Source organism: Streptomyces sp. NPDC013457, assembly GCF_043089925.1.
Taxonomy (GTDB): Bacteria; Actinomycetota; Actinomycetes; order Streptomycetales; family Streptomycetaceae; genus Streptomyces.
This window is the reverse complement of the sequence record NZ_JBICBL010000015.1, coordinates 1-57,671: the sequence shown is the minus strand read 5'-3', so window position 1 is coordinate 57,671 and position 57,671 is coordinate 1. Positions and strand designations below refer to the sequence as shown.

Below are 57,671 nucleotides of genomic sequence, written 5' to 3'. Positions count from 1 at the left end.
GGTGTTTCGGACGTCCACCGCGTTGCCACTCAGCTCCAGGCTGTTGAAGGTCACCTCCCCCACGGCCGGCCCCTGCCCCGACTCCGGCAGCTCGTTGGCCCACAGACCGAAGCCCGACTTGGCGTCGAACGCGTCCCCGCTCCTGCGCGCGCCCGTGATCGAGATGTCCGTGAACACGGTGTCCTTGATCGGGAACTGCGGCTGCCCGCCGACGTAGTTGGTCTGGAACATCACTCCGCTGTACGTCGGGTCGACGATGTCGACGTGGTTGACCCTGATCCCCTGGAAGACCTTGGAGGCGGAGAACACCCAGATGCCGGGGAAGGTCTGCGAGCCCCAGAAGTGCCCGCCGGCCCGGACGATCGAGATGTTCTCGAACGTCGTGGGCGCGGTGCCGAAGCCGTTCATCGGATAGCCGAAGTCCAGCGAGGAGATCGTGATGCCGGAGTAGACGAGCGTGTCCGCGATGTGGATGTTGCGGAAGGTGTTGTCGTAGCCGCCGTAGACGGCGACGCCCGCGGCACGCCAGGTGAGCGTCGACGTCAGGTTCTCGTAGACGTTGTTCTTCATGTCGGCGCCGCCCGCGTCGATCGCGGAGAAGAGCGCGAAGCTGTCGTCGCCGGTGGCCCGGGCGTCGTTGTTGGTCACCAGGTTGTCCGTGGACCCGTTGGTCATGTTGATGCCGTCCGCGAACATGTTGCGGATCCGGGAGTTCCTGATGGTGATCCGGTCGGTGTTGGCGCCCCAGTACAGGCACACCATGTGCTCGTTCCAGATGTCGTCGATCACGATGTCGGTCACGTTCGCGAAGTCGAACACCTTGCCCGGGCCGTCGATGCGCGAGGTGTAGTTGCCGAAGTAGGCGAAGCCCTTGAAGAGCGACCCCTTCGCCGCCGCCTCGGCCCGGAAGCCGACGTCGGTGTTGTCCTGCGTCGAGGGCGCGTGGAACGTCGTGTACCAGGGGCCGGCGCCGACGACCTTCACGGCCTTGCCGTACACCTGGAACTTGCTCGACGTCTGGTAGTCGCCCGGCGGCAGATAGACCCCGACGAGGGTGCCCGTGGTGTCCATACGTACCTTGTCGAGCGCGTTCTGGACGTCCTGGTGGGTGAATCCGGCCGGGACCGTGTACGTCGCCGGGTCGGGGTTGCCGACCGGGGCGACCTGCTCCAAGTTGACGAAGTCGATCGCGTACGGCCGGCTGTTCGCCACGTCCTTCTGCAGCCGGATCCTGCTCCCCGCCCGCACGGTCTCGCCGAGCATCATGTGCGCCTCGTCGTAGATGTGACGCGGGGCGCCCGCGCCGGGAGAGTTCCCGGGCGCGGTCTCGGCGCCGTACAGCCACGCGTACTTCGACGTCACCGGGAGCGCCTTCCTGAACACCCCGTCGACGTAGACGTTGATCGTGGAGTCGATGCCGCCGCCGCCCGGCGCGTCGGGCAGCGAGACCCGGGCGACCAGGGTGTTCGTGTCGGCGCGGGTGGTGAACTCGACGTACTCCCCCGTCGCGTCGAGGTTCACGGCCTTGCGGCCCGAGGCCTCGCCCGCGATGTCGCCCACGGTCCGGTTCGGGCCGACGACCTGGGCGCCTCCGCCCGCGGTGCCGTCCTCCGCCTCGTACATGTCGTACGGCATGTTGGCGCCGCGGCCGACGAAGAGCGGCTGGGTGGAGGTGTTGTTGGCACGCTTGACCGGCAGTTCGTTGGCGTCGTCGGCGAGGACGACCCTGACGGTGTACGAGCCGTTGGCGGCGGTCCAGGGGCCGAGGCTCACCTCGGCCGTGCCCCCGGCCGCGACGGCTCCGCTGTGCGCGCCGGTCAGCGTCCTGACCGTGACGCCCCTGGAGTCGACCAGGGTGAGCGTGACGCCGTGGCTGCCCGAGGCGCTCGCGACGGTGCCCTGGTTCTTCACGGCCACCTTGAACGTGACGGCGTCACCGGCCGCGGGGCTGGACGGCGAGGTGGTCACGGAGGCGGCGACCAGGTCGGAGCTGGAGACCGGCCTGACCACCAGGGCGGTGGCGCTGGTGAAGGTGTTGTCGGACTCGTTCTGCTCGACGACCGCGTTCGCCTCGTCGGCGACCGCGCTCAGCTGGTACGAACCGGCGTCCCGTGCGCCGATCGAGGCGCTGACCGTGGTCTGCGCGCCTGCGGCGAGGGCGCCGACCTGGGCGGTGGCGACCTTCGTGCCGCCGAGGCGCAGCGCGACGGCGCTCGCCGGCGCGGCGGCCGGGCCGGTGTTGCGTACGGTCGCGCTCACCGTGATCGGGTCGGATTCGACCGGCGCGGCGGGCGTGGCGGTGAGGGCGGTGACCTCCAGGTTCGGGTTGGGCGCCGCAACACCGATGACCTGGAACTCGGCCAACTGGCCTGCCGGTGCACCGGAGTTCGCGGTGAACTTCAGCTGGACGTCGGCGACCCGGGCGGAGAGCGGGATCGTGACGGTGTTGCCGCTCGCCGGGTCGAACGTGTGGCTCTTCGCCGCGACCAGGCCGCCGAGGCCGGTGGCGCTCTGCTCACGGCCGAGGACCTCGACGGTCTGGCTCCGGGTGGCCCAGGCCGTGCCCGGGTCGAGCTTGAGGACGAGCCGGTCGACGTCGGCGTTGGAGCCGAGATTCACGGTGAGGGTCTGGGGGTAGCTGCCGCCCGCGCCCTCCCAGTAGGTCGCGGTGTTGTTGTCGTTGGCGTTGGTCGCGGCGTAGGTGTGCACCGTGGAGGAGGCGGCGATCTCCTTGCCGACCGCCAGGTTGGAGCCCGCGCCGCCGGTGCCGTCGCGGGTCACGGCGTTGCTGTTCGCCGACCGGTTGCCCGCCGCGTCCTTGGCACGGACGTGGTAGGCGACGGTGGCGGAGGCCGGCTGGGTGTCGGTGTACGTGGTGACGCCGCCCGCCACGCTGCCCCGCAGGGTGTTGTTCGCGTACACCTCGTAACCGGTGACGCCCACGTTGTCCGAGGAGGCGTTCCAGGTCAGTCGGATCTGACCGGAGCCGGGTTCGGTGAGCGCGAGGTTCGCGGGCGCGGTCGGCGCCTGGGTGTCCCCGGTCTCGCCGGTACGGGTCACGGTGTTGCTGTCGGCCGACTGGTTGCCGGCCGCGTCCTTGGCGCGGACGAGGTAGGTCACGGTCTGGTTCGCCGGACGCGTGTCGGTGAAGGTGGTGGTTCCCGCGCCGACGGTGGTCAGCAGGGCGCCGTTGGCGTAGACGTCGTACCCCGTGACGCCGACGTCGTCGGTGGCCGCGTTCCAGGTGAGCCTGATCTGGTCGGTGGCGGGCTGGGTGAGGGCGAGGTTCGCGGGCGCGGACGGTGCCTGAGTGTCGCCGGTCCGGGGACCGAAGATCTCCAGTTCGGAGAGCTGTCCGGCGGACTGGACGCTGTTCGCCGTGACGAGGACGCGTACGTACCGGGTGGTGGCCGCGTCGAAGGTGACCGTCGCGGAGTGCCCGCCGGCCGCGTCGAAGGTGTACGCACGGGAGGCGGTCAGGTCGGTGAAGGCCGTGCCGTCGGTGCTGCCCTGGATCTTCAGGGTCTGGCTGCGTGTCTCCCAGCCGGAGGGCAGCCGCAGGACGACCCGGTCGACGCGGACGGCGGCGCCGAGGTCGGCCTGGATCCACTGCGGGAGGGCGCTGTTGGCGCTCTCCCAGTAGGTGGCCCGGTTCCCGTCGTTGGCGTTGCCCGCCGCGTACGCCTGGGTGTGGCTGCTCGCGGTCAGGGTGCGGCCGCTCGCGAGGTTGGCGGAGGAGCCGTCGGCCGCGTGCACCTCCAGCTCGGAGAGCTGGGCGGCCTGCCAGCCGGTGTTGGCGGTGACGGTGATCCGGACGAACCGGGTCTGGGTCGCGGGGAAGGTCACCGTGACGGTGTTGGCCGCGCCGGGACTGAACGTGTAGGTGGCGGAGTTCTTCAGGGTGGTGAAGCTGGTGCCGTCGGCGCTGCCCTGGACGGAGAGCGTCTGGTCACGGCTCTCCCAGCCGGCGGGCAGTTTCAGGACCACCTCGTCCACGCGTTCGGTGGTGCCGAGGTCGGTCTGGACCCATTGCGGCAGGCTGCTGCCCGCGCTCTGCCAGTACGAGCCCTGGTTGCCGTCGGTGATGTTGCCGGCGCCGTACTCGGCGAGGGCGCTGCCGGCCGCCGCCGGGTCGCCCAGGGCGATGTTGGGGCCGCCCGCGGCCTCGGCGGTCATCAGCGGACCGCCCAGTGCCAGGAGGCTGGTCGCGACCACGGCGCTCAGGAACCGTGATCTCCAGGTGGGGATGGTCATCTGTCCTCTCAGTCCTCGATCTCGGCCTCGCGCCCGACCGGCGGCGAGGCACGGCTGAAGGGCGGCGGCCCCGTCGGAACGGGGCCGCCGCACACAGGGGTGGAGCGGGGAGTGTCAGTTCCTGTTGACGACGAACTGCGAGCCGGGCTCGATGAGGACGTCGCCCTCGGCCGAGTCGGTGATGGTCACGCGCGTCAGCGTCGCGCTGCCGCGCGCCCCGCTCATCGCGAGGATTCCGGAACCGTTGTTCGACTTGTCGATGCGGACGTCGGTGATCTTCACGTCCGGCATCTCGCCGCCGCCGGTCTTGAACTGGATGCCGTCATAGGTCGAGTCGAGGATGTCGGTGTCCCGGATGGTGACGCCCGGGATGGGCTGGCCCTGCGCGAAGAGCGTGATCGCGCCGAACTCCTGGTCCTCGTTCCAGAACGCGCCGCCGGTGCGGTGCAGGGCGTTGTCGGCGATCAGCGTCTGCCCGGAGAAGGGCAGCGGGTCGTGGTCGGTCGCGAGCATGATGCCCGGGTAGTTCATGGTGTCCGAGATGATGTTGTTCTCGATCGTGTTGCCGAAGCCGCCGTAGACCGCGATGCCGTTGGCGCGCCAGGGCAGCTGGATGGTGTTGTTGCGGAAGTGGTTGTCGGATCCGATGTCCACCGCGGTGTCCTTGACGTACTTGCTGGCCCAGACGGCCAGCGCGTCGTCACCCGTGTTCCGGAAGGACGAGTCGAAGACGGTGGACTTGCGGGTGCCGTTGGCGAAGTTGATGCCGTCGGCGTAGGTGTTGCGGATGCGCATCCCGGTGAACTCCAGGCCGTCGCCGGGGCCCCAGAGCTCGGGGATGTTGGAGTAGTCGCGGCCGGCCCAGACGCCGACGTTCGCGTGCTCGATCCAGACGTTGCTGATCTTGGTGCCCTTGCCGAAGCGGCCGTTGAGGCCCACGCCGCCCTCGGCGTTGCCGTCACCGCCGCGGATCTGGCCCGACCCGAAGATGGCGAGGTCGGAGATCTGCGTGTTGTGGTCGATGTCGAAGCCGAAGTTGCCCTCGTGCGGGTGGTTGATGCCGCCCGCCTGGTGCGGCGGGGTCAGCGTGTACAGCTGGGAGTGCCACATGCCCGCGCCGCGGATCGTGACGTCCCGGATGCCGACCTGGTTGAACTGGCCCCGGTTCAGCGGGTCGTCGGTCAGGATCTTCTGCTCCTGGCGCCACTGCCCGGCGGGGATCCAGACGCAGGGGATCTGGCCGTTCTGGTCGGCGGTCACCGCGCGCTGCAGGGCGTCGGTGTCGTCGATGCCGTCGTTGGGGACGGCGCCGTACTCGGTGATGGAGACGCACCCGGCCGGCTTGGCGGCCGGGGGCGCCACCTGCTCCAGGTCGATCAGGTCGATGACGTGGAAGGCGGCCGAGTCGCCCGCGTCGCGCTGGAGGCGGAACTTCGTGCCCACCGGGTAGGTCTGCGTCAGCAGGGCGTGGGACTCGTCGAACAGCCGCCGCGCGTCACCGCCGGGCCGGTTGGTGAGGCCCTCGGGGTCGTCGGTGGTGCCGTAGAGCCAGCTGTGCTTGGACGACAGGGTCAGCTTGCGGACGAAGACGCCGTCCGCGTACAGACTGATCGTGGCCTCCGCCCCGCCACCGGCCGCCGCGTCGGGGACCGAGTTGCGTACGACGATCGAGTTCGCGGGGTTGGTCGAGGTGAACTCGACGTACTGGCCCTGTGAGGTGAGCCGCACCGACTTCCGGCCGGAGGACTCGGAGGCGAAGTCGGTGTGGCCGAAGGTCCGCTTCTGGTCGGCGGTGAGCAGGGTGCCCTCGTAGCGGGCGTCCTCCGCCTCGTACTCGGTGTACGGCACGGCGGCGCCGCGCCCCACGACGAGGGAGCGGGTGAAGACGTTGTTGTTCTCGTCGGTCTCGGTGAGGGTCCCGGTGGCGTCGGCGGTCGCGGTGAGGGTGGCCCCGCCGCCGGTGGCCGTCCAGGTGCCGGAGATCGGGACGGTGGCCGTCTGGCCCGCGGCGATCGCGCCCGTGGCCCCGTTCAGGGTGGCGGTCCCGGCCGTCAGCCGGGTGACCGTGCCGGCCGGGGCTCCGGTGGTGCCGCGGTTGTGGACCGCGACGGTGAAGGTGACGGGGGAACCGACGGCGGGGCTGGCCGGGTCGGTCGTGATCCCGGTGATCCGCAGGTCGGGGCCGGGGCTCTGGCCGACGACGAGCTTCGCCGCCGCCGTCCGGCTGTTGTTGCCGTTGTCCTGTTCGGCGACGGTGTCGGTCGGATCGACCACGGCCGAGACGGTGTACGAACCCATGGGGCGCTTGCCGACCGTGACCGGGACGGTGGCCGAGGCGCCGGCGGCGAGCGCGGCGACCGGGGCGGAGCCGGCGACGGTGCCCTCCAGGCTGACCTGGACGGTGGTGGCGGGCGCGGCGGCCGTACCGGCGTTGCGCACGGTGGCGGCGACCGTCACGGCGTCCGTCTCGGAGGGGGAGGACGGAGTCCATGTCAGGTCGGTGACGGTGAGGTCGGGGCTGGGCGCGGCCGTGCCGACGACCTGGAACTCCGCGACCTGGCCGCCGGGGGCGCCGGTGTTGGAGAAGAAGGTCAGGCGCAGGTCCGCGTACCGTCCGGTCACCGGGATGGTGACGGAGTTCTGGCCGGCGCCTGGGCTGAACGTGTAGTCGGCGCGTGCCTTGAGCGAGGTGAAGCCGGAGGCCGACTGCTCACGCCCGAGTACCTCGATCGACTGCGTCCTGGGCCCCCACACCTGGTCGGGGTTGAGTTTGACCACCACGGCCCGTACGTCGGCGTTCGCGCCGAGCTTCACCGTCAGGCTGGACGGGAACCCGGCGGACTCCCAGTAGGTGCCCGTGGTGTCGTCGTTGGCGTGCGCGGCGACGTAGGTCTGGGTCGACGAGGTCGCCTCGATCGGCTTGTTGCGCGCGAGGTTGGTCCCCTCGACCGGAGGGTCGACGGGGCCGCCGGCTCCGTGGACCTCCACCTCGGACAACTGGGCGGCGTTCCAGCCGGAGTTGGCCGTCACCTGGATCCGTACGAACCGGGCGTCGGCCGAGGTGAGGGCGATGCTCACGGTGTTCGCCCCGGCCGGGCCGAAGGCGCGCGGCTGGGCTGCGGCGAGGGTGGTGAAGGTGCTGCCGTCGGTGCTGCCGAGGACGCCGACGGTCTGCGAGCGTGCCTCCCAGGTCGTCGGGAGCTTCAGGACGACGTCGTCCACGCGGGTGCTCGCGCCGAGGTCGACCTGCACCCACTGGGGGAACGATCCCGCCGGGCCCTCCCAGTAGGACTGCTGGCTTCCGTCGGTGACGTTGCCCGCCGGGTACGCCCCGTGGGCTCCGCCGGCCGTGACCGTTCTGCCGAGCGCGAGGTTGGGCCCGGCCGCCGCGGCGTACGCGTGGACGGGCAGGAGCCCTAAGGCGATCAGTCCGGCTATCAGCATGCCGACCGTCAACCGCCAGCTCAGGATGTTGCCTCTCATATGGGCCTCTCCGTCTGCCGGGCCGCGGCCATGCGTCGACACAGGGACACTCGCCAGGAACCCAGCGGAGCTCTGACAATGAATGACGGCGAGATACAGACTTATTGAGCATTTTCGTTAATCTTTTGCGCCGCCGGGGTGTCAGGTTTCTATCAGGTCACCGCTTTGTCAACAGCCCCGGCAGAAACGGCAGTTGGGGTGTGGCATCCCCGCAGGTCAACGCAGAACGGCTCCGGTGCCGGGGAGGCGGTGAGGCCTCCCCGGCACCGGAGCCGGGAACGAGCGGGGGGGTGAGGGTCAGCCGACGGGCGGCGGCGCGGTCGATCCGCGCACGACGAGTTCGGGCTCGAAGAGGAGCTCGCCGGGGTCGGTCTGGGTGCCCTGGATCTGGGCGCAGAGCAGCTCGACCGCCGCGCGCCCCATCGCCTCGATGGGCTGGCGGACCGTGGAGAGCGGCGGCTCGGTGCAGTTCATGAAGGCGGAGTCGTCGAAGCCGACGACGGACACCTGCCCGGGAACGGAGAGCCCGCGCCGGCGCGCGGCCCTGATCGCCCCCAGGGCGAGCGGGTCACTGGCGCAGACGATGCCGGTGACGCCCCGCTCCAGGAGGCGGGTGGCGGCGGCCTGGCCTCCTTCGAGCGAGAAGATCGACCGCACGACGTGCTCGTCCGGCAGCGTGGTGCCCGCCGCTTCGGCGGCAGCCCGCGCCGCTTCGAGCTTGCGCCGCGAGGGGACGTGGTCGCTCGGACCGAGGACGAGACCGATCCGCTCGTGCCCGAGCGAGGCGAGGTGGCGCCAGGCCTGCTCGACGGCGACGGCGTCGTCGCAGGACACGCAGGGGAAGTTGAGCCCGGCGATGGACGCGTTGATGAGGACGACCGGGATGTTGCGCTCGGCCAGCTGGTGGTAGTGGTCGTGCGGCGCGTCCGCCTGCGCGAACAGACCGCCGGCGAAGACGACGCCGGACACCTGCTGCTGGAGGAGGAGTTCCACGTAGTCGGCCTCGGAGACGCCCCCCTTGGTCTGGGTGCAGAGCACCGGGGTCAGCCCCTGCTGCGCGAGCGCGCCGCCGATGACCTCGGCGAACGCGGGGAAGATGGGGTTCTGCAGCTCCGGCAGGACCAGACCGACGAGCCGCGCGCGCTCACCGCGCAGCTGGGTGGGCCGCTCGTATCCGAGCACGTCGAGCGCGGTGAGGACGGACTGCCGGGTGGCCTCGGAGACACCGGGCTTGCCGTTGAGCACACGGCTGACCGTGGCCTCGCTGACTCCCACCTTCTTGGCCACTTGAGCAAGTCGTCGCGTCATGAACGCAAGACTAGCGCAAGTCTCGCAAGTTTGTTGCGTCGCTCTCGGTCATCGGACGCAAGGCGCCTGACACCGCGACCTACCCGCTCACGGCCGGGGCCGGGGTCCGGTTCCACCGCATACGGGACCAGGGGAGGGCCAGCTCGCTCCGGTCCCGTACCTCCCGGGGGGCGAGGGCCGCGAGGGGGGTGGCTCCGGCGTGACGGGCGAAGACCGTGTCGACGTAGCGGTGGCCGGTGTCGGCGGCGAGGAAGAGGACCGTGCGCCCAGGGGCGCGTTCGCGTTCGTGGCGGGCGGCGAGATAGGCGGCTCCGGTCGAGAGGCCCGCGAAGACCGCGTGGCGGCGCAGGAGGTCGACGCTGCCGGCGAGGGCCGCGTCGAAGGAGATCCAGTGCAGGGTGTCGTACAGCTCGTGCGCGACGTTGCCGAAGGGGATGGAGCTGCCGATCCCGGCGATGATGATCTCGGGGTCGGCGACGTGCTCCGCGCCGAAGGTGACGCTGCCGTACGGCTGAACCCCGACGAGCTCGACGTCGGGCGCCGCACGCCCGTCCGGGGCCTCGCGCAGATAGCGGGCGAGGGCTCCGGTGGAGGCACCCGAGCCGACCCCGCCGACGACGGTCAGGCCGTCCGCGCCGGTCGCCTCGCGGACGCGGTCGGCGATCGCGCGGTACCCCAGGTAGTGGACGGCGTCGTGGTACTGCCGCATCCAGTGGTACTCGGGGTGCGCGGCGAGGATCTCGTGGATCCGTTCCACCCGCCGCTTCTGATCGAGCTTGAGGTCGGCGCACGGTTCCATCTGCTCCAACGTCGCTCCGAGGACGGCGAGCTGGGTCCGCAGGGTGTGGTCGACCGTCGTCGAGCCGACGATGTGGCAGCGCATGCCGTGCCGGTGACAGGCCAGGGCGAGGGCGTACGCGTAGATGCCGCTGGAGCTGTCCAGGAGCGTGTCCCCGCGCCGTACGGCTCCGGTGTCGAGCAGATGGCGTACGGCGGCGAGGGCCGAGACGACCTTCATCGTCTCAAAGCGCAGGCAGACGAGCCGGTCGTCGAGGCGTATCAGGTCCGGTCGGCCGATGGCCTCCGCGATGTGCTGGTCCATGCGGGATCTCCTTGCGGGTGGGGGCGGTCGTGAAGGTCCGGGTGGCGGGGAGGCCGTGGGCGTCCAGGGCGCGCAGACAGCGGCGTACGCGGTGCCGCAGGCCCGGAGCGGCGGGGTCGAGGAGGACGCCCGCCACCGCGCCGCTGTGCGCGATCTGGACTCCCACCGCCCCGACGTGCCGGGCGACGGCGGTCAGTGCGTCGAACTCCGGTTGGCCGAGCAGCCGTTGACCGCGCCGTGCGCTGGCGGTGGCGACCTCCCCGAGAAGCCGGGCGTCACCGGTGGCCACCGCCCGGCGCAGCAGCGCGCGCAGCCGCTCGTACTCCCGGACGTCGGCGTCGGTGGCCTCCCGTACGGGCAGGGCGAGGGTGTCGACGGGCGCTCCCCCGCCGAGGGCGCAGCCCACGACGACCAGGGGCGGGAGGGCCGTGCCGAGGTCCTCCAGGACCCGGCCCTCCCGCTGGGCGAAGAGCACCGCGCGGCCGTCCCACATCAGCGGGTCGCAGGCGAGTTCGGCGCGCACCGCGAGCCGGGCGACCGTCTCGGCGGCGAGGGGGAGCCCGTACGCGTCGGCGACCGCGCGCACGGTGGCGATCACGTCGCTGGTGGAGCTGCCCATGCCGAGACCCACCGGGATGTCACCGGTGAGCCTCAACTCGCCTCCGCTGGGCGGCAGTCCGGACCGCTCGGCACACTCCGCGACCGCGAGTGCCGCGGCCTGCGCGGCCTTCGTCCGGTCGGCGGGCACCACGGTGAGCGCGTCGGGTGCGGTATCCGGGCGGAGGACGAACGCGGCGTGGCTGCCGGGACCGGCCAGGGGCAGGGTGACCAGACCGGCGCACCGTCGTCCCTCGCCGTCGAGGAACACTCCCTGGAGGATCTCGCCGTGGTGGCAGGGCGCGTACCCGGTGCCGGTACGACGGCCCGTGTCGCGGCGCGCGGTGGGGGTCACGCGCCGCCCACCGCCCGGTAGCGGTACAGGGCCGTCTCCTCGGCGCTGAACTGGGAGAAGGGGAAGGGTTCGGCGGACAGCGCGGTCACGCCCGAGCCGAGGAAGGCACGGGCGACGGCGCTGCCGGTCTGCGCGTAGACGATCAGCGGGATGCCCCGGACCCGGCAGCGCTCCAGGACGGTGTCGAACGAGCCGTTGCTCAGGGTCATTCCGGTGGCGACGACGGCGTCGGCACGCTCCAGCACCTCGTGCATGTCGGCCGTGACGGGGTCGCCCCACTGGGTGGCCCTGAGGTTGAGGTCGCAGGGCAGCGGTTCGCCGCCGCGCTCCCGGATGGCCGCGACCAGCGGGTTGACGACGCCGATGAGGCCGACCCGCGCGCCCTGCTCGATGTCGAGCAGGCCGGCGACGGCCGCGTCCCGGGCCCGCGCGCGGACCTCCGGGGTACCGGCGGGCAGGGTCACCGCCTCGGCGTCGCCCGCTTCCCCGGCCACGCGGTGCGGGCGGGTCTCGGAGAGATACGCGTCGAGGGCGGCGATCCGGAGGGGGCGCGAGGCCTCGCGCAGCAGGACGTCGAGCGGGGCGCCGGAGAAGTCGCGGCAGACCGACGGGGCGATCTCGCCGGCCTCGAAGGCGCATCCGCCGAAGGATCCGCCGAGGCGGACCAGGGCGTACTGGTTGAGGTACGTCGTGTCGCCGCCGGCCAGCCGGGTGCCGTGGTGGAGCCAGAACACGCTGGTCGCGAGGACTCCGGAGGGGGCCGGGCCGTGCTCGCCGGCCAGGACCGCCTCGATGAGCGCGTCGACGGAGCGGAGCGGGGTGGTGAGGGGCATGGGGTGGGGTGTTCCTTCTCAGAGGGCGGGTTCGGCCGTCGGTGCCCCGACGGGGAGCGGTCCGCGGTAGGTGACGGCGGGGTGTCCCAGCGCGTCGGTGGTGAGGACGGCGTCCACCTCGAAGACCTCGGCGAGCCGCTCGGGGGTGAGGACGGAATCGGGCGGGCCGGAGGCGACGAGGCGACCGTGGTGCAGGAGCAGCAGCCGGTCGCAGTACCGGGCGGCGAGCGACAGGTCGTGCAGCGCGACCAGGACCGTTCGGTCGGTGCCGGTGAGCAGCCGCATCAGCTCCAGCTGGTGCCGGACGTCGAGGTGGTTGGTGGGCTCGTCGAGCAGGAGCGCGCGGGGCTGCTGGGCCAGCGCACGGGCGATGTGGGCGCGCTGCCGTTCGCCGCCCGACAGCGCCTTCCAGGAGCGGGCGGCGAGGGCGGTGAGTCCGACGCGCTCCAGCGCGGCGGCGACGACCGCCCGGTCGGCGGCGTCCGGTCCGCGCCAGCGGTCCCGGAACGGGGTGCGCCCCAGGCCCACGACGTCGGCGACCCGCAGATCGCTGTCGGCACCCGAGTCCTGGGCGACGAAGGCGACATGGCGGGCGATACGGCGCGCGCTCCACTCCCGTACGGACTCGCCGTCGTAGCGGACCGTGCCGGCGTCGGGGGCCCGCAGGCCGGCCAGGCAGCGCAGCAGCGAGGACTTGCCCGAGCCGTTGGGGCCGAGCAGTCCGACGGTCTCACCGGGGGCGATGTCCGCGGCGACGTCGCGGACGACCGTGGTTCCGGCCACCGACCAGCTCAGGTTCTCGGCGGTGATCCTCACAGCTCACCCCGCTTGCGCAGGACGAGGAGGAAGAGCGGTACGCCGAGCAGCGCGGTGATCACGCCGACGGGGACCTCGCGGGGTGCGAAGGCGATCCGCGCGAGCGTGTCCGTCCATACCAGGAACACCGCGCCGGCGAGCGCCGTGTACGGCAGGAGGACCCGGTGCAGCGGCCCGACGAGGAACCGCACCCCGTGCGGGACGATCAGGCCGACGAAGCCGATGGCGCCGACGGTGGCCACCGCGACCGCGGTCAGCGCGGCCGTGACCACGAGCAGAAGCGTCCTCGTGTGCCGTACGCCGATGCCGAGCGAGGCGGCGGTGTCGGTGCCGAAGGCGAGGCCGTCGAGCGCCTGCGAGCAGAGCCACGCGACGGCGAGGCCGAGCGGGGTGACGATCGCGCAGACCACGACCGTGTTCCAGCGGGCCGGCGCCATGGAGCCCAGCAGCCAGTGGGTGACGGCCCGCGTGGTGTCGGCGTCCGCCGAGGCCATCAGGACGAGCGAGGTCAGCGCGGTGAAGAGCTGGCCGACCACCACCCCGGTGAGGACGATGCGTACGGAGTCGAGTCCGGTCCGCCGCAGCAGCACGAGGAGCAGCCCGAAGGAGAGCAGCGCGCCGGCGAGCGCGCCCCCGGTGACCCCGAGCGCGCTCGCGCCGACTCCGAGGACGACGACGGTGACGGCCCCCGCCGACGCGCCCGAGGAGACGCCGAGCAGGTAGGGGTCGGCGAGCGCGTTCCGGGTGACGGCCTGGAGCACCGCGCCGCACACGGCGAGCGAGGCGCCGACGAGGGCGGCCATCAGGACGCGCGGAAGGCGCAGGTCCCAGACGAGGGAGTCGAGCAGCGGGGGCAGGGGCTGTACGTCCAGGCCGAGTCGGGCCCCGATGACCCGGGCGAGGTCCGTCCAGCCGACGTCGGCGGTGCCGACGCGTACGGCGGCCGCGACCGAACCGACCAGGGCGCCCGCGGCGAGGAGCAGCGGGAGGGCTCGGGCGCCTGGGAGCGGAGCGGCCGGACGCCGCAGGACCGCAGGCGCCCTGCGGGCGGCTTCCGGTTCAGCGGACATACCCGAGGTCCTTCATGCCCTGGGCCAGCAGCCCGAGGGCGTGGACGGAGCGTACGGACGGGTCGAGTTCGATGCCCGGCACGGTGAGGATCCTGTTCTCGCGTACCGCCCCCAGCTTCGAGATCAAGGGGTGTCCGGTCATCGTCGCGCGCTTCTCGGCCGCGCTGTCGCCGGGCCGGCCGCGCTCGGAGAGGTCGCCGACGACGATGAAGTCCGGGTCGCGCCGCGCGACTTCCTCCCACGAGACCTCGGGCCAGTCCTCGTCGACGTCGTCGAAGGCGTTCTTCGCGCCGACGATCCTGCTCATCTCGCTGGGCAGACCGGTCCCGCCCGCCACGTACGGCATGCCGTTGAAGACGGAGTAGAGGTAGACGACGGTCGGCCGGTCCGCGCCCCGGGGGACCTTGGCGGCGCTCTCCCCGGCCGTGGCGACCGCCGCGCGCTGCTCGGCGGCCAGTTCACCGGCGCGCTGCCGCACGCCGAAGACCGTGCCGAGCTTCTCGTAGTCGGAGAAGAGCAGCTCGAAGGGGGTCGTTCCGGCCGGGTTCCGGCTCGGGCAGTCCACGGCGCTGACGAACGTGGGGACCTCGAGGGCGTCCAGTTCCTCGCGCGTCCCGGCCCGGTCGGGGGTGAAGAGGTCGGCGGAGCCTCCGACGACGAAGTCCGGTGTGGCGGCGCGCAGTTGCTCGCCGGTGGCGATCTTCGGCGCGATGACCGGGACCTCGGCGTACGCGGCCCGGTACCGCGCGGGGATCTTCGTCTTGAGGTTGGCGGTGCCCGCCATCCGGTCCTGGAGTCCGAGTTCGAGCAGGGTCTCGGTCGAGGTCTGGTCGAGGGCGACGGCGCGTCGCGGCGGTTCGGCGAAGGACAGCTGGCGGCCACAGCTGGTGACGGAGGCCGTCCGGGCCGGGGCCTCGGGGTCCGCGGCGGAACCGCCGCCGGCTGCCGTGGAGCAGCCCGCGGTGGCGAGGGCGAGGGTCAGGGCGACGCCGAGACGGGTGGGGTGGCGCATGGGTTCTCCGGTCCGAGGGGGCGGGTGGGACAGGCGGGCAGGGCGCTGCACCGGTGCGGGAGCGCCGCCCTCGAAAGGGTACTGTAACGACAATCATTTTCATTAACCACCTCGGGGTGTGCTTCGCCGCACCCCGCACGGCGCCCAAGGAGCACCCCGCACATGGCCACCACGCCGACGCCCACAGCCCCCACCTCCCCAGCCCCGCCCCCGCGTTCGGTCCTCCGCGACCCCGCGTTCCTGCGGCTCTGGGCGGGCACCACCGCCTCCGGGCTCGCGACCTGGGCCCTGCCCTTCGTCCTCGGGCTCGCCGTGCTCCACCGCGACCTCGGCGCGGCAGGCCTCGGCCTGGTCCTCGCCGCTCGCACCGCCGGATTCCTCGCCGCGGTCGCCGTCGGCGGTGTGCTGGCCGACCGACACTCCCGGCGTGCGGTGGTCCTCTGGTCCGCCCTCGCGGCCGCGGTCGCCGCGCCCCTCCTCACCGCGGGGCTGGGCCGCTCACTGGTGCTGATGACGGCCGCCGCCGTGCTCGCCGGCGCAGGACAGGGCGCCTGCCGGCCGGCGTTCCAGGCGCTCACCGCCGAGACGGTCGCCCCCGAACGCCGTCAGCAGGCGAACGCCGCCATGACCATGGCCGTACGCAGCTCCACGCTCGCCGGGCCCGCCCTCACCGCGCTGCTCGCGGCCTTCCTCGACGTCGGGACGCTGCTGCTCGGCATCGGCGCGCTCTGGCTGATCGCCGCACTGGTTCCGGGCAGGGGCGGCGCCCCGCATCGGCCCACCACCACGGCGGGGGGCGTCGAAGACCCCACCGGCGATCGCCCCAGCCTCCGCAGCGACTTCCTGGACGGCATACGGGAGGCGCGCCGCCACCCCTGGTTCCTCGCCGGACTCGGCGCCCTGGTCGCCGTCATCGCCCTCGGCTACTCCGCCACGAGCGTCGCGCTCCCCCTGATCAGCCGGGACCGCTACGGCTCCGAGTGGGTGCTGGCCGCGGCCATGACCGCGTACACGCTGGGCGCGCTCGGCGGCGCGCTGGTGATCGCCCGGTGGCGCCCGCGCTCCCAGGGCTGGGCGGCCTTCGCCGGACTGGCGGCGTACGGCGTGGCACCGCTGAGCCTGATGCTGCCCGTCCACCCGCTCGTCGTGGTCGCCGCCTACGCCGTGGCCGGCATCGGGATCGAGCTGTTCAACGTCCCCTGGTTCACGGCCACCCAGCGCGAGGTCGCCCCGGACAAGCTGGCCCGCGTCTCGTCGCTGGACTTCCTGGTCTCCTACGGTCTGGCGCCGGTCGGCCTGGCCCTGATCGCCCCCGCGATCTCGGCGTTCGGGATCACCCCGGTCCTCGCCGTCTGCGCCGCGGCGTGCTTCCTGGTCCCGGCCGCGGCGGCCGCCGTGCCCACGGCCCGCCACTTCGGCCGCACACCGCCCGCGCCCAGGGACGACACGACCACGAGGACGGCCACGGCGGGCTGAGCGCCGGTCGGCCGCCCGGGGCGGGGCCGTCCGTCGGAAGCCCCGCCCCGGGCGGTGTCGGAACCGGCGTCCCGGCGATGCGGTCAGTCCAGCTGGAGCTCGGGCTTCCGCAGCTCCATCCAGGTGTGCAGGTCCAGCACGCGCTCCAGGCCCGCCCGTACGGCCACCGTCACGGCCGCCGGGTCCAGTGCCACGGTCTGCTGCGCCCAGGCCCGGTCGACCAGCGCGAACACCTGCGCGTCCGGCTCCGCCACCAGCTCCTTCACCTGCTGCTGCAGATGCGCCGCGTACCCGGGGTTCTGCGGCGACGGGTAGGGGCTCTTCACCCGCTCCACGACCGACTGCGGCAGCACGGGCGCCGCCGCGGCGCGCAGCAGGCTCTTCTCCCGCCCGTCGAACGCCTTCAGTGCCCAGGGGGTGTTGTAGACGTACTCGACGAGGTTGTGGTCGCAGAAGGGCACCCGGACCTCCAGCCCGACCGCCATGGAGAGCCGGTCCTTGCGGTCGAGCAGCGTGCGCACGAACCGCGTCAGGTGGAGATGGCACATGGAACGCATCTGACGCTCGAGACCCGTCTCCCCGTCGAGGTGCTCGACCTCGGCGAGCGCCGTCGCGTACTGGTCGGCGGTGTAGGTCCCCACGTCGAGCTGCTTGCGCAGACCGGGCTCGATGTGGTCGGTCCGCGCGGAGAGGCTCATCGGCGGGATGAACATCATCCAGGGGAACGTGTCGGCGTGCCGCGCCGCCTCGATGTGGAACCAGGGGTACCCGCCGAACACCTCGTCGGCCGACTCCCCGGAGAGCGCCACCGTCGACTGCTCCCGGATCGCCTTGAAGAGCAGGTAGAGCGAACTGTCCAGATCACCGAAGCCGTTGGGGATGTCCCGCGCGCCGACCGTCGCACGCCGCACCTCGGGGTCCGAGATGTCGGCCGGGTTCAGGACCACGTCGTGGTGCGCCGACCGCACGTGCGCCGCGACGTCGCGGACGAACGGCGAGTCGGGGGTCTCGCGCATCTCGTCGGGGACGAAGTTCTCCTCCTGGCCCGCGAAGTCCACCGAGAACGTACGGAGCCGGTCGCCGCGCAGGGCGAGCTGCTGCGCCGCGAGGCCGGTGATGGCGCTGGAGTCCAGCCCGCCGGAGAGCAGGGCGCACTGCGGTACGTCCGAGATCAGCTGACGACCGACGATCCCGGTGAGCATGTCCCGCGTCCGGACGACGGTCTCGTCGCGGCCGTCGGTGTGTTCGGCCGCGCGCAGGCTCCAGTACGTCCGCTGCCGCAGGCCCCGGCGGTCCACGGTGACGAGCGTGCCCGGCAGCATGTCGTGCATGCCCTTGTAGAGCGCCCAGCCCGGGGTCTTGGTCTGCGCGAACAGCTCCCGCATTCCGTCCGTGTCGACCACCGGGCGCACCGCCGGGTTCGCCAGGATCGCCTTCGGCTCGGAGCCGAACAGCACGCCGTCGGGCGTCGGGTGGTAGAAGAGCGGCTTGATGCCCATACGGTCGCGCACGAGAACGAGCTTCTCCTCGCGCTCGTCCCATATCGCGAACGCGTACATGCCCTCCAGGTGGTCGACGAGACTCTCGCCCCACTCCAGATAGGCGTGGAGAACGACCTCGGTGTCGCTGTCCGTCCGGAAGGTGTGCCCGTGCGACGCGAGCCGGTTCCGCAACTCCTGGAAGTTGTAGGTCTCCCCCGAATACACGATGGCGACGTCACCGGCAGGGGTGCTCACGCTCATCGGCTGGGTACCGCCGGCCAGGTCGATGACGGCGAGGCGCCGGTGCCCCAGTCCGACATGGGTACGCAGGTACGTGCCGCGACCGTCCGGCCCGCGGCACGCCATGGTCTCGGTCATCGCGTCCAGGGTGTCGCCCCGACGCGTCAGGTCGGAGTCGAACGAGACCCATCCTGCGATACCACACATTCCACAACCCCATTTCCCGTACGGTTCCGTGCATTTCTCATGCAATTCGAAGTGCGGCTGGCGCAGGCCGGGCAGAGACGAAAGTCCGCGGCGACGATTGATCCCTCGCCGCGGGAGCGTAGCAATCCGATTCCGGGCCCAACAATGTTCGCTCCACCCGTCCTTGTATGAGGAATGCACATTCCCGCCCGCCCGTCCGGCGGAAATCCGTGAGAGAGGTCAGGGGACGGTACGGAGGCGCAGTTCCAGGTCCGCCGCGAGGTCGAGGAGATCGGCGTCATGGCTGATGAGGACGACCACCGCACCCTCCTGGGCGACCCCGCGCATCGCGGCGGTCATCGATCTCAGGTGGCGGCGGTCGACACCGGAGCTGGGCTCGTCGAAGACGACGATCCGGCGTCCGCTCAGCCGCGCCGTGGCGACGACCAGGCGCTGCTGCTGGCCGCCGGAGAGCGAGAGCGGGTGCCGGTCGCCGAACGCGTCCAGGTCGAGGTCGGCGAGTACGGCGGCGGCCTGTTCCGCCCGCTCCGGGAGGGCGCCGAGGCGCAGTTCGGCCGTGAGGCTGTCGGTGAAGAGCTGGCGCTCCACGTCCTGCATGACGATGACGGCCTCGCGCTGCCGCTGTGAGCGGGACAGTGGGCGACCGTCGAGAAGCACCTGGCCGGCGTGGCGCTGCAGCCCGGCGAGGATCCGGGCCAGCGTCGTCTTCCCCGCGCCGTTCGCGCCGGTGACGGCGGTGACGGCGCCGCGGGGCAGATGGGCCTCGGCGATGTCGAGCACGGGCCGTCCGAGGAACGTGCACCGGACGCCGCGCAGCGTCAGACCGCCGGCCGGTCTGTGCGGTCCGGTCGCCGTAGCGACGGCGTCGCGCTCGGGGTCCTCCCCCGGGCCGACTCCGGGAGCCGCCGGTGGCTCCCCCGGCTCGACGCTCGGGCCGTGCGCGTACGTCCGGAGCGACCGGGGCCGTACGGGAGTGTGGAGGCTGCGCAGGCCCTCGGCGCGCAGCATCTCGTCGGTCAGTCCGGGGAATTCGTCCCTCGTCCACTCCCTCCGGACGCGTCCGTTCTGGAGGACGACGATCCGGTCGGCCAGGTCGCGGAGGTAGTGGAGCCGGTGCTCGGCGATGACGAGGGTGGTGCCCCGGTCCCTGAGATGTCCCAGGATCGCGGTGAGGTCCGCGATGGCCTGGGGGGAGAGGTTGGAGGTCGGCTCGTCGAGCAGCAGCACCGGCGGGCCGTGGGTGACGGCCGCCGCGCACGCCACCCGCTGCTGCTGGCCGCCCGACAGCTCCCGCAGCCTGCCGCCGAGCCCGGCCAGGCCGAATTCGCCGACGACCCGGGCGACCCGCTCGCGTATCCGTGGGGGCGGCGTCCCGAAGTTCTCGAGGGCGAAGGCCAGTTCGGTGTCGACGGCGTCGGTGAAGAACTGCCGTCGGGGCTGCTGCAGGACGGTGCCCGTCACCCGCCCCACCTGGGCGAGGTCGGTGATCGGTGCACCGTCGACGCGGATCTCGCCCTCGAGGACGCCGTCGTGGAAGTGCGGGGCGAGCCCGTTCATCAGCCGCAGGGCCGAGCTCTTGCCCGAGCCGCTCGGTCCGCACACCACCACGGTCTCACCGCGCCGGATGCGCAGGTCGAGACCGTCGAGTACGGCGGAGTCGCCGCCCTCGTACGTCCACCGGACGTGTCTGAGCTCGATCACCGTGTGGACCTCCACCAGAGAGTGGCCGCCGTCAGCAGCGCCACGGCGAGGACGGCGACCGCGTCGGCGCGCCCGAACCGCGGCGGGTGCATCGCCGTCGGCCAGGGCTGCGACCCCAGCCCGCGCAGCAGCGCCGACGCCGAGAGGTCCTCCGCCGAGCGCAGGCTCGACGCGATGAGGGGCACCGTGAAGTACTCGATGCTGAGCAGGGGGTGGCGCAGCATGCCCGTCACTCCGCCGAGCCCGCGCAGCCGCATGGCGTCGCGCACGGCGCGCGCCTCGGTGACGATGGTGGGGACGAACCGCAGCATGACCGCCCCGGAGACGGTGAACGCCTCCGGCACCCGCATGGCCCGCAGGGCGGCCGTGAACCGGGTCGGTGGGATGGTCCTGATCAGATGGGCGGCGATGCCGCCCACGGCCACCAGACGGAGCGTGAACTCGCCCATGACCCCGATCAGGCCGAGGAGCGGCCATGGTGCGGCGAGCGGGAGGAGATAGGCCACCGCAGCGGCCGCGGCGGCGGCCGCCGGGAGCCCGATCGCGCGTTTCCAGGCCCGCTCGGAGAGCGCGAGCAGCACTCCGGCGGCCAGGGCCGCCGGAACGAACCACATGCCGCCGGGCGCCATGACGGTGATGCTCGCGGCCAGCAGGATCGCGACGGCGGTACGCGGGTCGAGCGGCCGTCGTACGGCCTGCCTTCCCGGTGCGGCGGGCACGGTTCCGGGCACGGTGGGGTGGCCGGGCCGCGCGGGGGCTGCGCTCACGCCAGCCCGGCTCTGCGGAAGTGCTTGTCCAGGAGCCGCAGCCCCAGTGCCCCGCCGATCAGGCCGAACACCAGCGTGGACACGTCGAAGGCGATCAGCACGGCCGGCGACAGCAGGTCGTCGAGCCGCGCCACGTAATCGGCGTCCATCGCCTCCATGTACGGGCTGGAGAGGAAGTCCTCGCGGGCGTAGAGCATGGGCAGGAACAGCCCGGCGAACCAGGTGCTGAACACGGCGTAGCCGAGCACCGCGAGATACCGCGAGCGGTATCGGCCCGCCCAGAGCAGCACCTCGGCGACCAGGGCCGCCACCACCCCGACGAGCAGAGTGACGGGCGGGCTGCCGATCAGCAGCATGAACCCGGTGACGATGACGGCCAGCACGGTGACCATGCCGGCGTGCCTGACCCGGGTGAGGAAGAGCATGAACGGCACTCCGGCCGCGACGATGCTGACCGCACTCGTCACCAGGGTCATCACCGGGCTGATGAACTCGAGCAGATTGAACACGCCCACCGTCACGATGTAGAGGGCGCTGAAGACTCCGATGTCGATCAGGTCCTTGGGGCTCATCCGGACAACTATGCGGTGATCGGCGGCGTCGGCGGTCACGGTGTCTGTCCTCGTCTCGGTCGGGAAGGGGGGTGCCGCCGTCCGGCCACGGGGCCGAACGGCGGCGCAGGCGCCGGTCGTCGCCGTCACGGCGCGGAGGGCCACGGGACGGCCGACTCCTCGGAGGCCGCACGTGCCTGCGCCGTCAGGAGTTCGACGACCGTGTCGCGGTGCTCCTCCAGATAGAAGTGACCACCCTCGAAGGTGCGCAGTGCGCAGCCTCCGTCGGTCACCTCACGCCATCCCTCGGCCTCCCAGTCGTGGATCTCGGGGTCGGCGTCGCCGTACAGCACGTCGACCGGGCAGCGCAGCGCGAGGCTGGGAACCGGTCGGTAGGTCTCGCTCAGCCGGTAGTCGGCCCGGATGACGGGCAGGAAGGCCTGGACGAGTTCGGCGTTGTCGAGGATGTCGCGGTGCGTCGCGTCGGTGCGTCGCAGCTCCTCCACGAGTTCCTCGTCGGTGCCGAGATGGACCCGGCCGCGCCGGGTCAGCGCCGGGGCGGGGTGCCCCGACACGATGAGCCGCGTGGGGGGTTCGCCGGCCGCCGCGAGGCGGAGGGCGACCTCGTAGGCGACGACGGCGCCCATGCTGTGGCCGAACAGGACCGTCGGAAGCCGGGGGCCGTCGGCCGTCAGATCGGCCGCGAGGGCCTCGGCGACGCCGTGCAGGTCCGCCGGTATCGGTTCGGAGTACCGGTCCTCCCGGCCGGCGTACTGCGCGGCGAGGAACTCGACGTCCCACGGCGCCGCCGCGGCCCACGCGCGGTAGTAGCTCGCGCTGCCTCCGCCGTGGGGGAAGAGCAGCACCCGGGCCCGGGCGTACGGCCGCGGTGTGAGGCGGCGGAACGCGCCGAGGTGACGGTCGTGCGTCGCTGGATCGAACATGTCGGTTCAGTCCCTCGCTACCGGTGCCATGGAGATGTTCCAGAAGTTCGCGTAGCGGCCGCCGCGGCTGAGCAGCTCGTCGTGCGTCCCTTCCTCGACGACGTGTCCGTCGTCCAGGAAGACCACCCGGTCGGCGCGCTGCACGGTCCGCATCCGGTGCGCGACCATCACCACCGTGCGCCCGGCCATCAGCCGCTCGATTCCCTCGTGGACGGCCACCTCGTTCACCGGGTCGAGGGCGGAGGTGACCTCGTCGAGAAGGACGACGGGCGCGTTCTTGAGGAGCGCGCGGGCGATCGAGACGCGCTGGCGCTCGCCGCCCGACAGCAGCGCGCCGCCCTCGCCGACGTCGGCCGCCCAGCCGTCGGGCAGCCGCTCGATCACCTCGTCGAGCCTGGCCGCCGTGGCCGCCGCGCGTACCTCGGCGTCGGTGGCGTCGGGCCGGCCGAGGCGGACGTTCTCCTCGATCGTGCCGTCGAAGAGGTAGACGTTCTGGAAGACGATGGAGATCTGCGCCATCAGGACCTCGGGGTCGATGTCCCGTACGTCGACGCCGCCGACGCGCACCACGCCCGCGTCCACGTCGTAGAACCGGGCGAGCAGCTGCAGCAGCGTGCTCTTGCCGGCTCCGGACGGTCCGACGACGGCGAGACGCTGGCCCTGCGGTACGGAGAGCGAGGCGTCGTCGATCACCGTGCGGTCGCCGCGCCGGAAGACGACGGAGTCGAACTCCAGGTCGTGGCGCTCCGGCAGGATCGGTTCGGCGGGCTCGGGCAGCGGCTCGGTGCGCAGGACGGTGTCGAGCCTCGCCAGGACGGACCGGGCACCGCGCAGCTTGCCCCCGATGTCCGTCAGCGAGAGCAGCGGGTCGGCGCAACGCGCCGCGAGGACCAGGATCGTGAGGACCTCGGCCACGCCGATGTCCCCGTCGAGGGCGAGGTAGACCCCGAGCACCAGGACGGCGGTGAAGAGGGCCTGGACGGTGAGCGTCAGACCCACCGCTCCGGGCAGCGCCGAGAAGGTGGAGCGGCGGGAGGCGCGCTCGACGTCCCGCAGCGCGTCGTCGAGGAGCCGGAAGCGTTCGGTGGTCCGGCCGCCGGCGCGCAGCACCGGCTGGGCCTGGAGGAACTCGATGACCCGGCCGGTGGCCTCGTGGTCGCGCTCCTCCCGCTCGACGTCCTCGGCGGCGGAGGAGCGTGCGGTCCAGATCTGGATCGCCGCCACGATCGGCACGCCGACGAGCGCGGCGAGGCCGAGCTGCCAGCTGTAGGCGAGCATGACCGCGACGATCGTCAGCGGGGTGACGGAGGCGGCGATGAAGGGGGCCAGCAGGTGGGCGATGACGCTCATCGCGTCGAGGACTCCGCGGCTGGCCAGGACGGAGACCTCGCCGAGACGGCTCCCGCTGTACCAGCCGATGGGCAGCCGGGCCAGATGGTCGCCGAGGCGGTGGTACATGCCGCGGAGCAGCGCGGTGCCGACGTGGAAGCCGGACAGGTCGCTGATGTAGCGCAGCGCGGCGTAGACCGCGATCGTGATGCCGAAGGCGGTCAGCCAGGGCCACGCGTCCTCGGGGGTGTCCCCGAACAGCTCCCTCAGGACGGGGACGACCAGTCCGTACGACAGGCCCTCGACGATCGAGGTCAGCGTCATCAGCGTCACGGTGCGCCGCAGGGGCTGGGCGTACTCGCGCCCCAGCACGCGCAACAGCATTCGGATCATCGGGACTCGTCTCCTCGCAGTGCGCGACCGTCGGCTTCGGTGTCATCGGCGACCGATGGGTGGGACTGCCAGAACGCGGCGAACTTCCCTCCGGCCGCGAGGAGTTCGGCGGGCCTGCCGCGCTCGACGATCCGGCCCTCCTCCAGCATCACCACCGTGTCGGCGTCGGCGATCGTCTCCAGGCGGTGGGCGATGACCAGGACGGTCCGCTCGCCCTCCAGCGTCCCGAGGGCGGCGCGTACGGCCTGTTCGGTCTGCGGGTCGGCGAAGGCGGTCGCCTCGTCGAGCACCAGGACGGGTGTGTCGGCGAGCAGGGCGCGGGCGACGGCGATCCGCTGGGACTCGCCGCCGGACAGTCCGGCGTCCTCGCCGATCACCGATTCGTATCCGCGGGGCAGTTCGAGGATGCGGTCGTGGATGTTCGCCAGCCGGGCCGCGCGCACGACGTCCTCACGGTCGGCGTGCGGGACGGCGAGCGCGATGTTGTCGGCGATCGACGCGCGCAGCAGGCGGACGTCCTGGAAGACGAAGGAGACCGTCTGGTAGAGCTCCCGGCTGCCGAGTTCGCGCAGGTCGACGCCGCCGAGGACGACCGAGCCGTGGCTCGGGTCGAAGAACCTCGGCAGCAGCTGGACCAGGGTGGACTTGCCGCTTCCGGACGGCCCGACGACGGCGGTGACCGTGCCCGGCTCCAGCACGAGGTCGATCCCGCGGAGCACCTCGCGGCCCTCGTCGTAACCGAAGCGGACGTCGCGGAGCTCGACGCGGTGTCCCTGGGGCAGGACCGGGTGGGCCGGCTCGGGGAGCGCCTCCACCGACAGCACGTCCTTGATCCGGCCGATGGCGCGGCCGGCGGTCTGCATCTCGTCGAAGCCGTGGCCGAGGGCCGCGACCGGGGCGGTCAGACCGAGTCCGAGCAGCAGGAAGGGCAGCAGGTCGGCGGGGGCGAGGTCACCGCCGGTGATGCGGATCGTTCCGCCGATCAGCACGACCAGCAGTACGAAGGGCGGGGACAGGACGAGCTGCATCCCGGCGGCGATCTTGGAGATGCCGTGCACCCAGCGGTTGAAGGTGTCGACGAAGGCGTCCGCGGAGGTGAGGAACTTGCGGTGGGCGCGCTTGGACCCGCCGAAGGCCTTGACCACCGAGATGCCCTGGACGAACTCGATGACGGAGCTGGAGATCTGCGCCATGGCGCCGTCGAACTCCTCCTGCTCGCGCACCCGGGTGGGCGTCATCATCAGGGGGACCAGCGCGATGGCGAGGAAGACGGGGATCAGGGTGATCAGCGTGAGCTGCCAGTCGATGGTGAACAGGTAGACCAGGGAGGCCAGCGGGACGACGAATGCGGACACCAGTTCGCCAGGAGTGTGGGCGATGAACGGGTGCACGGCACCGACGTCCTCCCCGACCACCTTGGCGAGTTCACCGGTCCGGCGTCGCGAGAACCAGCCGATCGGCACGCGTCCCAGCTGGGCGGCGAGCCGGCGACGGAACGTCAACTGGACCTTGCCGTCGAGGACATGGCCGATGCCGGACGACGCGGCCGTGAACACCAGCCGTACGAAGAGGCCGACCGCGCCGACGATCACGACCGTCCACGCATGGTCGCGGTCGACCGGGCCGGGCTCCAGCAGGGTGCGCCCCAGCTCCACGACCGCGAGCAGCGGCGCCAGGCCCGCGAGGGCGCCGATCACCTGCAGGACGACGACGGTCGCGAAACTCCAGATATGGGGGCGTACGAGCCGGCCCATACTCTGCTGTGCCCCTGAACCGGTATCCGATAACGGCGCGGACCGCTCGCTCACCGCAGCAGAGTCAATCGCGTTCATTGGACTCCTCATTGTGTTTTGAAACGCGTTCCGATATCACTGTAGCGCGAGCGGACACGGTGAGCAGCAAGGCTTCGGCCTAGAGATCCGCGGCCGTCAACGGGCCTCCGGGTTCGGGGGTCGCCACCTCCGGATATCCCAGAACCTCCGTCAGTTCCTGCCAGGTCCGGGCGACGGCGAGATGACGCTGGCCGCCCCGCAACGGGTCGGCGCCGGCGTCGATCCGCTCGCGCAGCACCTCCAGGGCGGTCAGCACCCCGTCACCCCACATGTCGTGCATCGCCGCCCTCCAGGTGGGCGTCCCGGCGGGCCCCACGTAGTCGCCGGTGACGGCGAGACCGTCCGGCCACAGCTCCTCCGGGTCGTCCCGGCCGGGAAGGCGCTCCCCCGTCGAGCCGGAGAGCGTACGCAGCACGGGGCTCCAGATGACCGGGCCGTGGGTGTTGGCCAGCATCAGGTTGCCCGCGTCGGTGCCGACGGTGATCCGGTGCAGCAGCAGACTGGTGCTGTCGTCCCCCGCCTGCATCCGGTTCTCCACGCGCAGCGTCAGCGGTACTCCGGCGATCTGCCCGTCGAGACTGGTCAGGGGGCGACCGGCGGACGCTCCTACCGAGGAGATGGACCACGGCCGCAGCCCGTCGAAGATCTCGGCCAGTACGTCTAGCAGGTCGAACGAGACCTGGACCGCGCACATGGCGTCGACGAACACCGGCCGGCGCAGCCTGACCAGGCGGCGCGCGGACGCGATGAACCGCCGGACGGGCTCCACATGGGGATAGAAGGTGTTCACCATGTACTGGACGCCCGCCTTGCGGGCCGCCCGTAGACACTCCGCCAACTCGTCCGGGTGCAGGGGGTGTTCCTGGAGGACGTGGACCCCGCGGTCGAGCAGTGCCCGGGAGAGCTCGGCGCCCCGTCCGCCGCCGACCGCGGTCGACACCACGACGCAGGCCGCGTCGACGTCGTCGGGGAGCTCCTCGACGGCGCCGTACAGCGGGACGCCGTACTCCTTGGCGAGGGCCACCGACCGATCGCTGCCGCGCGCCACGATGCCCGCGAGCTGGAAGCGTTCCGGCGCCGCGTGGGCGAGGGCCGAGAGGTAGACCTGACCGAAGCGGGTGCCGCAGACCACGACCCGCATCGGCCCCGTCGTCGCCCGCGTCATCGGCGCTCCGCCTCTCGCGCCGCCATCATGTCCGCGAGTTCCGCGACACGCGGCGGCCGAAGGGCGCCGGGGTGGTCGCCCGGGACGTCGATCACGGTCACGTCGCCCAGGCACGCCCCGCTCCAGAAGTCGGCCGCGTCGTCCTGCGGGCCGGGCAGGAGGGGCGCGTGCGTGGCAGGACGCAGAAGCGTCAGGTCTCCCGCGTACAGCTCCGGTGCGTAGCGGGCCGCCGCCTCGACCATCCGCGCGAACACGGCGTGCATCGCCGCGAGCCGCCCTGGGTCGCCCAGGGCCGGGTCTGATCCGGCGAGGGCGCGGAACAGCTCCGTCCGTCGCTCGGCCACGTCCCGCAGCCCGAGGGCGCGGAACCGTTCGGCGATCTCCGCCAGCTCCTGGTCGCCCGTCAGCCGGCCGAGGGCGCCCTCGGTCACGGCGGCCGGCGAGCCGGTCACCGCGGCGGCGATCGCCCGGCCCACCGCCGCCTCGTCCGCGGGCCAGCCGAGGGCGCCCGGATCCGCGCCCGTCGCCCGGATGAAGGCGTAGTCCACGAGGAGGTCGTCCTGTGGCAGGTACGGAACGCGGTGGCCGGGGACGACGGTCAGCCGGCGCACCGTCACGTCGGCCTCGCTCAGGGCGCGGGCCAGTTCCAGCGCGATCGGGCCGCCGAGACCGAGGCCGATGATCTCGACCTCCTCGTGCCCGGCGGCCCGCACCTCGCGGGCGTAGCCGACGGCCAGTTCCTCGAGGAGGTCCGGGACGTCGAGGGCGGGCTCGTCCGCGGGGGGCACGAGCCCCACCAGTGGCCCGTCTACGGCGAGTTCGCCGATCAGCGCCCGGTACGCGGTCAGCGTGCCCGTTCCGTCGTGCACGAGCAGGCGGACCGGTCCGTCCCCGGGGCCGCCCAGCGGCACCAGGGAGGACCGCCGGGCCCCGGTCGCCTCCACGGCCGGCTCCGGCGTCCCGGCGGTCTCCAGCCAGCGGGCGAGACCGGCGACCGTCGGGGTGTCCAGGAGGACGCGCAGCAGCACGTCGAAGGGGGCCCGGTCGGCCTCGGGGACGCGCTCGCGGACCCGGCCGACGAACTGCGCCGCCAGCAGCGAGTTGCCGCCCGCGTCGAAGAATCCCAGGTCGCGGCCGGGCAGATCGCCGCCGAGGACCTCCACCCACAGCTCGGCGATCCGGCCTTCGAGACCCGGCCGCGGCGGTTCGGACCGCTCGGCACGCGGCGCGCCGGAAGTGGGTGCGGGCGCCGACTCCAGGAGCCGCTTGCGGTCGACCTTTCCGTTCGGCGTCAGCGGCAGCCCGTCGACGACGCGCACCCGTGCGGGAACCATGTGCCCCGGCAGCCGTGCGGCCACCCAGCCGACGAGCTCCGCGGGGTCGACGGACCCGGGCCCCTGCGTGGGGATGACGAACGCCATCAGCGCCCGCTCGAAGGCGTCGCTGCCCGCGGCCAGCACCACACACGTGCCGACCCTCGGGTGCTCCCCGAGCACCGCCTCGATCTCGCCGAGCTCGATCCGGTGACCGCGGATCTTGACCTGGTGGTCGGCGCGGCCGAGGAACTCGATCTCGCCGTCCGGCAGGTAGCGGCCGAGGTCGCCGGTCCGGTAGAGCTGCTCCCCCGTCTCCGGGTGCGCGAAGAAGCGCTCGCCGGTCCGCTCGGGGTCGCCGAGGTAGCCCTGCGCCAGACCGATGCCCCCGATGAACAGCTCGCCGGTGACCAGGTCGGGCCGGTCGCGCAGCGCGGCGTCGAGCACGTGGAAGCGCTGGTTCGCCAGCGGGGTTCCGTACGGAATGCTGCGCCAGTGCGGGGCGACGGTCGTGATCCGGTGGTGGATCGACCAGATCGCCGCCTCCGTCGCCCCGCCGAGGCTGACCAGCTCGGTCCCGGGCAGATGCCGTCCGGCATGGCCGGGCAGCGAGAGCGGGATCCAGTCGCCCGACAGCAACGCGAGTCGCAGGGAGCCGAGTTCGGTGGGTTCGACGTCCAGGTAGTGCATCAGCATCTGCAACTGCGCGGGGACCGAGTTCCAGAGCGTGACCCCGTGCTCGGCGACCGTCCGCGCCCAGTGCGACGGATCGCCGCGGCGGGCCGGATCCGGCAGGACGAGGGTGGCTCCGACGGCCGTCGGGCCGAACAGGTCGTACACCGAGAGGTCGAAGCTCAGGGCCGCGAGCCCCAGGACCCGGTCGGAGCCGTCGACGCCGAAGCGCCGGTTGATGTCGTGCACGGTGTTGGCGGCGGCGAGGTGGGTGATCATCACCCCCTTGGGCAGGCCGGTGGAGCCGGAGGTGTGCATGACGTACGCGAGGTCCCCGGGCGCCACGGCGCGGTCGTCGGGCACCTCGGCCGGCGGCACCTCGCGCACACCGGTCACGTCCACGCCCTCGACGCCGGGCGGCAGCGCGCCGGTCGCGGCGCCCGCGACGACGGCGAACCGTGTGCCGCCGGCGGTGAGGATCCCGTCACGGCGGCTCGCGGGCTGCCCGAGGTCGACAGGGACGTACACACCGCCCGCGAGGAGGATCCCGAGTACGCCGACGGCCTGGTCCCGGCACTTGTCGATGAGCACGCCGACGAAGTCACCGGGACGACACCCCGCGGCACGCAGGCGTTCGGCCACTCCGGCGGCGCGCCCGAGCCACTGGCCGTAGGTGAGCGATCCGCCGCCGTCGACGACCGCGATCCGGTCGGGGTGCGTGCGGGCGTAGGCGACGAGCGGCTCGTGGAGCAGGCACTCGGGCGCCGGCGCCTCCGTGGCGTTCACCGTGCTCCGCAGGGCGCGCTGCCGGTCGGGCAGCGGCTGCGGATCCACCGCGCCCCAGGGTGCGTCCTGCTCGGCCAGCCGGCGCAGGAGCCCCTCGAAGGCGGCGAACATGTCCTCGACGAGGCCGTCGGGGAAGACGCCTTCCCGGACGTCCCAGTTCATGTCCAGGCGGCCGTCGAAGGGGTCGCCGACCTGGCAGTCGATCCAGACCTGCGGGGTCTGGCTGATGCCGTACACCGGCCGGGGATCACGACCGGCCGGCGAGGCGGGCGGGCTCCCGACCCCGATGCTTCCGGTGAAGACGACGGGGAGCACCGCCGCGTCACGGCCACGGCGCCGGGCGAGTTCGCGCAGCACCTCCACACCGCTGTACAGCCGGTGGTCGAGGTCGTCGAAGACCCGCTCGCCCAGGGCGCGGGCCCGCTCGGTCAGGCTCGTCCGGCCCTCGTTCTCCACCGCGAGCAGGCTGAGCGAGGTGAAGTCCCCGAGCAGCCGGTCCACGTGCGGGTGCAGCGGCATCCGGTTGAGCACCGGGAGCCCCAGACAGAAGCGCTCGACGCTGCTCCAGCGGCCGATGGTCTCGGCGTACGCCGCGAGCACCGCGTTGGCCGGGGTGATGCCGCGCGCGGTGGCGCGGGCCTTCAGCGACTGCCACACCCGGCTCTCCAGCGTCGCGGTCAGACGGCGGAAGCGGGGCGGTGTCGTCGCGGGGTCGTGGTCGTCGCGCAGGGGCAGCACCGGGGCGCCGGGCAGCTCGTCGATGCGCTGCGACCAGTACGCGCGGTCGCGTGCGTACCGCTCGGTGTCGCGCAGGCGGCGCTCGGACAGCACGTAGTCCCGGAAGGTGGCGTCCACCGGCGGCAGTTCGCAGTCCGGCCGCGCGTAGCGGTGGTCCAGCTCGGACAGCACCTGCTGCAGGCTGATCCAGTCCAGGGCCATGAAGTCCACCGACACGTGGAGCACGCTGCGGTCGGCGGCCAGGGTCAGGCGCAGCTCGTACATCGGGCGAACGCCCGTGGGATGCACCCGGTGCGACAGCTCGTCGCGCACTCCGGCGATCGCCTTGTCGACGGTGTCGTCGGGCGCTCCGCGCAGATCGGCGACCTCGACGGCGGTCCCGGCCGGCTCGGACAGGACACGTTGGGTACCGTCCTCGTGGATGACCGTGCGCAGGGTGCCGTGGCGGCGGACGAGGCCGTCCCACGCCCGCCGGAACCGGTCCGGGTCCAGGTCGGCCGGGTAGGCGAACTCCAGGTAGATGTGGCAGGAGACGCCGCCGTAGTCGAAGGCGGCGCTGCGGCCGAAGAGGTACGCCGACTGGATGTCGGTCAGCGGGAAGGGCTCCTCCCGCTCCTCGGGCCGGTCCTCCCACACCGGGGCGTCGCCGTGGCCTGCCGGCGGCGGCTCCGCGCTGTCGGGCACGATGGCCAGCAGCTCCCCCTTGCGGCTGCGCAGCTCGGCGAGGCGCTGGTCGGTCATGGCGCCGCGGGGGGCGCGGAAGCGCAGCTGGTCCCCGTCCCGCCAGAGGCGGATACCTGCGGCGCGAAACGCGTCGAGCAGTTCGTCGGCGTTCACACCGCACCCTCTTCGCAGTCGTCGGCGTCGTACCGGCCGTCGGCCGGCCGCTCGCCGTCGGCGACGGCCAGCTGGTCGATCAGCGCGCTCAGCCCCGCGACCGTCGGAGTGCGCATCACCTCGCGCATGGGCAGTTCGACGCCCCGCGCCTCCCGGATCTCGGCGACGAAGCGGGTCGCGAGCAGGCTGTCGCCACCGAGCAGGAAGAAGTTCTCGTCCCGGCCGACCGAGTCCGCGCCGAGAAGCTTCGTCCACCGTTCGGCGACGAACAGCTCGGTGTCACCGCGCGGCGGATCGCCCACGTCCCGGGCCCATTCGACGGAGTGCTCCAGGACGGTGTGGATCCGTCGCCGGTCGACCTTTCCGTTGGCGCTGAGCGGCAGGTCGGGCAGGACGACGAGATGGGCGGGCACCATGTGGTCGGGCAGCCGGTCCGCCGCCCAGGCGCGCACCTGCTCCACGTCGATCCCTCCGGCCGCCGCGGGCCGGTCGGCGCTGAGCAGGATCTCCCCGGTGGCCTCGGCCCGCACGACGCGGACGTCGCCGAGCCCGGCCGCGGCGCAGGCCCGGGCCCACCGCTCGGGGCCGTACAGCCAGGCGCTCTGCGGTCGGCCCTCCTCGAACCGTCCCGCGCGTGCCTCCAGCGGCAGGGCGGCGACGAGGGCGAGCGGCGTCGGGTAGGCGCGCTCGCACAGGTAGAGCCGTCCGCCGGGCGCGAGCAGCAGGGCCATGGTGGCCACGGCCGTCTCCGGGTCCGCCATCCGGTGCAGCACGTTGTCGGCGACGACGGCGTCGTACGCGTGGACGTGCTGCCCCGCGATCGCCGCGGCGCCCTGCACGGCGGTGCGCACCTGCCGTCCCTGCCCGCTCAGCAGCGCCTCGGCCTTGGCCAGCGCCGGCTTGGAGGTGCCGAGCAGGGTGTACTCGGCCACGTCCGCGTCGAGCCCGGCGAGGAGCCGCGCGGTGCCCAGGCCGCCGCCCACGTCCCACCCGGCGACGGCCGCCGGCGCGTCGGTGGTGCGGGAGCGGAGGTCGCGGGCGATGTCGGCGAGGCACTCGGCCGCACCCGGCATCAGGCCGCCCAGGGCCTCCGGAGCGAGGACCGGGTCGTCAAGGAGCGCGACGGCGTCGGCGTCGCCGGAGACGATGGCCGCGAGGAGCGGCCCGGCCCATTCCAGTGCGGTCGCGACGGGTTCGAGGGGCGTGCCGTGGGTGGCTTCGCGCGCCTGCTTGACCCAGAGCGCGTCCGTGACCTCGCCCCACCGGGGGCCGCGCTCGTAGGTCGCGTCGGCGCGGCGCACCAGGACGGAGCGCTGTGTCAGGTACTCCCGCCAGATGTCCACGACCGGACGCTGCTGGGCGTGGACGGAGGCGACGAGTGCCGCCTCGCCGGGCCCGGTCAGGGGTGCGACGACGCCGGCGAGCAGGGCCTCCACGAGCCGGTGTTCGTGAACGCGCAGGGGGTGCTCCGCCGCGGGGTCGGTCGTGGGCGGCAGGAACGCGTGGTCCACGGCGCCGGTCGTGGCCGGCGGGAACGCGTCGTCCGCGCCCTCGCCGTCGCGGCCGGTCTCCTCGGTGCTCCGCTCCGGGGCCGCCGTCCGCTCGACCACGGCGGCGACCAGTTCGCGGCGTCCGTCGAGGAACGGGACGGCGACGGCCTGGGCGACCGTGGGATGGGACTGGAGGCAGGTCTCGATCTCGCCCAGTTCGACGCGGAACCCGTTGATCTTCACCTGGTGGTCGAGACGCCCCAGGAACTCCAGGTTGCCGTCCGGCCGGTAGCGGCCGAGGTCACCGGTGCGGTACCAGCGCTCGCCGTCCACCACGGGAAAGCGGGCCGCGGTCAGCTCCGGATCGCCCCGGTAGCCGAGGGCGACACCGCTGCCGCCGATCCACAGCTCGCCGGGCACCCAGTCGGGGCAGTCCCGGCCACGGCCGTCCACCACTCGGAACTTCTGGTTCCGCAGCGGCTTTCCGTACGGGATCGACCGCCAGCCGTCCGGCACCGTGGTGACCTCGTAGGCGTTCGACCAGATCGCCGCCTCCGTGGCGCCGCCGAGCGCGACCAGCCTGCACCGGCCGCCCGACGCGGTGGCCAGCCGCTCGGGCAGGTCGAGCCCGATCCAGTCACCGGAGAGCAGGGCCTGACGCATCGTCTCCGGCAGCGGGGAGCCGTCGGCCGCGGTCAGGAGCATGTCGAGCAGCGCCGGGACGGTGTTCCAGACGGTCACCCCGTGCCGGCGGCACAGGGCGAGCCACTCGTTGGCGTCGCGCCGGCCGGATTCCGGGACCAGGACGACGGCGCCGCCCACCCCGAGGAATCCGAAGACGTCCCAGACCGAGAGGTCGAAGTCCAGGGCGGACACCGCGAGGACGCGGTCGTCGGCGCCGACGTGGAACCGCTCGTTGACGTCCTCGACCGTGTTGACCGCCGCGCGGTGGCTGACCTCCACGCCCTTGGGAAGGCCCGTGGAGCCCGAGGTGAAGATGACGTAGGCGGTGTCGTCGGGGTCGGCGTCCACCGGCGCGTCGAGCGGCGGCGCGAGCATCGCGTCGTCGATCGACAGCACTTCGGCACCGGTGTCGGCCGGGTCCAGGGCTCCGCTGCCGTCGAGGATCACCCGGGCGCCGCTGAGTCCGAGGATGCGGGTGCGACGCTCCGCGGGCTGGTCCACGCCGATGGGCACGTACGCGGCACCGGCGGCGAGGACGCCGAGGACCGCCGCGATCTGCTGCGGGCCCTTTGGAGCGACCACGGCGACGTACGAACCGGGGCCGACGCCACGCCGCCGCAGCGCGCCCGCGACACCCAGGGCGCGGCGGGCCAGCTCGTCGTGGGTCATCCCGTCCGCGTCGCCCCACAACAGGGCGGGGCGTCCGGCGCGTTCGGCGGCCCCCGCGAAGAAGGCGGAGTGCAGGAGGTTCTCGCTCAGCGGGCGGGTCGCCGCGTTGACCAGCTCCCGCTGACGCCGCTGCGCGGCGGGCAGGGGGAGCTCCGGCAGCGTGGTGTCCCAGCCGCCGGCGAGCAGGCCGCGGACCAGCTCGTCGTAGGCGGAGAGCATCGCGTCGAGGACACCGTCCGGGAAGAGTTCCTCGACGGCGTCCCACACCAGGAGCACCCCGCCGTCGCGGGTGCGGTAGGTCTGGTGGTCGAGCCAGATCTGCGGGGTCTGGGAGATCATCCACGTGGCCTCGCCGAAGCGGGCCTCGAAGGCGTCCGGCACGAGCGGCGCGGAGAGGTCGCACGCGAAGACGACCGGCGCCGTGCGCGGCGCGTCGGGATCGGTGCGGACGAGGTCGCGCAGTACGTCGACGCCGGAGTAGGCGGCGTGGCCGATGTCCTCGTGCATCCGCTTCTGCAGGGTGCGGGCGCAGTCGGCGAAGCTCTCACCGGTGAGGTCGGTCTCGACGAGCACCAGGCCCGTGAAGTCGGCGACGATCCGGTCGATCTCCGGGTGGGCGTCGAGGTCGCGGTGGAAGAGCGGCAGGTTCATCAGGAAGCGGTCGTCCCCGCTCCACCGTCCCAGGACCATGGCGAAGGCCGTGGCCAGGACCACCGAGGGCGTCAGGCCGGCTTCGCCCGCCCAGCGCTCCATGCGGCGCCACTCCCCGGCCGTGAGCGCGCGGGAGCGCCGGACGAACCTCGGTACGGCGACGGCCTCGGCGTCGACCGCCTGGGGCAGCCTCGGACCGCCCGGCAGCGAGGGCAGCCGCTCCTGCCAGTACGCGCGGGCCCGTTCCCGTTCCGCGGAGCGCAGCCGCTCCTGGTCGGCGAGGTACCGGCCGAAGGTGTAGGTGAGGGGGTCGAGGCCGTCGGGGTCGTCGTAGAGGGCGGCCAGGTCGGTGAGGAGCACCCGGATGCTGGCCAGGTCGGCGGCGAGGAGGTCGACGTTGAAGTGGATCCGGTCCACCCCGCCGGGGAGCCGGGTCAGATGGACGTCCATGACCTCGCCCAGGTCGACCCGCAGGCGTCGGTGCGACAGCCGGTCACGCAAGGCCAGTGCCGCCGCCGTCGCCTCCTCGTCGTCGAGCTCGCGCACGTCCTGGACGGTCACGCCCGGCCACGGGGACTCCCGCTCGATGCGCTGCGTGGCGTCGCCGGCGAACGACGCGCGCAGCATGGGGTGGCGCTCGATCAGGGACAGTACGGCGTTCTCCAGGCGCTCGGCGTCCACCTGCGGGGCGTCGAACTCCAGGTAGGCGTGGCAGCTGACGCCGCCGAGCGGCTGGTCGTCGGCGCGTCCGATCAGATACGCCTGCTGCACCGCCGTGAGCGAGAAGGGCCGGTCCCCGGGGTCGTCGTGCTCAGGGACGGAGGCCGGCGCGGGGGCGGGGGCCGGCGACGGAGCGGCCGGCGCGGCCCCGGTGCCGGGGGCGAGCAGGTCGAACCAGGCCAGCAGCCGGGGATCGTCGGAGAGCTGCGTGAACGTGATCTCCGTACCGGCCCGGCTGAGCCGCCCGGCGAGACGCATCATCTCCAGGGACTGCAGGCCGAGTTCGAAAAGGCTGCTGTCGTCGTCCGCGGGGGTCAGATCGATGCCGAGCAGCTCGGACACCATGCCGCGCAGGGTGTCGCGATCCATCCCGGTCACCGTGGCGACAGGAGCCCCCGCGCCGAGGTCCGCACTGTCCGATGACATTCCAAGCTCCCTTGCACACTGTCGGCTCCGGCGTCTTGCTGCACTGCTGCTTTCCGGGGACGGAGGAACGTTCGGCCCGGCGGTGGCGTCAGAAAGGCCTGGCCTCCTCGGCTCCCTTGGCCTCCGCCACGATCCGGGCCAGCTCGCCCAGGGTCTTGGCCTCGAAAATGGCCCGCATCGGCACGATCACACCGAGCTCCTTGCGGATGCGGCTGGCCAGCTTCGCGGCGAGCACCGAGTGACCGCCCAGGTCGAAGAAGTTGTCCTCGGGGCGGGCCTCGCCGACCTTCAGCGTCTCCCGCACCATGGCGAGCACGGGCTCGTCGCCGGTCCGCGCGGTCTCCGTGCCGGGGGCGGCGGGAGAGGCCACGGCGGCCGCGCCGGCCGTGGAGCGCCGTGCCCGCTCGGCGAGCGCCTTCCGGTCGAGCTTCCCGTTCAGGAGCGTGGGGAAGAGGTCGAGCGTCTCGACGTTCGACGGCACCATGTGCTCGGGAAGCGCGCGGCGCGTGTGCTCGCGCAGCTCCGTCGCGGAGACCTCGTGACGCGCCGAGGTCTTGACGTAGGCGACGATGTGCTCGGTCGAGACGTCCTCCCCGCCGACGGCCGCCACGGCGATCTCCACCGCCGGATGTGCTTCCAGACGGGCCTCGATCTCGCCGAGTTCGATGCGGAAGCCGCGGACCTTGACCTGGTGGTCGACGCGGCCGGTGAAGTAGAACTGCCCGTCGGGTCCGCGCCGTCCGCTGTCGCCCGAGCGGTACATCCGGCTTCCGGGAGGACCGAAGGGGTCGGCGACGAACCGGCTCGCGGTCAGGCCCGGACGGTTCAGATAGCCGCGCGCGACTCCCGATCCGGCCAGGAACAGCTCGCCCTCCCGGCCGTCGTGGAGGTCCTGGAGGCTGTCGTCGAGGACGTAGACCGCGCCGCCGTCCCACGGGGTGCCGACGGTCACCTCGTCCTGGAGGCCCTCGATCGGCCCGCCGATCGAGGCGCCGACGGTCACCTCGGTCGGACCGTACGCGTTGTAGAGGCCCCGGCCCTTGGACCACTCCTCGGCCAGGGCCCTGGTACAGACGTCGCCGGTGGAGGTGATCGTGCCGTCGACCAGCAGCCCCTCGCTCTCGGTGATCCCGAGGGCCACCGGCGGCAGCACCGCGTGGTTCACCTCGTGCCTGAGCATGGTCTCGCGCAGCGACTCGCCCGGCATCAGCTCGTGCTGCTCGGCCATGACGAGGGCGGCGCCCTGCAGCAGGGCGAGCGTGAAGTCCCAGAACCAGGCGTCGAAGCTGAACGACGCCCACTGCAGGATCCGGTCGCCGGCGCCGACGCCGTACAGCCTGGCCTGGGTGGTGACGAGGTCGTCCACGCCGGTGTGGCCGACCGCGACGCCCTTGGGCACGCCGGTCGACCCGGAGGTGTAGATGACGTACATCAGATGGGCCGGAGTCAGCGGCGCCAGGCGCTCGTCCTGGGTGATGTCGTCGGCGTCCTCCCCGGCGCAGTCCGCCTCGAAGGAGGGTTCGTCCAGGACGACTTCGCGCACTCCGAGCTCCAGGGAGCTGACGCTCTCCGTCCGCAGCAGCAGGACGGGACGGGCGTCCACGACCATGTGCGCGAGCCGCTCGGCCGGATAGGTCGGGTCCAGCGGCAGATACGCGCCGCCGGCCTTCAGGACGGCGAGGACCGCCACGATCAGGCGGGTCGAGCGTGGCACGGCGATCGCGACCAGGGAGTCCGGTCCCACGCCCGCCGCCACCAGGCGTCTGGCGAGCCGGTTCGCCCTCGCGTTCAACTCCGCGTAGTCGACGACGGAATCTCCGAAAATCACAGCTGGAGCGTCACTCGACCTTGCAACCACGGATTCGAAATGCTCCGAAACAGTATTCAACTCCGCTCCGCCTCCGACAGAGAGTCGAGCACGATGGACGGCCCCACGATGACATGGCGCCATGCCGCCCGGACAAGCCGTGAAAGAACTCTTTCCTCGGACCCCGCGAGCCCCCGGGCCGCCACATAATGACGAGGTGCCAGGCAACGCTGCCCAGTTGCCCGACCGTGCTGACCGAAGGCGCACACGGTACGAGTTCGTCACGGAGAGAGGGAATCAAAGTGACCGATGACGTGACCTATCAGGACTATCTTGAACTGGATACCTTGCTGTCCCTCCAGAAGCCCCGCACCGCCGGCTCCGCGGCCCTGAAGTCCACTGTTCTGTCGGAACAGTTCTTCATCGTCGCGCACCAGGCGAGCGAGCTGTGGCTCCGGCAGACGATCGCCGACCTGGAAGCCGTCATCGATGTGTTCACGACGACCGACGACACCTCCGACGCGGAGTGGATCGTCGATCTCCTGCACCGTTCCGCCGGCCTCGTCCATGTGCTGCACACCCAGCTGGTCGCTCTCGACCGGCTGCCGCTGACCGACTTCGCCCTGTTCCGGGAGGTCCTGGGGACGGCGAGCGGCGCGCAGTCGGAGCAGTTCCACCGGCTGGCGAAGCTCATCGGCCACTCGAAGCAGGACGGTCCGCTCTACGAGTCGTTCGCCGCCTGGGTCGCCAGGTCGGGTCACTCGGTGGCCGACCTCGCGCGGTCCGGCGTCGAGGCGGGCGTGTACTACCGGATCATCGAGGCTCTGCTGGAACTGGGGAACGGCTACTTCCGATGGCAGGTCGGTCATGTCGGCCTGGTCACCAAGATCATGGGCAGCCATGCCGGGACCGGTGGCACCTCGGGCGCCGAGTACCTGCTGAGCCGATGTCGTCTCCCCTTCGCGGAACTCCGCGAGCTGCGCAGCCAGGCGCACGTCGGACTCACCGTCGCCACGTCCTGACCCGCCCGGACGGGGCCGGCACCCGGCCCTAGACCGGTTCCAGGACGAATCCGCGCCCCCATACGTTGCGCACCGCGAGGCCCACCAGCTGGAGGCGCCGGCGCAGCCGCATCACGTGCAGGTCCAGCGCGTTGCTGGACGAGCTGGAACCGGAGTGTTCCAGGATCTCCCGCAGTTCCGTCCGGTAGATGATCTGGCAGTACCGGGCCACCAGCGGCGCCAGCATCTCGCACTGGGTCAGGGAGAGGGTGACGGACAGGTCCTTGAAGTAGAGGATGCCCGCCGGGTCGAGGACCGGCTGCGACTTGAGAACGGCCCGGGCCGCCAGCTGACGCACTCGGGCCTGGAGATCCTCCTGCACGATCGGGGGGCGCACCCAGTCCTCGTAGAAGCTCAGCTGGTCCGGCGGCGGCGCGCCGTGCTCGACCACGAGCAGACAGAGGTGCCCCCTGACCTTGCACTGCTCGCGCATGTCGCGCTCGGCGGGCCATCGGACGAATTTGACCCGGCTTTTCACATCTGTCGTCACAGGTATCCCCCAGAACCCTTTTTCATTGACATCCGTACCAGGTGCGCTTTTCTACGACCGATCAGGCCGGCACGTCCTCGTGCTCGGCCTGCACGTGTCGCAGGCTTTTCGGGCGCATGTCCGTCCAGACCCGGTCGATATGACCGACGACCTTTTCCCGGGGCTCGGGTCCGTACACCACGCGCCAGCCTTCGGGTACGGCGGTTCCGTGCGGCCAGAGCGAATACTGCTCTTCCTCGTTGCACAGCGCGAGATATTCCCTGCTGTCGTCCTCGAACGCGTTGGACATGGCGTACGACCCCTCCGTCGAAGGAAATACTTTCCGGCCTTGCGTCCGCAATTCAGCGGGCGATGGAGACGCTAACAGCGGGAGATCGCGACGGGCCAGGTTCGCACCGCATCGGCCACTGTGCGTTCCTCATGCGGGGACCGGAGGAATGAAGCGGGGGACGTGCGGGAGCCGGGGGGGGGGGGGGGGGGGGGGGGGGGCCCCCCCCCCCCCCCACCGGCTCCGGTCCATGGGGAGGTCGTTCCTCAGGCGCCGGCCGTCCTCCGGCGGTGGACGTGGGCGATGTAGTCCGCGTGGCTCGGCAGCGTCTCGACCAGGGTCCTGGCCTGGTCCCGGACCAGCTGGAGCTCCTTGACCGCGGCGATGTCGTCCATCAGGGCCAGACCGGGCAGCGGCTGGACGTCGAGGCCGCCGAGCCCCAGGATCATCGCGGTGTAGGAGTAGGGCTCGAAGCCGTGGTAGTACGGGAAGATCGTGTCCGCGTCGGGGAGCTTCGCCTTCCACTGCTCGATGCGGCCGGCCAGCGCGTCGGGCATCGTACGGGTCTTGGCGTCACGCCAGTACGCGTTGTCGTTCCGCTTGGCGGCGACGTAGTGGAGCACGAGGAACTCCCGTACGCCGTCCATCACGTTGGCCACCTGCCGGTTGTACGAGACGCGCAGCTGCTCGTCCTCGCGGCCGCCGGGGAAGTGCTTGACCAGCTGCTCGATGGCGTTCTGGATGAAGAAGATGCCGGTCGACTCGAGCGGCTCGACGAAGCCGCTGGAGAGCCCGATCGCCACGCAGTTGTTCACCCAGGAGTTCTCGCTGCGGCCGATCCGCATGCGGATGTGGTTGGCCTCCAGGTCCTCGGCGGCCGGCCCGACGTACGCGCGCAGCGTGCGCTCGGCCTCCTCCGGGGTGCAGTAGTCGCTCGCGTAGACGTAGCCCGTGCCGGTCCGGCCGTAGAGCGGGATCGTCCAGATCCAGCCGGCGGCCTGGGCACTGGCCCGGGTGTAGGGGCCCATCCCCTGGTCGGCCATCTCCATCGGCACGCGCAGCGCGACCGCGCTGTCGTTGGGAAGGGTGTCCTGGTAGGAGAGGAACGGCACGTCGAGCTTCTTGTTGAGCAGCATGCTCCGGAAACCGGTGCAGTCGATGAAGAGGTCGCCCGAGAGGTCGCCGCTCTCCTTGGTGCGGACGTGGCTGATGTCGCCGTGCTCGTCCACCGCGACGTCGACGACGTCGTCCAGCACGTGCCGGACGCCGCGGTCGGTGCCGTATCCCGTGAGGAGCTTCGCGAGCAGCGTCGCGTCGAACTGGTAGGCGTACGGGAACTGCGTCGTCTGCTGGGCCATGGTGGACCGGCCCACGGCCGCCGGATCCTGCTCACCGGCGCCGAGCGCGAGGAGGCTGCCCTCGAACTGCCGGGGCGAGCTCTTCGCCTCGCAGAGCGCGGCGATCACGGAGCAGTCCCGGTCGTAGTCCGCGCTGGGCTTCTTCCGCAGCCACCAGTCGGCGAGGGAGACGCCCTCGACCGTCCGGGGCCGCTCGAAGGGGTGGTAGAAGTGGTGCCCCTCGGCCCGCCAGTTGTCGTAGCGGATGCCCAGCTTGTAGGTCGCGTGACACTCCGGCATCCAGTCCGACTCTTCGAGGCCGAGATAGGCGAAGAAGTGGCGGATCGTGCTGAACGAGGCCTCGCCCACACCGATCGTGGGCACGTTCCTGGATTCGACGAGGGTGACCGCCAGCCGGTCGCCGAACGCCGCCTTCAGATACGAGGCGGTCATCCAGCCCGCGGTCCCGCCACCCACGATGACAACACTCTTGCTCATGACGTCCTCACTTCCTTCGCACCGGCCGGCTTGATCGGGATTCACCGTGCCGCGACGTTCGCGCCGTCGCCGCACTCGTCGACGAACTCCAGGAGGCGGGTCACCCCGGTCTCCAGGGCCGCCGGGTCCACGCAGAACGCGACCCGGACCAGGTGCCGCGCCCAGGGGGCGTAGTCGTGGGAGTGGACGCGGCCCCGGTCGTCCGCGTCGGGCCGCATGGCGAAGCCCTCGCCCGGTACGACCGCGACGCCCTTGGTCTCCAGGAGCCGGGTCGCGAACGTCTCGGCGTCGAGGCCGGTCCGGGCCACGTCGAGCATCGCGTACCAGCCGCCGGCGGGCAGCTCGCGCAGGAGCCCGGCCTCGACGAGCGGCGACAGGATCACGTCCCTGTTGTGCTGCACCTTCTTGCGGTTGACCGCCGTCGACTCGGCGCGGCTGTTCAGCGCGGCGATCCCGGCGTACTGCACGGGGGTCGACGTGCCGATGATGTTCGCCTCCTGGACGACCTTCATCACGTCGGCGGCCCGGTCGTCGGCCAGCGCCACGTAGCCCAGCCGGTAGCCGGTCATCGCGAAGCTCTTCGAGAAGCTGAAGACGCTGTGGACGATGCGCTCGGCCGGCGGGACGTCGCGCTCCAGCGAGGCCACCGAGGTGTGCTCGCTGTCGTAGAGGAAGTGCTCGTACGCCTCGTCGCTGATGACGTGCCAGCCGCGGGCGCGGGCCAGGTCGAGCAGGGTCCGCAGTTCGTCCCGGTCCAGGACCACCCCGGTCGGGTTGGCCGGGGAGTTGACGAGCAGGACCCGGGTGCGCTCGGTCGCGGCGGCGGCGATCACCTCGGGGTCGGGGCGCAGACCGGGACCGAGCGGGTACAGCACCGGCCGGAACCCGGCGAGCAGGGCCTGCTGGAGGTGGACGGGCCAGTGGAGTTCCGGGATGAGGATCTCTGCGCCGGGCTCGGCCAGCGTCTGCAGCAGCGCGGCGAGGCCCTGGCACGACCCGGGGGTGATCAGCAGTCGGGAGACCTCGCTGTCCACCTCGTTGTCGGTGCGGAGCTTGTCGACGACCGCCTCGCGGAGCTCGCCCAGCCCCTCCACGCCGGTGTACTTGGTGTCGCCCCGGCGTACGGCGTCGACGAAGGCGTCGGCGACGTCGTCGGAGGGGTTGAAGTAGGGGTCGCCGACGTGCAGCTTCACCACTTCGGCGCCGGACTCCGCCTCACGCCGCTCGGCGGCCCGGAAGATGCGGTGCAGACACGACGAAGGAATCGATTCCGCGGCGGACAGGATGTCCCGGCTCACGCTCGTACCACCTTTGCTCCGTTGAGTTCTTCTTTCGGACGCGCACGATCGGTCACGCCGTGCGCCCACCGTCGACCGGGATCAGCGCACCGGTGACCCAGCCCGACGTCTCCGTGTCGAGCAGCAGGCACACCCATCGGCCGATCTCCGTGTCCTCTCCGAACCGCCCCATCGGGGTCGACGCGAGGAGGTCGACACGCAACTGCTCGGTGCCCGCCTCGTCCAGGCCGGTCTCGCTCCACATCGGCGTGTCCACCGGGCCCGGGAGGATGGCGTTCACCCGTACGTCCGGGGCGAGTTCCCTCGCCAGCGAGCGCGTCAGGCTGTTGACCGCCGCCTTGGTCGCGCCGTAGAAGGCGCGCCCCGGCATGGAGACGACGCCGCCCACGGACGAGATGTTGACGACACTGCCGCGGTTGGCCCGCAGCTGGGGCAGAGCCTGGCGCGTCAGCTCGGCGGGCGCACGGACGTTGACGGCGAACATCGCGTCGAACAGCGCGGGGTCGGTCTCGTCGAGCCGGCCGAACCGGGCCAGGCCCGCGTTGTTGACGACCGCGTCGACCCTGCCGAAGCCGTCGGTCGCCGTCGCGACGATCCGTTCGGCGGCGCCGGGCGCGCCGACGTCCTGGGCCAGCCATGCGACGGCGGCCCCGTACCGGTCCGCCAGGTCCCGCAGCGGTTCCTCGCGGCGCCCCACGACCGTCACACCGGCGCCCGCCTTCAGCAGGCACTCGGTGATCCCGCGGCCGATGCCGGTCGCCGCTCCGGTCACCACGACCGACTTTCCGGCCAGGGTCATCGGACGACCACACCCTCCGCGAAGGTCGCGACGAGATCGGCGATCAGCTCCGCCGGGTCCGAGACGAGGCCGAAGTGTCCGCCCGGCCAGGTCCGTGCGCTGAACGGGCCGGTGCCGACCTCGGCCCAGGCCGCCAGCCGGTCACCGTCGACCAGGGGGTCCTCGGTGGCGCGGTAGCAGCGGATCCGGCAGTCCAGCGGCTCGGCGTACGGGTCGGGCCGGTAGGTCTCGTTGAGCCTGATGTCCGCCCGGACGACCGGCAGCAGCAGCTCCCTCAGCTCGGCGTCCTCGGCGACGGCGGGATCGATCCCGCCGAGCTTCCGCAGTCCGGACCACAGGTCGTCGTCGGTAGCCAGGTGCGTGGTCCCGCCACCCGCCCGGCCGGGTGCCGGAGCACCCGAGACGAACAGGTTCCGCACGGGCCTCGCGCGGTGCTGCAGCTCGCGGGCGGTCTCGTACGCGACGAGCGCGCCGAGGCTGTGCCCGAACAGGGCGCACGGGACGGGTTCCAGGCCGCACAGCTCCAGGGCGACGTGGGACGCGATCCCCGTCACGCTGCTCGCGGGCTCCTCGGCGATCCGGTCGGCGTGCCCCGGATACTGCACGGCCAGCAGCTCGCAGTCGCCGGGCACGGCCGGCGCCCAGTCGCGGAAGGTCGCCGCCGAACCTCCGGAGTGTGGAAAGCACACCAGCCGACGGGCCGGGCGCTCCACGCTGTTGAGGGCCCGCACCCAACCTCGGTCACGCGTCTGTATGCGATTCACGGCACCGAGCTTCACCGAAACCCGCCGACCGCCCGGGGCAATCTGTCAAAGCTCTGTCGGGATTGACACGGCCGTGGGAGCCGGTGCACGAACCTGAGGGCGTCTCAACCCGAGGAGGACACATGCTGGACGGGTTCGTTCCCTGGCCACCCGACTTCGCCGAACGTTACCGCCGCGCCGGCTACTGGGCAGGGGCCTCCCTGCGTCAGCTGGTCGACGCCAGTGCCGCGCGCCACCCGGGAAAGTCGGCGGCCGTGGACGCGACCCGGCGCACGAGCTACGCCGAGCTGACCGAAGAGGCCGACCGTGTCGCCTCCGGTCTGCTCGATCTCGGCATCGGCCACCGCGACCGGGTGGTCGTGCACCTGCCGAACAGGATCGGCTTCCTGTCCACCGTCGTCGCGCTGTTCAGCATCGGCGCGATCCCGGTCCTCGCGCTGCCCGGTCACCGTCGCGACGAGATCCTCCATCTGGCGCGCGCCTCCAACGCGGTGGCCTACATCGGCCCCGACCGGTTCCAGGGCTTCGACTACCGGGCGCTGGCCCGCGAAGTGCGCCGGGACGCGCCCGGTCTGCGGCACGTCGTGGTCGACGGCGACGCGGCGGAGTTCACCCCGCTCTCCGAACTCGCCCGGTCCGACGTGCGGGAGCTCGCTCCGGTCGACCCCTCCGAGGTGGCGCTGCTGCTGCTGTCGGGCGGAACCACCGGGGTCCCGAAGCTGATCCCCCGGACCCACGACGACTACGCGTACAACATCGCGGCCTGTGCCCGGGTCGTGGAGTTCGACGACAGCGGCGTCTACCTCGCCGCGAACCCGGTGCCGCACAATGCCGCGCTCGGCTGCCCGGGGGCGCTGGGCGCGGTGATCCTCGGCGGGAAGGCCGTACTGGCCGCCAACCCCAGCCCCGATCACGTCTTTCCGCTGATCGAGCGCGAGGGGGTGACCCTGACGACGCTGGTCCCCGCACTGGCCCTGCTGTGGGCGGAGGCCGCGCGGACCACTCCGGTCGACATGTCCGGGGTGACCATCCAGGTGGGCAGCTCCAAGTTCGGTCCCGCCGCGGCGGCCCGGGTGAGCGAGAGCCTCGGCTGCCGGCTGATGAACGTGTACGGCATCGGTGAGGGGCTGATCACGCACACGCGTCCGGAGGACCCGCCGGAGGTCGTCTTCGGCACCGAGGGCAGGCCGGTCTGCCCGGACGACGAGATCAGGATCGTCGACTCCGAGGACCGCGAGGTCGCCACCGGTGAGATCGGGGAGCTGCTCACCCGTGGCCCGTACACGATCCGGGGCTACTTCGCCGCGCCGGACCACAACCGCCGGTCGTTCACCGCGGACGGCTTCTACCGCTCCGGCGACCTGGCCCGGATGACCGGGGACGGGAACGTCGTCATCGAGGGCCGGCTGAAGGACATCATCCATCACCTCGGCGAGAAGGTCTCGGCCGAGGAGGTGGAGGGCCACGTACTGACGCACCCGCTGGTCCGGGACACCGCGGTGGTCGGCGTCCCGGACGACGAACTCGACGAGCGGCTCTGTGTGTTCGTCGTCCTCAACGGTGACGCGGTCGAGGCCGCGGACCAGGTCACGCTGCGTGCGATCAGGGACCACATCCGAGGCCGCGGGCTGGCCTCGTACAAGCTCCCGGACGAACTGATCATCGTCTCCGAGCTGCCCCACACCCCGGTGGGCAAGATCGACAAGAAGGCCCTGAAGGGGACCCGGTCCCGGTGAGGGTCCCGGGTGGACCCGGGGGCCCTCACCGGGGTCTCCCGGGGTCGACCCGGCATCTCCTCCACCTCTCGGACGTGGTCCCGCCCGTCGCCGCCGCCCGCGCTCCGGGCTCGTGGCGGCGGCGGGACCGCCACCCGGCGACCGGGTCCGCACCGGTGCCGGGCGTACGAAGCCGAGGTCATCACGGCCCTCACGGAAAGGCATGATGGGACCGTGCCACGTACCAAACCCACGCACGGCCGGGTCGGCCGCCCGCCCGTGACCTCCCGGACGCAGATCATCACCGTCGCCCGCCGGCTCATCGACGAGAGCGGCTGGGAGAAGCTCACGATCCGCGGACTGGCCGCCGAGATCGGCATCGGGGCGACGACGCTCTACCACCACGTGCGGGACAAGGAAGACCTGCTGCTGCTCCTGATCCACGAGTACGCGCAGCAGATTCCCCACCCGGAGCCGTCGGACGAGCCGCGGGACCGCGTCATCGCGGCGGCCACCGCGATCCACGACGCCCTCACCGAATGGCCGTTGTCCGCCGAGGTCCTCACCGGCGACCGGTTCATCTCCCGGCTCAGCACCCCGGCCCTCCGGCTCATCGAGGACATCCTGTCCGGCGCCGTCGACCACGGGTGCACGCCCGAGCAGGCCGTGCAGGTCTTCCGCAACATCTGGTACTTCACGGTCGGCGAGGTCCTCATCCGCGACCACTCCTCCGGCGCGCCGGAGACGGACGAGGAGGCGGTGGAGACGGAGGGGGTCCCGTCCGTCGACGGCGGTGCCTTCGTCAACGATCTCGACCCGGACCAGCTGCCGCACCTGACCGCCCTCAACGACCGGTGGACGGCGCTGGCGGCGCGGGACACCTTTCCCTCCACCCTCGGCGTCCTCGTCGACGGACTGCTCTCCCAGGCCGCTCCCCCGGCGCCGTAGAGCCGAACTCGCTGATCAGGACGGCCCTTCGGGCGTTCCGGCCGGTCCGGCGGCCCCGACCGGGTCTTGCCGTTTTCTTTCCGGTCGCCCGCCCGGGGCCCGGCGACGGAACAGGCTGGGTCCACAGACGTTTCCGATCGCCCAGGGGAGCTGACGGTGAGTGGCGAACGCGTGAGCGGCACGGAGGGTGGGCGTACGGAGCCCTCCCCGCAGGCCGGCCCGAAGGCGCGGATCCCCGACTGCCCGCTGGCCCGTACCGTCGGGGTCATCGGCCCGTGGTGGACCCTGGAGATCCTGCACGAGGTCCTCGACGGCCATGACCGGTTCGAGGCGATCCGCCGCAACCTGGAGACGCCCGCCGAGGTCCTCCGGGAGCGGATGGACCAGCTCGTCACGCGGGGCCTGCTCGACACCGAGGACCAGGCGGCGGCGCCGGAGGACCGGATGTACCGGCCGACCGACGCCGGCCGCGCCCTGCGCCCGCTCATCCTGGCCATGGCCGCGTACGGCAACCACCGGCTGTGCCCGGAGGACCGCAGCCTCATCGTGGTCGACGCCGCGACGGGCGCGGAGGCGGACCCGGTCGTGGTGGACCGGGTGACCGGCCGGCGTCTCGACACGGCCGACTTCCTCTTCGCCCGCGGCCCCAGGGCGAGCGAGGCGATCGCCGCCCGCTATCCGCAGGCCCCGGAACGGCGCTGACGCGCTCGTCGACCGGTCCGGCCGACGCCACCGACACCGGCACCGGCATCGACGGCCGGCTCCTCGACCCACCGCCCGCCGGAACGCCGGCGCGCGCCCACGACCGCCGCGCCGCCCCTGTCAGGACCCACCAAACCGGAACGGCCACGAAAGGCCCCCACCATCATGGATCCCTCGGACTTTCTCGCACGAGCCGCGCACGTGATCGTGGCGCTCGCCGCCCTCCTGCTCCTGGCCCGCGCGGGCAGGGCCGCCGCCCGGTGGCTGCGCCAGCCGGAGGTGGTCGGCGAGGTCACGGTCGGCCTGCTGGTCGGACCCGTCGTGCTCGCCCTGTCCGACCGCGCCCTGTTCGACGCCCTGCTGCCGGCCGCCGTCATCGACATACTCAAGCTGGTCGGTCAAGTGGGGCTCGTGCTCTATCTGGTCGGCCTCGCCCACAAGCTGCGGCCGGGACCCGGCGGCCCGCCGCGGCAGGCGCTCACGGCGCTGACCGCCGGCGCCTTCGTGCTGCCCCTCACCACGGGCCTGCTGCTGGTGGGCCTGATCGGGCTCACCCACGACGAGGCCGCCCGCGGCCATGTGCCGCTGCCCGCCTTCCTCCTGATGGTCGCGGTGACGATGTCGATCACCGCGGTCCCCGTCCTCTCCCGGATCCTCGGTGACCGGGGCTTGAGCGACTCGCCCGAGGGCCGGCTCTCGCTGGCCTCCGCCATCGTCATGGACAGCATGGGCTGGATCCTGCTCACCCTCGCCATCGGACTCGGCGCGGGACACCTCGGAGGCCTGTGGGAGTCCCTCGGCGCGCTCCTCGCGGGCGGCAGCTGCGCCCTGCTGCTCCGGCTCGGGCTGCGCACCGGCACGGCGCGCCGGCTCTGCCGCCGGATGCCGCGGACCACCGCGGTCCTCCTTGGCTGTGCCGCGCTCGGTACGGCGATGCTGACCGAGCACTTCGGCATGACCGCCATCGTCGGCGCCGCGATGGTCGGCCTGGCGATCCCCGGCGAGGACCTCGCCCCCTGGGCCAAGCCGGTGGACGCCGTGTCGCGCACCGGACGGATGCTGACGCCGATCTTCTTCGTGGTCACCGGCGTCACCGTGCTCATCAAGGCCTTCACCGCCGCGTCCTGGACGCTGATCGTCGGCACTCTGGTGCTGGGGTGCGTGGGCAAGCTGGTGGGCGGCTACGTCGGCGCGCGGTTCGCCGGCTCGCCGCGCCTGTCGGCGCTGCGGATCGCCGCCCTGATGAACACCAGGGGGCTGACCGAACTGATCGTGATCCAGGCCGGGTACAGCGCCGGCATCCTGCCCGCCCCGCTCGTCCTCGCCCTGGTGGTGATGGCCCTCGCGACCACAGCCATGACGGGGCCGCTGCTCCAGGTCGTCGACCGGGCCGAGCGGCGCGGCGCCGTGCCGGAACCCGCCGTGCTCGCCCGCACCGTGGCCACCGAGGGCAGCGCCCGATGAGCGAGATCTCGACCACGGCAGCCGACTCGCGCCGGGTCACGGTGACCGAGGCGTCGCCCGGGGAGTTCCGCGCCATGATGAGCGGCTTCCCCACCGGGGTGGGCGTGGTCACCAGCGTGGACGCGGCCGGCGCCCCGTGGGGCATGACCTGCTCCTCGGTGTGCAGCGTCGCCCTCACGCCGCCGACGCTGCTGGTGTGCCTGCGCGCGGGGAGCCCGACGCTGGGCGCCGCCCTGGACCGCGGCGCCTTCACGGTGAACCTGCTGCACGAAGGCGCCCAGGACACGGCCGAGTTGTTCGCCTCGGGAAATCCGCACCGGTTCGAGCTGCTCCCGTGGGAGCAGGACCCCGACGCCTCCGGCCCCCATCTGGTGCGTGACGCGCACACGGTGGCGGACTGCGGGGTGTCGCTGACCCAGACCGTCGGCGACCATGTGATCGTCTTCGGCGAGGTGCGCCGGATCGTACGGCACCGTCCGCGGCCGCCCCTGCTCTACGGGCTGCGCCAGTTCAGGTCGTGGTCGAGCACCTGACCCCGTACCGGCTCACCGGAAGAGGCGCGACGGTGCGCGGCGCCGCCGCCTCGCCGGCCGGTCACGCGACGCCCTTGCGCAGGAGTCCGTCGACGACGGCTTCGAGTCCCCGCTGGTAGTGGCCCGTGCCCGCGATCTCGGTCAACTGAGCCCCGAGCCCGGCCAGGAGAGGGAAGGCAACCGGATCGAGCGAGTGCATGGCCCGCTCCCAGGGCGTGCTGTCGCCCTGCCGCCGGGCACGCTCCCGGTGGAAGCGGACGAGCAGCTCACCGAGGGTGTAGTACCAGATCACGCGGTAGGCGTGGCGGGCCCTCTCATGGTTCAGTCCGCAGGCGACCGCGGCGTCGATCATGGTCTCGACGATCCGTCGCGTGGGGGTGTTCACTCGTCCGTCGGGGGTGAGCGCGTCCATCGCCCAGGGGCTGTCGGCGAGCATCTCATGGAGACTGCGGGCGCCGGCGAGGAGTCGCTCGCGGGGCTCGTGCGGCAGCTCGGCCGGGGGCAGGCGCGCGGTGCGCACCTCCAGCAGGAGGAGCAGCAGTTCGTCCTTGTCCCTGACGTGGTGGTAGAGCGCCATGGGCGTGCTGGACATGTCCTTCGCCAGGCGGCGCATGGAGAGGTGCTCCGCCCCCTCCTCGGTGAGGATCCGCTCGGCGGTGCGGAGGATCGCCTCCCGCGAGAGACGGCGTGGCCGGCCGACGCGTCGGCTGCGGGATTCCATGGGATCAGCTCTCCGAACCGTTGAGAGGTGGCGGCCGGCCGGACTGTGAAGTCGGAGAATTCGAATGACGTCGATCCGGTCGAATTCCCGGCCAGCGTATGAGGGCTGATCGGCGCTCGGCAACGGGCGAAGCGAACGGCCGGGCGTGTGTTCGTCACCCGGCCGGGACGGCCACGCCCGGGGAATCCGGAACAGGGCCTCGGTTCAGATCCAGTGCGCGTCCCGCGCGACGCGCAACGCGTCGATCCGGTTGCGCACGCCCAGCTTCGTCACCACGTCGGAGAGATAGTTGCGCACGGTGCCCTCGGAAAGGCACAGCTTTCCCGCGATCTCCACGACCGTGTCCCCACGGGAGAGCAGTTCGAGAACGGACAGCTGACGTACGCTCAGGGGACAGTCCTCGTTCGCCACCGCCGCGACGGTCAGCGCCGCGTCGAATACCCGCTCGCCCTGATGCACCATGCGAATGGCCTCGAGGAATCGCCCGGGAGAGACATTGCGCCGGACCATGCCGGCGATCTCGCCCGTGAATGCACGGCGGACGACCGACCTGGTGCATGCGGTGGCCAGCAGAAGTGTGCGGCAGTCCGGCAGGCTCGATATCTTCTCGGCTATTTCGATGGTTTCGTCGTCCCGGCCTTCGTAGCTCATGATCGTCACATCGGGCCGGCACAGTTCCGCGAACTCGAGAGCGGCCCGGTTGGTGTCCACCGCTCCGGCGACCCTGATCTCGCCACGCCGGTCCAGCAATGCCGTGAGTGAGGCCCGGGACAAATGCAGTTCATCGAATACCAGGACGTCAATACTCACCCGGCTCCCCCTTCGTCACCGCAAGGACGCATGACCGCAGCATACGCGTACGAAAAATCGGATCGCCCTCATTCTGGCCTCGGAACCGCCCTGGTCAAGCTCGACTTAGGAGAGGCTAAGTGGCCGCTATAACGGAACTATAGATTCCGGATTCCCGGGCGGTGGGAGCCCGGCCTCATCACGGGGTGTTCTGGCTGAGCAGCCCGTCGATCACGGCCTCGAGGGCCTGTCGGCGGTCCTCGGCCGAGACCATGACCCGCTCCCGGAAGGGCCGCGCCGTCAGCTCGCCGACGAGGCAGAACCAGATGACGCGATAGGCGTAGACGGCGTCGGCCGGGCTCAGCCCGCAGAGCACCAGAGCGTCCACGATGCTCTCCACGATCCATGTCGCGGAGGTGCTCACGAACCTGTCGGAGGCGAGGACCTCCACCCCCCAGGGGCAGCCCTCGAGGATGCCGTGGAGCGCCTGGGCGCCGGCGACGACCCGCTCACGCGGGTGGTCGGGGAACTCGGGCCGGGGGATCCTCCGGACGTGGGCGTCCAGCAGGAGCATCAACAGCTCGTCCTTGTCCCGCACATGGCGGTACAGGGCCATGGGCGTACTGGACAGCTCCCTGGCCAGGCGGCGCATGGACAGGTGCTCGGCCCCTTCCTCGTCGAGCACGCGCTGCGCGGCGACGAGGATCGTCTCTCGGGACAGTCGAGGCGGTCGCCCGATCCTGCCGGGCCTCGTGTTGGGGGACTGCACAGGTTCCGCTTCCTTCGCTGTTCCGTGCCGTCGGCGCCGCTATGCGGGCGGCCCCGAGGTCGCAGAGTCTAGGCCTGAGATGCCGTCGGACAATCAGGAAGTACCACGCATCGGAGTCCGCCTTTTCGCAACACCTCGCCGGGCGGCCGGAATACGCGGGTGGGCAGGCCCGGTGGCCGCAGGTCGGACGTGCCGAACCCCATTACCGGCAGCGGGCCGTGGCGGAAAGGAACCGGCAAGATTCCGCGCGGCACCCGGAGCCCGCTGTCAATCTGAGGCAATGAGTCAGCCCGCTCTCGATGTTCGTTCACTGGACCTGACCGACCCGGCCGCCTTCGCCGAGAACGACGTGCACGAGTTCTGGCGCGAGGTGCGTGCGCGGCGTCCCGTCTACTGGCACGAGCCCACGGACCGGAACCCCGGTTTCTGGGTGGTGTCCCGTTACGCGGACATCCAGTCGCTCTTCCATCATCCGGCTCTGATCTCCGCTCGCGGAAACGTCCTCGACGTCGTGCTGCGCGGGGACGACTCGGCAGGCGGAAGCATGCTGGCGGTCACCGACGGCGCACGCCACCGCAGCCTGCGGAATCTCATGTTCACCGCGTTCACCCCGCGGGTCCTCGGCGAGGTCGTGGAAAAGGTCCGGCAGCGTACCGACGCGCTCATGTCGGCCGTGGTCGAGAGGGGAACGTGCGACTTCGCGGCCGAGGTGGCGGAGAAGATCCCGATGAACACGATCTGCGATCTGCTCTCCATCCCGGCCTCGGACCGCGGGCAGTTGCTGCAATGGAACAAGATGGCGCTCTCGTCGGACCGCGCGGACAGCAGCGCCCTCGACGCGATCGGCGCCCGCAACGAGATCGTGCTGTACTTCATGGAACTGGCCCAGGAGCGTCGCGACGATCCGGGCAGCGACGTCATCAGCATGCTGGCGACCGCGGAGTTCGAGGGCCGGCGGCTGACCGTCGAGGAAATGGCCGTCAACTGCTACAGCCTGATTCTCGGCGGCGACGAGACGTCCCGGCTCTCGGCGATCTGCGCGGTGCTGGCGCTCATCGAGAACCCGGACCAGTGGGACGCGCTGCGGTCGGGCCGGGTCTCCCTCGACACGGCGGTGGAGGAGGTGATCCGCTGGGCGACCCCGGGGATCCACCTCGCACGCACCGCCGTCGAGGACTTCGAGGTCGGCGGAGAGCTGATCCGCGACGGCGACATCGTCACCCTGTGGAACATCTCGGCCAACAACGACGAGTCGGTCTTCGCCGAGCCGCGCCGGTTCGATCTGTCCCGCACCCCCAACCGGCACCTGTCGTTCGGCCACGGGCCGCACTACTGCCTGGGCGCCTTCCTGGGGCGGGCCGAACTGCGGGCGCTGCTGAGCGCGCTGGTGGAGCAGGTGGCGCGGATGGAGCTGCGCGGGACGCCCCGGCCCATCTTCTCCAACTTTCTCACCGGCTACGAGAGCCTGCCGGTCCATTTCGAAAACCGCTGACCCGACCGGAGTGTCCGGCCCCAGCGAGAGCACGTCACATCAGAGAACACACTCCGAGGCGGAGAGGTAAGCATGAGGAAGAGTGTCTGTGTCATCGGCGCCGGCCCATCGGGTCTGGTGGCGATCAAGGAGCTGCTGGACGAAGGTCACGAGGTGACCTGCTTCGACCGCAACACCGATCTCGGCGGGGTGTTCCGGGAAGAGGTCGGAGCCGACGAGGCGGGCGCCTACGACTCGACGATGCTCACCATCTCCAACTACATGATGACCTTCTCCAGCTTCCCTCCGCCGCTGGGCCAGGAGCGGCGGTACTGGTCCGCCGCCGAGTACCGGCAGTACCTGCGGGACTTCGCCGAGAAGTTCGACCTGGGCCCCACCATCCGGTACGGGGTCGACGTGCTGAGCGTGGCGAAGAACGACAGCGGCGGATACGACGTCGAGGTCGCCCCGGCGGACGCGCCCGAGAACAGGGCGGTGCACCGGTTCGACTCGGTGGCCATCTCCACCGGGACGCACCGGGTGCCGAACTACATCGACCTGCCCGGCCAGGAGGACTTCGCGGGAGAGATCGTCCACTCCGCCCACTACCGGAACGCCGAGCCGTTCCGCGGCAAGCGGGTCCTCTGTGTGGGCATCGGCGAGACGGCGGCGGACGTCGTCAACGAGATCGCCCAGGTGACGGAGAGCTGCACCCTGTCCGTACGGCGCTACCAGCCGATCGTCGAGCGGTACCCGGCCGGGCGGCCGTTCACCAACGACGCGTACACCTCGCAGCTGCTGCACTCGGTCCCCCTGGCCGCCGCCGGCACCTTCATGCGGCTCGGGATGAACCGGAACAAGAGCCGGGGCAAGACCGCCGCCGCCCGCGCCGTGGCCGACTGGAACTCGAAGAACCCGCACTTCTTCAACCACTTCCTGACGAAGAACGACGCGTTCATCCACCGGATCGTCGACAGCACCCTCACGGTCAACGGCTCGGGGATCGAGCGGCTCGGCAAGGACTACGTCCTCTTCAAGGACGGCCGGCGCGAGAAGATCGACACGATCATGCTCAACACCGGGTACATCGAGGACTTCAGCATCCTCAAGGACGTGAACGTCACCGACGTGCGCAGGCTGTACAAGCACATGATCCATCCGGATCTCGGCCTCGGCGTGGTCTTCATCGGCTGGGCGCGGCCGGCCGCGGGCGGGGTTCCTGCCTGCTCCGAGATGCAGAGCCGTTACTTCGCCCTGCTGTGCAGCGGGAAGAAGGCGCTGCCGGACCGGGTGCGGCTCCAGAACCTCATCGAGCGGCAGGCGTCGTACGAGAACGAGGTCTTCCACGGCAACCCCGACCTGCGGACCCTGGTCCACTACAACCACTACATGCTCGACTTCGCCAAGGTGCTGGGCTGCCTCCCGTGGCACCCGGCCCTGGTCCTGGACCCGCGGCTGGCCCTCCGGCTCTGGTGCGGCTCCCAGACGCCGCACGTCTACCGGCTGTTCGGCCCGCACAGCAGTCACCGGGCCGCGCGAAGGACGGTCATGAGCCTGCCCCCGGCGTTCAAGCCGTCCCAGGTCCTGGGGATCACCGCGGTGAGCCTCGCCTCACGGGCGCTCATCGCCCTCGGCCTGATGAAGCCCGACCCGCTGTACTGACATCCACCAGCACGGACTCCGTGGCGGCCGGCGCGGTATGCGCGCCGGCCGCCACGGTCATGTCCGGGCTGTTCAGGCGGCCGGGACCGGCTGGCGCTCGGTGTCGTCCGCCGCGTCGCCCTCGCTGAGGCCGACCCGGTCGTGCAGCCTGCGCAGACCCTTCGGGGCGTACCAGGCGGCTCCGCCGAGGATCCGCATCGCCGCGGGCACCAGGACGCCGCGCACGAGGAGTGCGTCGATGACCACGGCGAGACCGCTGCCGATGCCGAACATCATCAGGAAGCTGATGTCGCTGGTGCCGAAGGCGAAGAAGCTGACCGAGAGCAGACCGGCGGCGACCGTGACGATCCGTCCGGTCCTGGCGAGTCCCTGCGTCACGACGGTGTCGCGGTCGTGACCCGCGTCGTGGAGCTCCTTCATCCGGCTGGTCACGAACACCTCGTAGTCCATCGAGAGTCCGAAGGCCACGCAGAAGAAGAGCACGGTCATCGAGGTGTCCAGCGGCTGAGGTGTGAAGCCGAGCCACGAGGAGAGATGGCCGTCCTCGAAGATCCAGACCATCACGCCGACCGAGGCGGTGAGGCTGACCGCGTTCAGCAGGAGCGCGCGCAGGGGCTGGACGATGCTGCCGGTGAAGAGGAAGAGAAGGATGAAAGTGGTGACGACGATCAGTCCGGCGGCGAGGGGCAGTCGGACGCCGATGGAGTGCTTGGAGTCGACCAGGCGGGCGTCCTGGCCGCCGACGAGCACCTCGGTGCCGGTGGGCGGAGCGACCGCGCGGATCTCCTTGGCGAGACTCTGGGCCTCCTCCGACTTGGTCTCGTGGCCGATGGTGACGATGAGCCGCTGGGCGTCGTCGCGGCCGAGGGCCGCGGCGGCGGGACCGGGCCTGCCCGCGGTGCCGTCACGGTACGAGCCGGTGCTGGTGGCCACCTGCTCGACCCCGTCGAGGCGGGACACCTCCTTCGCGTACTCCTGGAATGCGGGACCGGTCGCGCCGATCAGCGCGACGATCTGGACGGCGTTGTTGTCGTCGCCCGGGAAGTCGGCCTGGAGCTGGGTCGCCACCTGGCGGCTGCCCGCGCTCTCGGGAAGGACGCGCTCGTCCGGCGTGCCGAAGGTGACGGAGAGCAGGGGGCTCGCGGCCAGCAGCATGATGGCGAGGACCGGGAGCGCGGTCAGGGCGGGCCGGCGCATGACCAGGGCGGCGAGCTTGCCCCAGAACGGCGTGTCGGTGCGCTGTACACGTGCGGCCCAGGGCAGACGGCCCTTGTTCACCCGCGCCCCGAGGGCGGCGAGCAGCGGCGGGATGACGAAGAGGGCGCTGAGCGCCGAGATGAGGACGACGCCGATGCCCGCGTAGGCGAAGGAACGGAGGAAGAAGGGCGGGAAGATGAGCAGCGCGGCGAGCGCCGCGATGACCGTGGCCGCCGAGAAGACGATCGTCCGGCCGGCGGTCTGCACGGTACGGCGCAGGGCGTCGTCGACCTCCGCGCCCGCGGCCAGCTGCTCACGGAACCGGCTGACCAGCAGCAGCGCGTAGTCGATGCCGAGGCCGAGGCCGAGGGCGGTCGTCAGGTTGATGGCGAAGACGGAGACCTCGGTGGCGCTGCCGATGACGAAGAGCTCGGCGAAGGTCCCCATGACCGCGAACATCCCGATGACCAGCGGGAGGAGCGCCGCGACGACGCTGCCGAAGGCGAGGACGAGCAGGATGAGGGTGATGGGTACGGCGATGGCCTCGGCCACCGCGAGGTCCTTGCCCACCTGGGTGGTGACGTCGTTCATGATCGCGGAGAGGCCGCCGGCCTGGACGTCGACGCCGTTCCTGACGCCGCCGTACTCCTCGATCAGTTCCTTGGCGAGGTCGGCGCGTTCGTTCTCGTCACCGTTCACGTGCGCGAGGACGAGGGCCTTCTTGCCGTCGTGCGAGGTCAGGGCCTCGGCGCCGGTCTCCCAGTACGAGATGACATTGCCGACCTTCGAGTCCTTCTTGAGCCCCTCGGTGAGGGTACGGCCCCGCTCCTCGACGGCCGGCGAGTCGAGCGGGCTGCCGTCCACGGCGCGGACGAGCAGGACGAGGTCGGTCTCGCCGCCGAACTTCTCGTCGATGACGCTCTGGGCGCGCGCGGAGGGTGCGTCGGGGTCGTCGAAGCCGCCGCTGAGCAGCTTGCCGAAGGCCCCGACCCCCAACGCTCCCATGAGCACGACGGCGGCGGCGGCGATCACGAGAAGTAACCGGGTTCTGCGCAGTGCGAGTTCGGCGATCCTGGTGAGCACGGTGGGCACTTCCCTTGGTGAGTCGAGGGTGGAGACGCGGTGGGACCGCGCGAGGACGTGGGGGCGGCGTGGCCCCGGCCGCACATTCGGGGCCGCACCACGAGCCGCGACACGAGCGGCGACGAACCCGCTCCGCACGGAGAGGGTGGAACCAGAATAGACAGTAGCACTAGCCGTTGTCTACTGAAAGGCTGTGCCGGGGAGCGGACGAAGCCCGGCCCCCGTGTACCGGGGGCCGGGCTTCGTCGGATACGCGGATGCTCCGTCAGCCGGCGACTGTCCAGCTGTCGTTGCCGGTGAGGAGCTGGCCGAGGTCGCCCTTGCCGTGCTGCTCGATGGCGGTCTCCAGCTGGTCGGCCATGAGGGTGTCGTAGACGGGGCGTCGGACGGAGC

The 57,671-nt window shown here is 71.8% G+C and carries 39 protein-coding genes and 1 pseudogene (1 of these 40 running past the window's edge); 9 read left to right on the top strand and 31 right to left on the bottom strand.

Features of this window, described 5'->3' with window-relative positions; translation table 11 throughout:
- From ACF1G2_RS32040 to ACF1G2_RS32000, 9 genes are all read right to left on the bottom strand, one after another.
- Nucleotides 1-4,254, bottom strand: partial view of a discoidin domain-containing protein gene (locus tag ACF1G2_RS32040; RefSeq protein ID WP_391801663.1) — the 5' portion only. It extends 33 nt beyond the left edge of the window; only the first 4,254 of its 4,287 coding nucleotides appear in the window; it begins with the start codon at nt 4,252-4,254; its stop codon lies off the left edge, out of view.
- 114 nt (nt 4,255-4,368) lie between these two features.
- Complete coding sequence (locus ACF1G2_RS32035; protein ID WP_391801662.1) at nt 4,369-7,737, bottom strand: CARDB domain-containing protein; 3,369 nt, start codon at nt 7,735-7,737, stop codon at nt 4,369-4,371.
- Nucleotides 7,738-8,034: 297 nt separating this feature from the next.
- A complete protein-coding gene (locus tag ACF1G2_RS32030; RefSeq protein ID WP_391801661.1) occupies nt 8,035-9,045 on the bottom strand; it encodes a LacI family DNA-binding transcriptional regulator in 1,011 nt (336 codons plus the stop codon).
- A gap of 79 nt (nt 9,046-9,124) precedes the next feature.
- The gene (locus ACF1G2_RS32025) at nt 9,125-10,147 is read right to left on the bottom strand and encodes a pyridoxal-phosphate dependent enzyme (protein WP_391801660.1); all 1,023 of its coding nucleotides are present in this window, start codon (nt 10,145-10,147) and stop codon (nt 9,125-9,127) included.
- Nucleotides 10,068-11,099, bottom strand: a complete 1,032-nt coding sequence (locus tag ACF1G2_RS32020) for a GHMP kinase (RefSeq protein WP_391801659.1) — start codon at nt 11,097-11,099, stop codon at nt 10,068-10,070. The genes ACF1G2_RS32025 and ACF1G2_RS32020 overlap by 80 nt, the downstream gene beginning before the upstream one ends.
- The gene (locus tag ACF1G2_RS32015) at nt 11,096-11,932 is read right to left on the bottom strand and encodes a Rossmann-like domain-containing protein (RefSeq protein ID WP_391801658.1); all 837 of its coding nucleotides are present in this window, start codon (nt 11,930-11,932) and stop codon (nt 11,096-11,098) included. The genes ACF1G2_RS32020 and ACF1G2_RS32015 overlap by 4 nt, the downstream gene beginning before the upstream one ends.
- Before the next feature lie 18 nt (nt 11,933-11,950).
- Nucleotides 11,951-12,748: an ABC transporter ATP-binding protein gene (locus tag ACF1G2_RS32010; protein ID WP_391801657.1), complete on the bottom strand. Its 798-nt coding sequence runs from the start codon at nt 12,746-12,748 to the stop codon at nt 11,951-11,953.
- Nucleotides 12,745-13,818, bottom strand: a complete 1,074-nt coding sequence (locus ACF1G2_RS32005) for a FecCD family ABC transporter permease (RefSeq protein WP_391801656.1) — start codon at nt 13,816-13,818, stop codon at nt 12,745-12,747. Before ACF1G2_RS32005 ends, ACF1G2_RS32010 begins: the two co-directional genes overlap by 4 nt.
- Nucleotides 13,808-14,830, bottom strand: coding sequence for an ABC transporter substrate-binding protein (locus tag ACF1G2_RS32000; protein ID WP_391801655.1), 1,023 nt, complete (start codon nt 14,828-14,830; stop codon nt 13,808-13,810). Before ACF1G2_RS32000 ends, ACF1G2_RS32005 begins: the two co-directional genes overlap by 11 nt.
- 162 nt (nt 14,831-14,992) lie before the next feature.
- On the opposite strand from ACF1G2_RS32000, the gene ACF1G2_RS31995 reads away from it, so the two are divergent.
- Entirely contained in the window at nt 14,993-16,306 is a 1,314-nt protein-coding gene (locus tag ACF1G2_RS31995) for an MFS transporter (protein WP_391801654.1), read from the top strand.
- Nucleotides 16,307-16,389: 83 nt separating this feature from the next.
- On the opposite strand, the gene asnB is transcribed toward ACF1G2_RS31995, so the two are convergent.
- From asnB to ACF1G2_RS31940, 11 genes are all read right to left on the bottom strand, one after another.
- The gene (gene asnB / locus ACF1G2_RS31990) at nt 16,390-18,234 is read right to left on the bottom strand and encodes an asparagine synthase (glutamine-hydrolyzing) (RefSeq protein ID WP_391801653.1); all 1,845 of its coding nucleotides are present in this window, start codon (nt 18,232-18,234) and stop codon (nt 16,390-16,392) included.
- Between the two features lie 219 nt (nt 18,235-18,453).
- Nucleotides 18,454-19,935: an ABC transporter ATP-binding protein gene (locus tag ACF1G2_RS31985; protein ID WP_391801652.1), complete on the bottom strand. Its 1,482-nt coding sequence runs from the start codon at nt 19,933-19,935 to the stop codon at nt 18,454-18,456.
- Nucleotides 19,932-20,702: an energy-coupling factor transporter transmembrane component T gene (locus tag ACF1G2_RS31980; protein ID WP_391801651.1), complete on the bottom strand. Its 771-nt coding sequence runs from the start codon at nt 20,700-20,702 to the stop codon at nt 19,932-19,934. The genes ACF1G2_RS31985 and ACF1G2_RS31980 overlap by 4 nt, the downstream gene beginning before the upstream one ends.
- A complete protein-coding gene (locus tag ACF1G2_RS31975) occupies nt 20,699-21,274 on the bottom strand; it encodes an MptD family putative ECF transporter S component (protein ID WP_391801650.1) in 576 nt (191 codons plus the stop codon). Before ACF1G2_RS31975 ends, ACF1G2_RS31980 begins: the two co-directional genes overlap by 4 nt.
- A gap of 125 nt (nt 21,275-21,399) precedes the next feature.
- Nucleotides 21,400-22,197, bottom strand: coding sequence for a thioesterase II family protein (locus ACF1G2_RS31970; protein ID WP_391801649.1), 798 nt, complete (start codon nt 22,195-22,197; stop codon nt 21,400-21,402).
- A 6-nt stretch (nt 22,198-22,203) separates the two neighbouring features.
- On the bottom strand, nt 22,204-23,919 hold the full coding sequence (locus tag ACF1G2_RS31965) for an ABC transporter ATP-binding protein (RefSeq protein WP_391801648.1): 1,716 nt from the start codon (nt 23,917-23,919) through the stop codon (nt 22,204-22,206).
- A complete protein-coding gene (locus ACF1G2_RS31960) occupies nt 23,916-25,751 on the bottom strand; it encodes an ABC transporter ATP-binding protein (protein WP_391801647.1) in 1,836 nt (611 codons plus the stop codon). Before ACF1G2_RS31960 ends, ACF1G2_RS31965 begins: the two co-directional genes overlap by 4 nt.
- Nucleotides 25,752-25,830: 79 nt before the next feature.
- The gene (locus ACF1G2_RS31955) at nt 25,831-26,916 is read right to left on the bottom strand and encodes a Gfo/Idh/MocA family oxidoreductase (protein ID WP_391801646.1); all 1,086 of its coding nucleotides are present in this window, start codon (nt 26,914-26,916) and stop codon (nt 25,831-25,833) included.
- Nucleotides 26,913-31,262, bottom strand: a complete 4,350-nt coding sequence (locus ACF1G2_RS31950; protein ID WP_391801645.1) for an amino acid adenylation domain-containing protein — start codon at nt 31,260-31,262, stop codon at nt 26,913-26,915. Before ACF1G2_RS31950 ends, ACF1G2_RS31955 begins: the two co-directional genes overlap by 4 nt.
- Entirely contained in the window at nt 31,259-35,902 is a 4,644-nt protein-coding gene (locus ACF1G2_RS31945) for an amino acid adenylation domain-containing protein (protein WP_391801644.1), read from the bottom strand. Before ACF1G2_RS31945 ends, ACF1G2_RS31950 begins: the two co-directional genes overlap by 4 nt.
- 88 nt (nt 35,903-35,990) lie before the next feature.
- Nucleotides 35,991-37,760: a non-ribosomal peptide synthetase gene (locus tag ACF1G2_RS31940; RefSeq protein ID WP_391801643.1), complete on the bottom strand. Its 1,770-nt coding sequence runs from the start codon at nt 37,758-37,760 to the stop codon at nt 35,991-35,993.
- A gap of 251 nt (nt 37,761-38,011) precedes the next feature.
- Here ACF1G2_RS31940 and ACF1G2_RS31935 point away from each other — a divergent pair, with 251 nt between their 5' ends.
- Nucleotides 38,012-38,731, top strand: a complete 720-nt coding sequence (locus ACF1G2_RS31935; protein ID WP_391801642.1) for a tryptophan 2,3-dioxygenase family protein — start codon at nt 38,012-38,014, stop codon at nt 38,729-38,731.
- A 28-nt stretch (nt 38,732-38,759) separates the two neighbouring features.
- Here the strand turns inward: ACF1G2_RS31935 and ACF1G2_RS31930 are convergent, their stop codons facing one another.
- From ACF1G2_RS31930 to ACF1G2_RS31905, 6 genes are all read right to left on the bottom strand, one after another.
- Nucleotides 38,760-39,203 carry a helix-turn-helix domain-containing protein gene (locus tag ACF1G2_RS31930; protein WP_352191734.1) on the bottom strand — a complete coding sequence of 148 codons (444 nt, stop codon included), beginning with the start codon at nt 39,201-39,203 and terminating at the stop codon, nt 38,760-38,762.
- Nucleotides 39,204-39,321: 118 nt separating this feature from the next.
- Nucleotides 39,322-39,549 (bottom strand): MbtH family protein, encoded by a 228-nt coding sequence (locus tag ACF1G2_RS31925; protein ID WP_391801641.1) that lies wholly within the window; start codon nt 39,547-39,549, stop codon nt 39,322-39,324.
- 245 nt (nt 39,550-39,794) lie between these two features.
- Nucleotides 39,795-41,363, bottom strand: coding sequence for a tryptophan halogenase family protein (locus ACF1G2_RS31920; protein ID WP_391801640.1), 1,569 nt, complete (start codon nt 41,361-41,363; stop codon nt 39,795-39,797).
- A gap of 41 nt (nt 41,364-41,404) precedes the next feature.
- Nucleotides 41,405-42,661, bottom strand: a complete 1,257-nt coding sequence (locus ACF1G2_RS31915; protein WP_391801639.1) for a pyridoxal phosphate-dependent aminotransferase — start codon at nt 42,659-42,661, stop codon at nt 41,405-41,407.
- A gap of 52 nt (nt 42,662-42,713) precedes the next feature.
- On the bottom strand, nt 42,714-43,460 hold the full coding sequence (locus tag ACF1G2_RS31910; protein ID WP_391801638.1) for an SDR family NAD(P)-dependent oxidoreductase: 747 nt from the start codon (nt 43,458-43,460) through the stop codon (nt 42,714-42,716).
- The gene (locus ACF1G2_RS31905) at nt 43,457-44,224 is read right to left on the bottom strand and encodes a thioesterase II family protein (RefSeq protein ID WP_391801637.1); all 768 of its coding nucleotides are present in this window, start codon (nt 44,222-44,224) and stop codon (nt 43,457-43,459) included. The genes ACF1G2_RS31910 and ACF1G2_RS31905 overlap by 4 nt, the downstream gene beginning before the upstream one ends.
- A gap of 122 nt (nt 44,225-44,346) precedes the next feature.
- Between ACF1G2_RS31905 and ACF1G2_RS31900 the strand changes: the two genes are divergently transcribed.
- From ACF1G2_RS31900 to ACF1G2_RS31880, 5 genes are all read left to right on the top strand, one after another.
- A complete protein-coding gene (locus ACF1G2_RS31900) occupies nt 44,347-45,960 on the top strand; it encodes a (2,3-dihydroxybenzoyl)adenylate synthase (protein ID WP_391801636.1) in 1,614 nt (537 codons plus the stop codon).
- A gap of 213 nt (nt 45,961-46,173) precedes the next feature.
- Nucleotides 46,174-46,887, top strand: a complete 714-nt coding sequence (locus ACF1G2_RS31895) for a TetR/AcrR family transcriptional regulator (RefSeq protein ID WP_391801635.1) — start codon at nt 46,174-46,176, stop codon at nt 46,885-46,887.
- A gap of 156 nt (nt 46,888-47,043) precedes the next feature.
- A complete protein-coding gene (locus ACF1G2_RS31890; RefSeq protein WP_391801634.1) occupies nt 47,044-47,589 on the top strand; it encodes a winged helix-turn-helix transcriptional regulator in 546 nt (181 codons plus the stop codon).
- Nucleotides 47,590-47,754: 165 nt separating this feature from the next.
- Nucleotides 47,755-49,053, top strand: coding sequence for a cation:proton antiporter (locus ACF1G2_RS31885; protein ID WP_391801633.1), 1,299 nt, complete (start codon nt 47,755-47,757; stop codon nt 49,051-49,053).
- On the top strand, nt 49,050-49,586 hold the full coding sequence (locus ACF1G2_RS31880; protein WP_391801632.1) for a flavin reductase family protein: 537 nt from the start codon (nt 49,050-49,052) through the stop codon (nt 49,584-49,586). Before ACF1G2_RS31885 ends, ACF1G2_RS31880 begins: the two co-directional genes overlap by 4 nt.
- Before the next feature lie 61 nt (nt 49,587-49,647).
- On the opposite strand, the gene ACF1G2_RS31875 is transcribed toward ACF1G2_RS31880, so the two are convergent.
- From ACF1G2_RS31875 to ACF1G2_RS31865, 3 genes are all read right to left on the bottom strand, one after another.
- Complete coding sequence (locus ACF1G2_RS31875; RefSeq protein WP_391801631.1) at nt 49,648-50,307, bottom strand: TetR/AcrR family transcriptional regulator; 660 nt, start codon at nt 50,305-50,307, stop codon at nt 49,648-49,650.
- Nucleotides 50,308-50,511: 204 nt separating this feature from the next.
- Nucleotides 50,512-51,117, bottom strand: a complete 606-nt coding sequence (locus ACF1G2_RS31870; protein WP_391801630.1) for a response regulator transcription factor — start codon at nt 51,115-51,117, stop codon at nt 50,512-50,514.
- A 178-nt stretch (nt 51,118-51,295) separates the two neighbouring features.
- A complete protein-coding gene (locus ACF1G2_RS31865) occupies nt 51,296-51,865 on the bottom strand; it encodes a TetR/AcrR family transcriptional regulator (protein WP_391801629.1) in 570 nt (189 codons plus the stop codon).
- A gap of 280 nt (nt 51,866-52,145) precedes the next feature.
- Here ACF1G2_RS31865 and ACF1G2_RS31860 point away from each other — a divergent pair, with 280 nt between their 5' ends.
- A complete protein-coding gene (locus ACF1G2_RS31860) occupies nt 52,146-53,357 on the top strand; it encodes a cytochrome P450 (protein ID WP_391801628.1) in 1,212 nt (403 codons plus the stop codon).
- Between the two features lie 72 nt (nt 53,358-53,429).
- On the top strand, nt 53,430-54,998 hold the full coding sequence (locus ACF1G2_RS31855) for a flavin-containing monooxygenase (protein ID WP_391801627.1): 1,569 nt from the start codon (nt 53,430-53,432) through the stop codon (nt 54,996-54,998).
- Nucleotides 54,999-55,070: 72 nt separating this feature from the next.
- On the opposite strand, the gene ACF1G2_RS31850 is transcribed toward ACF1G2_RS31855, so the two are convergent.
- Together ACF1G2_RS31850 and ACF1G2_RS31845 are read right to left on the bottom strand one after the other, a co-directional pair.
- On the bottom strand, nt 55,071-57,278 hold the full coding sequence (locus ACF1G2_RS31850; protein WP_391801626.1) for an MMPL family transporter: 2,208 nt from the start codon (nt 57,276-57,278) through the stop codon (nt 55,071-55,073).
- Between the two features lie 265 nt (nt 57,279-57,543).
- A pseudogene (locus ACF1G2_RS31845) lies at nt 57,544-57,671 on the bottom strand (2-oxoacid:ferredoxin oxidoreductase subunit beta); the annotation flags it as partial.

What these genes read in the sequence shown, in the direction of transcription:
- ACF1G2_RS32035 (WP_391801662.1), bottom strand. Translation starts at nt 7,737, where the DNA reads ATGAGAGGCAACATCCTGAGCTGGCGGTTGACGGTCGGCATGCTGATA.
- ACF1G2_RS32030 (WP_391801661.1), bottom strand. Translation starts at nt 9,045, where the DNA reads ATGACGCGACGACTTGCTCAAGTGGCCAAGAAGGTGGGAGTCAGCGAG.
- ACF1G2_RS32025 (WP_391801660.1), bottom strand. Translation starts at nt 10,147, where the DNA reads ATGGACCAGCACATCGCGGAGGCCATCGGCCGACCGGACCTGATACGC.
- ACF1G2_RS32015 (WP_391801658.1), bottom strand. Translation starts at nt 11,932, where the DNA reads ATGCCCCTCACCACCCCGCTCCGCTCCGTCGACGCGCTCATCGAGGCG.
- ACF1G2_RS32005 (WP_391801656.1), bottom strand. Translation starts at nt 13,818, where the DNA reads ATGTCCGCTGAACCGGAAGCCGCCCGCAGGGCGCCTGCGGTCCTGCGG.
- ACF1G2_RS32000 (WP_391801655.1), bottom strand. Translation starts at nt 14,830, where the DNA reads ATGCGCCACCCCACCCGTCTCGGCGTCGCCCTGACCCTCGCCCTCGCC.
- ACF1G2_RS31995 (WP_391801654.1), top strand. Translation starts at nt 14,993, where the DNA reads ATGGCCACCACGCCGACGCCCACAGCCCCCACCTCCCCAGCCCCGCCC.
- asnB (WP_391801653.1), bottom strand. Translation starts at nt 18,234, where the DNA reads ATGTGTGGTATCGCAGGATGGGTCTCGTTCGACTCCGACCTGACGCGT.
- ACF1G2_RS31975 (WP_391801650.1), bottom strand. Translation starts at nt 21,274, where the DNA reads ATGAGCCCCAAGGACCTGATCGACATCGGAGTCTTCAGCGCCCTCTAC.
- ACF1G2_RS31970 (WP_391801649.1), bottom strand. Translation starts at nt 22,197, where the DNA reads ATGTTCGATCCAGCGACGCACGACCGTCACCTCGGCGCGTTCCGCCGC.
- ACF1G2_RS31965 (WP_391801648.1), bottom strand. Translation starts at nt 23,919, where the DNA reads ATGATCCGAATGCTGTTGCGCGTGCTGGGGCGCGAGTACGCCCAGCCC.
- ACF1G2_RS31960 (WP_391801647.1), bottom strand. Translation starts at nt 25,751, where the DNA reads ATGAACGCGATTGACTCTGCTGCGGTGAGCGAGCGGTCCGCGCCGTTA.
- ACF1G2_RS31955 (WP_391801646.1), bottom strand. Translation starts at nt 26,916, where the DNA reads ATGACGCGGGCGACGACGGGGCCGATGCGGGTCGTGGTCTGCGGCACC.
- ACF1G2_RS31945 (WP_391801644.1), bottom strand. Translation starts at nt 35,902, where the DNA reads ATGTCATCGGACAGTGCGGACCTCGGCGCGGGGGCTCCTGTCGCCACG.
- ACF1G2_RS31930 (WP_352191734.1), bottom strand. Translation starts at nt 39,203, where the DNA reads ATGCGCGAGCAGTGCAAGGTCAGGGGGCACCTCTGTCTGCTCGTGGTC.
- ACF1G2_RS31925 (WP_391801641.1), bottom strand. Translation starts at nt 39,549, where the DNA reads ATGTCCAACGCGTTCGAGGACGACAGCAGGGAATATCTCGCGCTGTGC.
- ACF1G2_RS31920 (WP_391801640.1), bottom strand. Translation starts at nt 41,363, where the DNA reads ATGAGCAAGAGTGTTGTCATCGTGGGTGGCGGGACCGCGGGCTGGATG.
- ACF1G2_RS31910 (WP_391801638.1), bottom strand. Translation starts at nt 43,460, where the DNA reads ATGACCCTGGCCGGAAAGTCGGTCGTGGTGACCGGAGCGGCGACCGGC.
- ACF1G2_RS31900 (WP_391801636.1), top strand. Translation starts at nt 44,347, where the DNA reads ATGCTGGACGGGTTCGTTCCCTGGCCACCCGACTTCGCCGAACGTTAC.
- ACF1G2_RS31885 (WP_391801633.1), top strand. Translation starts at nt 47,755, where the DNA reads ATGGATCCCTCGGACTTTCTCGCACGAGCCGCGCACGTGATCGTGGCG.
- ACF1G2_RS31880 (WP_391801632.1), top strand. Translation starts at nt 49,050, where the DNA reads ATGAGCGAGATCTCGACCACGGCAGCCGACTCGCGCCGGGTCACGGTG.
- ACF1G2_RS31875 (WP_391801631.1), bottom strand. Translation starts at nt 50,307, where the DNA reads ATGGAATCCCGCAGCCGACGCGTCGGCCGGCCACGCCGTCTCTCGCGG.
- ACF1G2_RS31860 (WP_391801628.1), top strand. Translation starts at nt 52,146, where the DNA reads ATGAGTCAGCCCGCTCTCGATGTTCGTTCACTGGACCTGACCGACCCG.
- ACF1G2_RS31855 (WP_391801627.1), top strand. Translation starts at nt 53,430, where the DNA reads ATGAGGAAGAGTGTCTGTGTCATCGGCGCCGGCCCATCGGGTCTGGTG.